This window comes from Streptomyces sp. NPDC058326, assembly GCF_042879855.1.
Lineage (GTDB): Bacteria > Actinomycetota > Actinomycetes > Streptomycetales > Streptomycetaceae > Streptomyces.
In genome coordinates, this window is sequence record NZ_JBHVZO010000011.1 from 57,165 (window position 1) to 112,964 (window position 55,800).

Sequence of the window (55,800 nt, forward strand, 5' to 3'; positions counted from 1 at the left end):
GGGAGTCCGGCCGGAGCTCCCACCACGGTCCGTCGACGCTCGTCATCTCCAGATCGGCGAGGCGGGTCACCAGCTCCCCGAGTGCGGTGAAGTCGGTCAGCTCGGCCGTGATCCGTACCCGGCCGACGAAGGCGTGCACATGTTCCCCGCGTCCGCGCCTGCCGAGCTCGGGAGAGATCGAAAGCCTGCCGGTCTCCAGCCTCTCGACGGTGTCGCCCTGCGCCTTGACCAGGTCGAGCACCCGGGCGTTCCGCCGGGTGAGGTCGGTGAGGGTCTCCGTGCGGTCCCTGCCGCGCGCGGAGACCGTCACCCAGATCCGGGCGAACTCGGGGTCGGCCTCCCGGCGTCCCTCGCCACGGACGGTCACCTGCGGGGCGTCGGGGGTCGCGTGTTCGTGCGTCACGTCCGGTTCCTCCATGTTCGTCGACGGTGGTCCGGCGAACACTTTCCCACTCCGTGACCCGGAAGCCCTGTTGCCGACGTGTCGTCTGAGCCAGAATCTACGCGCGTTGTGCGCCACGGTCGGCGCGGGCGCCACAGAACCACAAGGGGAGAAACACATGCCGTTGAACCGCCGGACGTTCCTGGAGAGCTCCGTCGCCGTCGGGGCCGGGGCCGCGCTCACCGCCGGGGTCGCCGCTCCCGCCGAGGCCCACGAGCGTCGTCCCAAGCCGGCCAGGCGGTACTCCTTCACCGTGATGGGCACCACGGACCTGCACGGCAACGTCTTCAACTGGGACTACTTCACGGACAAGGAGTTCGACGACAAGGCGCACAACGACGTCGGTCTCGCGAAGATATCCACCCTGGTCGACCAGGTCCGCGCGGCGAAGGGCCGACGCAACACCCTGCTCATCGACGCCGGTGACACCATCCAGGGCACCCAGCTGTCGTACTACTACGCCAAGGTCGACCCGATCACGAAGGCCGGCGGGCCGGTCCATCCCATGGCCCAGGCCATGAACGCCATCGGCTACGACGCCGCGGCGCTCGGCAACCACGAGTTCAACTACGGCATCCCGGTGCTGCGGAAGTTCGAGGAGCAGTGCGACTTCCCGCTGCTCGGGGCCAACGCGCTCGACGCGAAGACCCTGCGTCCGGCGTTTCCGCCGTACAGCATGCACCGGCTGCGCACCCCGCACGGCAAGGACGTCAGGGTCGCGGTGCTCGGTCTGACCAACCCGGGCATCGCCATCTGGGACAAGGCGAACGTCAGCGGGAAGATGGTGTTCCCGGGTCTGGAGGAGCAGGCGGCGAAGTGGGTGCCGAAGCTGCGGTCGATGGGCGCGGACGTGGTCGTCGTCTCGGCGCACTCCGGTTCCAGCGGCACGTCGTCGTACGGTGACCAGCTTCCTCACATCGAGAACGCGGCCGGGCTCGTCGCCGAGCAGGTGCCGGGGATCGACGCGATCCTCGTGGGGCACGCGCACACCGAGATCCCGGAGTACCGGGTCAGGAACAAGGAGACGGGCAAGGACGTGGTCCTGTCCGAGCCGCTGAAGTGGGGCCAGCGGCTCACGCTCTTCGACTTCGACCTGGTGTGGGAGAAGGGCCGCTGGGTCGTGGAGAAGGTCGGGGCGCAGGTCCTGAACTCCAACACGGTGGCGGAGGACCCGAAGATCGCCGGGCTACTCGCGGACGAGCACACGAAGGTCGTCGCGTACGTCAACCAGGTCATCGGCACGTCCACCGCCGCCATGACCACGGCCGACGCGCCGTGGAAGGACGAGCCGATCATCGATCTGATCAACGTCGTCCAGGCCGAGACGGTGAAGGCGGCGCTCGCGGGCGGTGCGTACGCGGGTCTGCCGGTTCTCTCGCAGGCCTCCTGCTTCTCGCGGACGGCCCGGATCCCGGCCGGCCGGATCACCATCAAGGACGCCGCCGGGCTCTACCCCTTCGAGAACACGATGGAGGCCCGGCTGCTGACGGGCGCCCAGCTGAGGGAGTACCTGGAGTACTCGGCGAGGTACTACGTGCGGACTCCGGCGGGCGCGCCCGTCGACACCGCGAAGCTGACGAACGCGGACGGCACGCCGGACTACAACTACGACGCCGTGTCGGGTCTGACGTACGAGATCGACATCGCGAAGCCGGCCGGTGCGCGGATCGTGAACCTGTCGTTCGAGGGGAAGCCGCTCGACCCGGCGGCGCAGTTCGTCCTTGCGGTGAACAACTACCGGGCGAGCGGTGGCGGCGCGTTCCCGCACGTGGCGAACGCCCCGCAGCTGTGGGCGAACTCGGACGAGATCCGTAACACCATCATCCAGTGGGTGCAGGCGAAGGGGACGGTCGACCCCGCCCTGTTCGCGTCGGTGGACTGGAAGCTGACCCGGGACGGCGTGCCGGTCTTCTAGCCCGCGGGGTTCTCACTGCTGTACGAGAGGCGTCAGCTTCTGGCCCTGGGCCGGGATGCTCGGCGCCTCTCGTGTCTCCAGGCCGAAGCTGGTGAAGGCCGTGCGGCGGGGCAGCGGGTAGGGCTCCTTGCCGGTGACGGAGTTGAGGATGGTCGCGCTGCGCCAGGCGGCGAGGCCGAGGTCGGGGGCGCCGACGCCGTGGGTGTGCCTCTCGGCGTTCTGGACGTGGACGGCGCCGGTGACGGAGGGGTCGAGGACCAGGCGGTACCGCTCGTCGACGCGGGCGCGCCCGGCGGAGTCGTGGCGGAGGTACGGGTCGAGGCCGGCGAGCATCCGGTCCACGGGGCGTTCCCGGTAGCCGGTGGCGAGGACGACGGCGTCGGTGGTGAGCCGGGAGCGGGTGCCCTGCTGGAGGTGTTCCAGGTGGAGCTCGACCTGGGTGGTGGCGACGCGTCCCGCGGTGCGGACGCGGACGCCGGGGGTGAGGACGGCGTCGGGCCAGCCGCCGTGGAGGGTGCGGCGGTAGAGCTCGTCGTGGATGGCGGCGATGGTGTCGGCGTCGATGCCCTTGTGGAGCTGCCACTGGCGGGGCAGGAGTTCGGCGCGGGTGGGTTCGGGCAGGCCGTGGAAGTAGCGGGTGTAGTCCGGGGTGAAGTGTTCCAGGCCCAGTTTGGAGTACTCCATGGGGGCGAAGGCCTCGGTGCGGGCCAGCCAGTGGATCTTCTCGGCTCCGGCGGGGCGGGCTCTGAGGAGGTCGAGGAAGACCTCGGCGCCGGACTGGCCGGAGCCGATGACGGTGATGTGCCCGGCGGCGAGGAGTGTCTCACGGTGGGTGAGGTAGTCGGCGGAGTGGAAGACGGGGACGCCGGGAGCGTCGGCGAGGGGCTTGAGCGGCTCGGGGACGTAGGGCTCGGTGCCGACGCCGAGGACGACGTTACGGGTGTAGGCGCGGCCGAGGGCTTCGGCTTCGCCGTCCGGGTCGATCTGGGTGAAGTCGACTTCGAAGAGGCGCCGTTCGGGGTTCCAGCGGACGGAGTCGACCTGGTGGCCGAAGTGGAGGCCGGGGAGCTGTTCGCTGACCCAGCGGCAGTAGGCGTCGTACTCGGCGCGCTGGATGTGGAACTTCTCGGCGAAGTAGAAGGGGAAGAGGCGCTGGCGGCTCTTCAGGTAGTTGAGGAAGGTCCAGGGGCTCGCGGGGTCGGCGAGGGTCACCAGGTCGGCGAGGAAGGGGACCTGGAGGGTGGCGCCGTCGATGAGGAGGCCGGGGTGCCAGTGGAAGGCGGGCTTCTGTTCGTAGAAGGTGGCGGCGAGGCCGCCGGGGACGCCCTGGGCGAGGGCGGCGAGGGAGAGGTTGAAGGGGCCGATGCCGATGCCCACGAGGTCGTGGGGCCGGTCGAGGTCGTCCTTCGGGGTGCTGCCGGTCATCGGTGCGTGCTGCCTTCCACGAGGGTGAGGATCTGTGCCAGGTCGCCGGGGGTGGCGTGGGGGTTGAGCAGGGTGGCCTTGAGCCAGAGGCGGCCGTCGACCCGGGCGCGGCCGAGGACGGCGCGGCCTCCGGTGAGGAGGGTGCGGCGGATCGTGGCGATGGCCTCGTCGTCGGCGCCGGACGGCCGGAAGAGGACGGTGGTGAGGGTGGGGCGGGCGCGCAGGTCGAGTCCGGGTGTCTTCTCGACGAGGTCGGCGAGGTCCTGGGCGAGGTCCATGCAGGTGTCGACGAGGGCGCCGAGTCCGGTGCGGCCGAGGGCGCGGAGGGTGACGGCCGTCTTGAGGACGTCGGGGCGGCGGGTGGTGCGCAGGGAGCGGCCGAGGAGGTCGGGGAGGCCGGCGTCGGTGTCGTCGTCGGCGTTGAGGTAGTCGGCGGTGTGGCCGAGGGTGGCCAGGTCAGTGGTGTCGCGTACGGCGAGGAGTCCGGCGGCCGCCGGCTGCCAGCCGAGTTTGTGGAGGTCGACGGTGACCGTGCGGGCGCGGTCGAGGCCGTCGAGGAGGTGGCGGTGGGTGCGGCTGAGGAGGACGGGCCCTGCGTAGGCGGCGTCGATGTGGAGTTCGGCGCCGTGGGCCGCGCAGGCGTCGGCGAGTTCGGGCAGTGGGTCGATCAGGCCTTCGTCGGTGGTGCCGGCGGTGGCCGCGACGAGGGTGGGGCCCTCGGCGCGCGCCAGGGCCTCGGCGAGGGCGGCGGGGTCGAGTGTGCCGTTCGGGGTGGGGACGGTGACCGGCCCGGGGAGCCCGAGGAGCCAGGCCGCGCGGCGGAGGGAGTGGTGGGCGTTCGCGCCGACGACGGTACGGAGGGCGGGGCCGTGGCGTTCTCGCGCGAGGAGCAGGGCGAGCTGGTTGGACTCGGTGCCGCCGGTGGTGACGAGGGCGTCGGGGGCGGCCGCTCCGGGGAAGACCTCGGCGGCCAGGGCCGCGGTGACCTGTGCTTCGAGGGCGGAGGCCGCCGGTGCCTGGTCCCAGGAGTCCATGGACGGGTTGAGCGCGGAGGCGGCGAGGTCGGCTGCGGCGGCGAGGGCGAGCGGTGGGGTGTGGAGGTGGGCGGCGCAGAGGGGGTGGGCGGGGTCGGCGGCGCCTTCGGCGAGGGCGTGGACGAGGGTGCGGAGGGCCTCGTCGGGTCCGGTGCCGTGGTGCGGCAGGGCCTCGCCGAGGGCGTCGCGCAGCCTGTGGGCCACGGTCTGCGGGCCCCCCGCCGGGAGCGGTCCGCCCCGCTTCTCGGTGCCGGCGCGGAGGGCGTCGAGGACGGTGTCCAGAAGGGGACGGAGGGCTTCGGGGCCGGGGGTGCCTCCGGCGAGGGGTGGGGGTGCGGCACGCATGGACGACAGGGTGACGGGGTTTCTGGCGGTGTGTCCGGAGAGTGCCGAGGTGTGACCCGAACGGGGGACGGCGCCCTGGTTTCAGGGCGCCGTCCCCGTGGTCACGGCGTCCTGACCGTCAGCGCGCGGCGGAGGTCGTCGAGCTGGTCGACCAGTTTGCGGTGGAGGGCCGGGATCATGGCGTCGTCCTTCAGGTGGTGTTCGCCCAGGGACAGGGACTCCGGGTCGATCGCGTAGGACGGGAAGGCGTAGCGGCCCGCGGCCTCGGCCATCGCGGGGCCCCTGCGGTCGCCGAGCGCGACGGCCGCCTCGTAGAAACGGGGCACGTACTCCCGTACGAGCTCCGCCTGTTCGGGCTGCCAGAAGCCCTGGGCGGTGGCGGTGAACAGGTAGTTGGAGAGGTCGTCGGAGTCGAAGAGGGCCGACCAGGCGGCGGCCTTGGCCTCCGGGGTCGGGAGGGACGCCCGGCAGCGGGCCGCGCCCTCCTGGCCGGTGGCGCTGGGGTCCCGTTCGAGTTCGGCGGCGATCACGGTCTCGTCGGTGGCGCCGAGGACGGCGAGGCGGGCCAGGATGCGCCAGCGCAGCTCGGGGTCGAGCTCGGGGCCGCCGTGGACGGTGCCCTCGTCGAGCCAGGAGGCGATCTGGTCGGGAGTGGTGGCGCTGTCGATCAGGGCCCGTACGGCGGTGAGGCGAAGCCCGGGCGCCTCGCCGTCCTCGGTGTGGCGGATCAGGTCGCGGGCGATCCGCCGGATGGTGGAGAGGGCGGCGGGGCGTGCGTCCTCGGTGACGTACCGGTCGGCGATTTGGGTGCGGGCGAAGCTCAGGACGCCCTGGACGAGGGCGAGTTCGGTCTCCTCGGTGAGGTGCGCGAGAGCGGTCTCCAGGTAGTCGCCGGGGGCGAGGGCGCCGTCGCGGACCATGTCGCGCATCGCGTTCCAGACGACGGCGCGGGTGAGGGGGTCCGGGATGCGGGAGAGGCCGCGGAGGACGGATTCCTCGGACGCCTCGTCGAAGCGGAGCTTGGCGTAGGTGAGGTCGCCGTCGTTGAGGACGACGAGGGCGGGGCGGGGGCCGGTCAGTTCGGCGGGTGCCTGCTGCGGGATGTCGAGGAAGAGGCGCTCGCGGCGGGCGAACTCGCCGTCGGGCCGCCGGTCGTACACGCCGGCTTCGACGCGGTGCGGGCGGCTGCCCCGGTGGTCGACGGCGAGCTGCCAGCGGGTGCCCTCTCCGGCGAGCCGGGGCCTGAGGGTGTCGACGCCCGTGGTGCGGAGCCACTGCTCGGCCCAGCCGTGGACGTCGCGGTCGGTGGCGGCGGCCAGGTTGTCGATGAAGTCGGCGAGGGTCGCGTTGCCGAACCTGTGCCGCTTGAAGTGGATGTTGATGCCGGCGAGGAAGTCCTCCTCGCCGAGCCAGGTGACGAGCTGGCGGAGGGCGGAGGCGCCCTTGGCGTAGGAGATGCCGTCGAAGTTGAGGAGCGCGGAGGCGGTGTCGGGGACGGCTTCCGGGTCAGGGGCGACGGGGTGGGTGGAGGGCCGCTGGTCGGCCTCGTATCCCCAGGCCTTGCGGGCGACGCCGAAGTCGACCCAGGTGTCGGGGAAGAGGTCGGCGCAGGCCTCGTTGACGGTCTGGAAGCCCATGTACTCGGCGAAGGACTCGTTCAGCCAGATGTCGTCCCACCAGCGGAGGGTGACGAGGTCGCCGAACCACATGTGGGCCATCTCGTGGGCGATGACCATGGCGCGGGTCTGGCGTTCGGTGACGGTGACGGCGGAGCGGAAGACGAACTCGTCGCGGAAGGTGACGAGACCGGGGTTCTCCATGGCGCCGGCGTTGAACTCGGGGACGAAGGCCTGGTCGTACGAGTCGAAGGGGTACGGCTCGTCGAACTTCTCGTGGTATCGGTCGTAGCAGGCCCTGGTGACGGCGAGGATCTCGTCGGCGTCGGCGTCGAGGTGGGGGGCGAGGGAGCGGCGGCAGTGGATGCCGAAGGGGAGCCCGGCGTGTTCGGTGCGGATCGAGTGCCAGGGTCCGGCGGCGACGCAGACGAAGTAGGTGGAGAGCAGCGGGGTGGGGGCGGCCTTCCAGGTGCCGTCGGGCTGCTGCTCGGTGACGCTGTTGGAGAGGACGGTCCAGCCGTCGGGGGCGGTGACGCCGAGCTCGAAGACGGCCTTGAGGTCGGGCTGGTCGAAGGCGGCGAAGACGCGCTGGACGTCTTCCATGAAGAGCTGGGTGTAGACGTACGCCTCGCCGTCGGTGGGGTCCGTGAACCGGTGCATGCCCTCGCCGGTGCGGGAGTAGCGCATGGTGGTGGTGACGCGCAGTTCGTGCTCGCCCTCGGTGAGGCTCAGGGGGAGCCGGTTCCCGGTGAGGGTGGCCGGGTCGAGGGGCTCTCCGTCGAGGGTGGCGGAGTGCAGGGTGACGGGCTTGAGCTCGACGAAGGTATTCCCGGCGGTGCGGGCGGTGAACCGGACGGTGCTGGTCGACTCGAAGGTCTCGGCGCCGGTGGTGAGGTCGATGTCCACCAGGTAGTGGTGGACATCGAGGAGCTGGGCACGGGTCTGCGCTTCGTCGCGCGTCAGTACGGACATGGGCCCTATGCTGCCCGATGCCTCCGGGCCTGGGCAGGGGTGGTGGGAAACCGCCGTCAGGCGACCCCGGTGCCGTTCAGGTGGGCGAAGGCGGCGGTGATGCGGGGGCGGTCGTAGCCGGCGGGTCCCGCGGCGCCGCTGGAGAGCAGGGTGTGGAGGAGGATCCGGGCCTTGGCGGGGTCGAGGGGGCCTGCCGGGATCAGCCCGTGGTGCAGCAGGTCGTACTCGGAGCCGGGGCCGCGGTAGGTGTGCGAGAGGGTCGTGCCGCCGCCCGTGCGGGAGGCGAGGACGACGGGGATGCGGCGGGCGAGCTCGGCGAGCGGGTCGACGAGCCACGCGGGCGCGTGTCCGGCGCCGAAGGCGGCGACGACGAGGCCCTGGAAGCGGTGGTCGACGGCTTCGAGGAGTTCGCCGCGGTCGCCCTGGGAGAGGGTCACGAGCGCCACCCGTACGTCGGGGTCGAGCTTCAGCGGGCAGAGCGCGGCGGGGACGGCGGGGCGGAGGAGGATGCGGGGCTCGCCCTCGACGACGCCGCCGATCGGTCCGGCGCCGGGTGAGGCGAAGGTGGCGATCGAGGTCGTGTGGGTCTTGCGGGCGTGCCGGGCGGCGTGGATCTCGTCGGCGAGGACGACGAGGACGCCGAGGTTCCGGCAGGCGGGGTCGGCGGCGACGGCGAGCGCGGCGGCGAGGTTGGCGGGGCCGTCGGCGCCCGGCAGGTCGGGGCGGCGCATGGCGCCGGTGACGGCGATCGGCTGCTCGGTGGTGCAGAGCAGGTCGAGGGTGAAGGCGGTCTCCTCCAGGGTGTCGGTGCCCTGGACGACGACCACGCCGGAGCCGGCGGCGACGGTGGCACGGACCTCGGTGGCGAGGGCGGCGAGGTCCTCGTGGGTGAGGGAGGAGCTGGGGACGCGGCGGAAGTCCTTCAGGACCAGGTCGTGGTCTCCGCCGAGTTCGGCGAGGACCTCCTGGCCGGTCATGCGGGCCGCGTCACCGCCTCGGGCGGAGATGGTCCCTCCGAGGGTGAAGACCGTGACGCGGGCCATCAGCGTGCTCCGTCCGCGAGCGTCCGGTCCGCGAGCGCCTGGTCGGCGGTGGTCTCGTCCGCGAGTGCCTGGTCGGCGGTCGTCTCGTCCGCGATCGTCTCGTGGTGGCGGATGACCTCGGCGATGATGAAGTTCAGGAGCTTCTCCGCGAAGGCCGGGTCCAGCTTCGCGCTCTCGGCGAGTTCCCGCAGCCGGGTGATCTGGCGTGCCTCGCGGGCGGGGTCGGCGGGCGGCAGCTGGTGCTTGGCCTTGAGGACGCCGACCTGCTGGGTGCACTTGAAGCGTTCGGCGAGCATGTGCACGACCGCCGCGTCGATGTTGTCGATGCTTTCGCGCAGCCGGGTCAGTTCGGCCCGTACGGACTCGGCGGGCTGGGTCGGGGCCGGGGACGGGGTGGAGTCGCTCATGATCTGCGAGCTTAGACGGATCTCGGGAGGATCGTGGGCGGGTGTTCGGGATCCGGAACGCGGTCGCTCCAGCCGCCGTGCACGGCCCGCCCCTGCTGCTCGCGGAAGCGGATGGGGGCGGTGCCGACCCGGCGGGTGAAAAGCCGGGAGAAGTACGCCGGGTCGTCGTAGCCGACGCGGCGGGCGACGGCGGCGACGGGCAGTTCGGTGGCGGCGAGGAGTTCCTTGGCGCGGCCGAGGCGGACGGTGAGCAGGTAGTCCTTGGGGCTGCAGCCGGCGGCGCGGCGGACGGCGGTGCGCAGTTCGGCGGCGGTCATGCCGTGCCGGGCGGCGTGTTCGGCGACGGAGAGGGGCTGGAAGGCGTCGCGGGCGAGGGCGGCGAGGACGGGGTCGCCGTCGGCGTTGGTGTCGGCGCGGGCGCGGCGCAGGGCGACGAGGAGTTCATGGACGGCGGCGCCGGTCTCGACCTCCAGGAGGGGGTTGCCGGGGCGGGCGGCGCGGGCGATCCGGCCGATGGCGGCGCGGGCGGGGGCGGCGTCGGAGAGGGGCACGACGGGGCGGTCGGGTTCGATGTAGCCGAGTTCGGTGTAGGTGGTGGTGGCGGGTCCGGTGAAGTCGACGAAGGACTCGTCCCAGCCGGTGCCGGGGTCGGCGGCGTAGTGGTGGGGTATGCCGGGGGTCAGCCAGAGCAGGGCGGGCGCGGTGACGGTGGTGCGGCGGCCGTCGGCTGCCCGGTACCAGCCGCTGCCGGCGGAGACGACGACGGCCACGTGGTGGTCGAGGGTGCGGGGGCCGACGGTGGGCAGGGTGCCGTGCTGGAGTCCGACGCCGAGGCAGACGAGGCCGAGGCGGTGGTGGACGGGACTGGGGGTGAAGTAGCGCATCCAGGTGTGGTACATAACCGGTGTCGCCTCCCTGACGTGCGCTTCCACGTCCTGCCGTGTGCTGTGACGCCTCCGGCGTCCCGGACGCTTTCGACGTCTCTAACGTCCAAACTCCGACGATCTTTGTCCATGGACCGGCGCGCCGCCAGGGGGTGAGGGTGGGCGCCATGAGCACGTTCGCTGTGGGTGACGAGGACTTTCTGCTCGACGGGCGGCCGGTGCGGCTGCTCTCGGGGGCCCTGCACTACTTCCGGGTGCACGAGGGTCAGTGGGAGCACCGGCTCGGGATGCTGCGCGCGATGGGTCTCAACTGCGTCGAGACGTACGTCCCCTGGAACCTGTACGCGCCGGAGCCGGGCCGGTACGGGGATGTGGAGGCCCTCGGCCGGTTCCTCGACGCGGTGGCGCGGGCCGGGATGCGGGCGATCGTGCGCCCGGGGCCGTACATCTGCGCCGAGTGGGAGAACGGCGGCCTGCCGCACTGGCTGACCGGCCCCCTCGGACGGCGGGTGCGGACCCTCGACCCGGAGTTCCTCGGGCCGGTGGAGGCCTGGTTCCGGCGGCTGCTTCCGCAGGTGGTGGAGCGGCAGGTCGACCGGGGCGGGCCGGTGGTCCTGGTCCAGGTGGAGAACGAGTACGGGAGCTACGGCAGTGACCAGGGCTATCTGGAGTGGCTGGCGGAGCTGTTGCGGCAGTGCGGGGTGAGCGTTCCGCTGTTCACCTCGGACGGTCCTGAGGACCACATGCTGACGGGTGGTTCGGTGCCGGGGGTGCTCGCGACGGCGAACTTCGGTTCGGGGGCGCGGGAGGGCTTCGCGGTCCTGCGGCGCCATCAGCCCTCGGGGCCGCTGATGTGCATGGAGTTCTGGTGCGGCTGGTTCGACCACTGGGGCACGGAGCACGCGGTGCGGGGCGCGGAGGACGCGGCGGACGCGCTGCGGGAGATCCTGGAGTGCGGGGCCTCGGTCAATGTGTACATGGCGCACGGGGGCACGAACTTCGCCGGCTGGGCGGGCGCGAACCGGGCGGGTGAGCTGCACGACGGGCCGCTGCGGGCGACGGTCACCTCGTACGACTACGACGCGCCGGTGGACGAGGCGGGGCGGCCGACGGAGAAGTTCTGGCGTTTCCGCGAGGTGCTCGCGGCGTACGCGGAGGGGCCGCTGCCGGAGCTGCCGGAACCGCCCGCGCGGCTCGCGGCGCCCGCCTCCGGTGTGCTCGACGGCTGGGCGTCGCTGGGCCGGGTGCTGGGGGTGCTCGGTGGCGAGGAGACGGTGACGCCGGTGCCGCCGACCTTCGAGGAGCTGGGGGTGGACCGGGGGCTGGTCCGCTACCGGCTGACGGTGCCGGGTCCGCGGCAGCCGTATCCGCTCTCCGTGACGGGGCTGCGGGACCGGGCGGTGGTGTACGTCGACGGGCTCCCCGCGGGTGTCCTGGACGCGGAGGAGGCGGTGCTCGCCGAGCCGGTGGCGGGGCCGGCGGTCGTCGACCTGTGGGTGGAGTCGCTGGGCCGGGTCAACTACGGGCCGCGGCAGGCGGAGCCGAAGGGGATCACGGGCGGTGTGCGGCACGAGCGGCAGTATCTGCACGGGGTACGGGCCCGGGGGCTGCGTCTTGACGCCTTCGAGCCGATGGCGGTGGAGAAGGTGCCGTTCGAGTCCGCCGCGGACCGGAGCGGACCGGGTCTCTACCGGGGGACGCTCGAGGTCGCCGGTGCGGGCGACGCGGTGCTGCGGCTGCCGGGCGCGACCCGGGGCTTCGTGTGGGTGAACGGTTTCTGCCTGGGCCGGTACTGGGCGGTCGGCCCGCAGGAGTCGTTGTTCGTGCCGGGCCCGGTGCTGCGGGAGGGTGCGAACGAGGTGTGGGTGCTGGAGCTGGAGGGCGGGGCGGGCGGCGGGGTCGCACTCGATGCCCTCTGAGCTCTCCCACCGAAGAGGGGGATCACGCACATGAGGGTGCCCCGGAGCCGAGGCCGCTCCGGGGCACCCCGTTCACGTGTCGCCGTTACAGCGTGGCCGCGGCCGACTTGATCGCGGCGGCGAAGGTCGAGACCTCCGTGTAGACGCCGGGGTAGCCGGCCCGCGCGCAGCCCTCGCCCCAGCTCACGATGCCGACCTGGATCCAGGCACCGGCGTTGTCCTTGCGGAACATCGGGCCGCCGGAGTCGCCCTGGCAGGTGTCGACCCCGCCCTGGCTGTAGCCGGCGCAGATCTCCTCGGACGGGACGAGGTCGCTGCCGTACGACGCCTGGCAGGAGGCGTCGGAGACGAACGGGACGTTCGCCTTGAGGAGGTAGCGCTGCTGCGCCCCGCCCTCACGGGCGGCGCCCCAGCCGGCCACGGTGAAGGTGCCGCTGTTGTACGCGGTGGTCTCGGCGATCTTCAGGTTGGGCAGGGAGGTGATGGGGCTGGCGAGCTTGATCAGCGCCCAGTCCTTGCCCTTGCCGTTGTAGCCGGGGGCCTGGAGGACCTTGGTGGACCTGACCTTGATGGCGCTGCTGCTCTGCAGGTCCACGACTCCGGCGGTGGCGGTGATGCTGGTGTTGTTGCCGGAGCCGCTCACGCAGTGGGCCGCGGTGAGCACGATCTGCGGGGTGATCAGCGAGCCGCCGCAGCCCATGGAGAGCCTGACCATCCAGGGGAACTCGCCCTGTGCCGCGCGGACGCCGCCGACGACGGGGGCGGGGGCCGCGGAGGCGGTGCTGGTGGGCTGGAGGCTGACGGCCGCCAGGACGACGGCGCCGGCCGCGGCGAGCTTCTGGAGCGCGCGGACCATTCTCTTCTGCTTCACGTGTCTGCCTTCTTTCATGGGGGGTTGAGCCCGACGGGCGATGACATGCGCCCGTCAAGTCATGTTCGGATTATGGCCATCGCCCAACTGCCGCCACAAGAAAGCCTTTTCGGCCAGAGGAAGCGGGCGGGACCGTACAGTGAAGGCAAGGGGGGATCCGGCATGCCGAACCGTCAGGAGGGCGACCGCGTCGCCCATGGCTTCCCGCACCGCGCCACGGTCGGGGCCTCGCTCACGGCGCTCTACCGGCGCCTCTCCCCGGACGGTGTGCACCGCTATCCGACGAGCGTGCCCGCCGCCGACATGGCCTTCGACGACCGCGAGGACCTCCACCTCGGCACCCAGCGGGTGGTCCGCGCCCTCGTCCGGCACCTGCGGCTGCCCGAGGCGCGCATGGTGGTGAGCTTCCGGCCCATGGAGCACGCGGCGGCCGTCGAACTCACGGCCGGGCCCGAGTACTTCGTGGAACTCAACGATCGTTTCCGGACCCGGCGCCGGGACATCGGTGCCGCACTCGCCCACGAGATCACCCATGTCCTGCTGCACCGGCTCGGACTCACCTTCCCCGACACCGAGGACAACGAGATCCTCACCGATGTCGTCACCGCCTACCTGGGTGCGGGATGGCTGCTGCTCGACGCGTACCGGCGGGACGGCGTGGAGAGCCAGAAGCTGGGCTATCTGACCCCGGAGGAGTTCGGGTACGTCCTCGCCAAGCGGGCCGAGGTCTTCGGCGAGGACCCGTCACCGTGGTTCACCAGCGCCGTGGCGTACGAGGCGTGGGAGCGGGGCCGGGCGGAGGCGGACCGGGAGCGCACGCCGCCGCCACTGGCCGGGGCGGGCTGGGCCGAGCGCCGGCGGTACGGCTGGGAGCGGCGCCGCGGCCGTGCGGGCGCGGGCGCCCCGTACACCTTCGAGGGCGGGGCACCGGCGACCGGCGTCTCCTTCCGGTGCCCGGTCTGCCGCCGGCGCCTGCGGGTCCCGGCGGGACGGGCACTGCGGGCCCGGTGCGGGGTGTGCCGCACGGTCCTGGAGTGCGCGGGCTAGGGGTGGGCCGCCGGGCCGGGAATCGGATTTGCGCCAGGCCCGGACGGCGGGTCAGGGTCGGCGTATGAGCAAGCTGTTCGACGCCATCCGGGACGGGGACGAGAACGGGGCCGTACGGGCCCTGCGGAACGGGGCCGACCCCGAGTCCCGGGAGGACGGCGAGACCGCCCTGTACCGGGCGGCCGTCGGCGACGAGGCCGGAATCGTGCGGGTGCTGCTGGCCGCCGGCGCGGACCCCGGCCGGGGCAGCGGCGAGGAGGGCGACGAACTGCCGCTCTGCGGCGCGGCCGTCGGCGGGCACACCGGGGTGGTGCGGGCGCTGCTCGCGGCGGGCGCACACCCGGACCAGGAGGAGGCGTACGGCTTCACGGCCCTCGCGTGGGCGCTGCGGCTCGGGCACACCGACACGACCCGGGCGCTCCTGGAGCACGGGGCCGACCCCGACCGGCGCGGGCCCGACGGGATCCTCCCGCTCGTCGCCGCCGCCCGGCGCGGCTCCACCGGCTGCGTGCGAGCGCTGCTCGACCACGGCGCGACGGCGAAGGAGGCCGCGCTGCGGGAGGCGCGGCGGTGGATCGGCGCCGACATCGCGGCCGAGCTGCGGCGCGGGCTCGTCGCCGGGAACGAGGGCGGGCAGACCTACGAGGCCGTGGTCCGCCGGGTCCGGGAGGACGGCGGGGTGACGGTCGTCGTCGAGCTGCTCCGGGAGAACGGTGCGCCCGGTCGCGGCGACGACCGCCAGACCGGCCACGCGGCCATCGCCACGCTCCTCGAGGCGTCGCTCGGACTGCGCACCTCATCCGAGGAGCTGGCGGCGCGGGCGCTGCGGTGCGGCGATCCGGAGCTCGACGACTGGACGACGGCGGTGGCCGAACTGGCCGGGCGGGCCGACGAGGAGACCTTCGTGGCGGCGGCCGCGTGGTGCGCGTACCGCGACCCGCTGCGCCGGGCCCTGGGCGCCCGGGTGCTCGGCGCCCTGCCCGGCTTCGCACCGAGCGCGGTCCCGGTGCTTCGGCGGCTCGCGGCGGAGGGGGCGGCCCAGGCGCGGGAGCCGGCGCTCTCGGTGGTGTCGGCGCTCGGGGAGTGCGCGGACCCGGCGGCCGTGCCCGAGCTCCTCGCCGCGGCGGACCATCCCGACGCGGTGGTACGGCGGGCGGTCGCGGGCGCCCTCGCCGGGATCGTGCCCGCCGGGCACGTGGAGGCGCTCGGGGTGCTGCTGGCGCTGAGCAGGGACGGTGACGCGCGGGTCCGGGACTGGGCGACGCTCGCCCTTGCCGAACTGCCCGACGACACCCCCCTCGTACGGGAGGGGCTCGCGGAGCGGCTCGGCGACTCCGACCCGGAGACGGCGGCGGAGGCGGCACGCGGGCTCGCGATCCGTCAGGACCCGCGGGCGGTGGACGCGCTGGCGTCGGCCCTCGCGGACGGCGACCCGGAGGGCGCGGCGCGGGAGACGGCACTCGCCGCCCTGGAGTACATCCAGGACCCCCGGGTCAGGACCCGCCTGGAGTGGACGTCCCCGCGCCGCGCCTGACCGGGGCGACCGCTTCCGGAACGGGTCAGCAGCCGTGGTCGATGAGGTCGAAGGACGCGTAGTGGTCGGACGTGTAGTAGTCCTCCCACGTCGGGCTCCCGGTCACGATCCGCCGGGCCCCGCGGGTGGAGACGCCCGGGGTCCTGACCGTGTACTCGTGGTAGTAGCCCGTGGAGTGCGCGGGCAGGAGCCCTTCCCTGTTCTGGAAGACGGACCCGTCCTGGCGGTACGGGAAGGGGCCGCCGGCGTCGATCAGACGCAGCGTGTCGTGGGCCTGGCTGGGCAGGTCGGAGAAGCAGATGTCCCCGACGGCCGAGGTCGCCCCGAGGGACATCCCGACGGCGGCGGGCGCGGGGGCGGGAACGGCGGTGGCAGGGACGCCGAGGAGGAGGGAGGAGAGGAGGGCGGTGGCGACACCGCCGGCGAGGGGGAATCGAGGGGGGATGCGCATGACGGGGATGATGACGCGCGTAGATCCCCAGGGGAAGCCCAACTCTATTGATTTCCCCGGACGTTAACCACATGCCCCCGAACGTGCGGATCCTGTGGACGCGGCCGGGCGTTCGGGCGGGCGGGGCGGGTCGTGCGCGAGGCGAAGCCGAGAGCGGTGGGGGGGGGGGGGGGGCCGCGCCGTCCGCCCGGCGGGGCGAGGCCGCACCAGGCCCGCGCACACACACCGGGGGGGAGCGATGGGGCGGGGGGGGGGGGGGGGGGGGGGGGGGGGGGGGGGGGGGGGGGGGGGGGGGGGGGCCCGGCCCCGCGGGGGGGGGGGGGGGGCCCGCCCCCCCCCCACCGCTCTCGGTGAGGTCCGCACCCGGTGCGGCGCCTCTCGGTCCTACGTGTCGGTCGGCCTCGGCCTGGAGCCCCGCGAGCCGCCCGCACTCCGCGTACGGCCGGTGCCCGAGGCCTGACGCCCCACCCGACCGGCGCCCGCGGTGGCACCGCGCCCGCCGCCCGCGGCGGAGCCGGAGCCCCGGCCCGAGCCGGAGCCGCGACCCGAACCAGCCGTGGAACCGGCGGCGCGGCCCGTGGAACCGGCGGCGCGGCCCGAGCCCGTGCCCGTCGCCGTGGAACGACCCGAGCCGGAGCCCGTACCGGTCGCCCCGCCGGCCGGAGCCGGACGGCGGCGCCGGCGGTTGCCGCCGCCGCTTCCGCTGCCGGAGGCCGTCGCCTTGCGCGGCGGGGTCGGCTGCGGGGTCTCGATGACGACCGGGACGCCCGAGGGCTCCCGCGCGCCGGTCAGCTCGGTCAGCTGCTCGTCGCTGGACTTGATCTGGGCCGTGCGGGGGCTGATGCCCGCGTTCGACATCAGACGGCCCATGTCGCGCTTCTGCTCCGGCAGGACCAGGGTGAAGACGCTGCCGGACTCACCGGCGCGGGCGGTCCGGCCGCCGCGGTGCAGGTAGTCCTTGTGGTCGATGGGCGGGTCGACGTTGACGACCATGTCGAGGTCGTCGACGTGGATGCCGCGCGCCGCCACGTTCGTCGCGACGAGCGCGGTCACCTGGCCGGTCTTGAACTGGTCGAGGGTCCGGTTGCGCTGCGGCTGCGAGCGGCCGCCGTGCAGGCCGGAGGCCCGTACGCCGTTCGCGAGGAGCCGCTTGACCAGCCGGTCCACGGACCGCTTGGTGTCCATGAAGAGGATCGTCCGGCCGTCGCGCGCCGCGATCCGCAGCGTGACGGCCTTCTTGTCGGTCTCGTCGGCCACGTACAGGACGTGGTGCTCCATGGTGGTGACCGCGCCGGCCGAGGGGTCGACCGAGTGCACGACCGGGTCGTCGAGGAACATCTTGACCAGCCGGTCGATGTTCCGGTCGAGGGTGGCCGAGAACAGCAGCCGCTGCCCGCCCGGCTCGACCTGCTTCAGCACCTTCGTGACCTGCGGCAGGAAGCCCATGTCGGCCATCTGGTCGGCCTCGTCGAGGACGGTGACGGCGACCTGGTCGAGCCGGCAGTCACCCCGCTCGATGAGGTCGTGGAGCCGGCCCGGGGTGGCGATGAGGACCTCGGCGCCGCGCCGCAGCGCGGAGGACTGCCGGCTGATCGACATACCGCCGACGACCGTGGTGATCCGCAGCCGCAGCGCGGAGGCGTACGGGGTGAGGGCGTCGGTGACCTGCTGGGCGAGCTCGCGCGTGGGCACGAGGACGAGCGCGAGGGGCGCGGTGGGCTCGGCGCGGCGGCCCGCCGTGCGGGCGAGGATCGCGAGTCCGAAGGCGAGGGTCTTACCGGATCCGGTACGCCCCCGGCCGAGCACGTCGCGACCGGCCAGCGAGTTCGGCAGGGTCGCGGCCTGGATCGGGAACGGCTCCGTGACGCCCTGCTCGCCCAGGGTCCGCAGCAGGCCCTCGGGCATGTCGAGGTCGGCGAAGGCGGCCACCGCGGGCAGCGCGGGCGTCACCGTCTCCGGCGGCGTGAACTCGCTCGGCGGCGGGGGCGCGGTGGGACGGCGTCCGCCGCGCCCGCCCTTCGGCTGTGACGCGGACTTCGTCTGGGCGGTGCGGGGGCCGCGCTTGGGGGCGCGTTCGGAGCGGGTCATGCGTGCCTTTCTGGCCGGTGCTCGCGGCACAGCGGGGGCCCGCACCTGCACGGTGCGGGCCCCGGCTGCTCTACCCGGAACACGCGATACGGGCCCCGGATGTGTCTCCCGGAACGCGCGATACGAGCCCCGGCTGTTCTCCCGGGGCTCGTGACACGAACCCCGGATGTCTCTACCGGAACAATAGTGCGCCCCGGAACCTTCCCGCCCCGCGTGACCGATGCCCGGACGGATCAGACCAGCCCAGGGCGGTGTGACGTGGGCGACCTCACAGACCTAGCCGCGTACCGCGACCCCGTCCAGGACCATGGACAGGTACTGGCGGGCGATCTCCTCGGGGCTGTGCCGGCCGCCCGGCCGGTACCAGGACGCGGCGACCCAGACGGTGTCGCGGACGAAGCGGTAGGTGAGCCGGACGTCGAGGTCGGCGCGGAACACCCCGGCCGCGACACCCCGCTCCAGCGTCCCCAGCCAGGCCTTCTCGAAGTTGCGCTGCGAGTCGGCGAGGTAGCCGAAGCGGGGCTGATCGGTGAGGTGCCGGGACTCCTTCTGGTAGATGGCGACGGCGGCGCGGTGCCGGTCGATCTCGCGGAAGGACTCGGTGACGAGGGCCTCGATGGTCTCGCGGGGCCCGAGGCCGGCGGCGAGGACGGCGTCGTACCCCTGCCAGAGCTCGTCGAGGAAGGTGGAGAGGATCTCGTCCAGCATCGACTCCTTGGAGTCGAAGTGGTAGTAGAGGCTGCCGGCGAGCATCCCGGCGGCGTCCGCGATCTTGCGGACGGTGGTGGCGTCGTACCCCTGCGCGGCGAACACCTCGGCGGCCGTGTCGAGGAGTTCGCGGCGCCGCTCGGGCGCGGCACTCACCTGGGTCTTCTTCTTGGTCGCTGACACACGCCCATTCTCGTCCTACGGGCGGGGTCCCCGGCGCGGCGACCCGGCCCCTGCGGTCACTGCTCCCGGCGCGGCGGCCCAGTTCTGCGGTCACTGCTCCAGGCGCGGCGGGCTGTCGTCGGTGCCGCGCCGGTACGTCCGCGTCGGACGCCCCGGCGCCCAGCTGTGGAGGACCATCTCGTCACCCTCCACCCAGGTCCGTACGACCTCGGCCGGCTCCACCCGGAAGAGGTGGAACGGCAGGGGCGCGCCCACGTCGGCCGCGTACCGGTCGAGGGTCCCGGGGTCGGTGACCTCGACCGCCCGCCCGGAGATCCGGACGTCCCCGCCTCCCATGTCCGTGCCGGAGCCCGGGTTGGCGAGCAGCGCGAAGCGGGGGTCACGGCGCAGGTCGAGGGCCTTGCGGGAGTTCGGCATCATGCCGAGCCAGAGCTCGCCGAAGCGGAAGTCCGCCTCGATGCCGCTGAGCCTGGGCGAGCCGTCCTTCCGCAGGGTGGCGAGGGCGTGGTGGGTGTACTGCCCGAAGCGCTCGCGTACGGTCGCGGCGAGCTCGGGTTCGGCGGCCTCGAAGGCCGGCCAGGTGGTTCCGGTGTCTGCCATACGTTCAGGAAACACCGGATACCCGACACCCACTGTCCGGATTGCTCCGGACGTTCCCGGGTCCTCAGGAGGTGGCGCGGCGCTCCCCCGCGCTGCGCTCGACGCAGAACTCGTTCCCCTCCGGGTCCGCGAGGGTCGCCCAGCCGGTGCCGTCCGGGTTCCTGCGGTCGTCGAGCAGCGTGGCGCCGAGGCCGAGCAGCCGCTCGACCTCCTCGTCACGGGTGCGGTCCTGCGGCTGGAGGTCGAGGTGAACGCGGTTCTTGACGGCCTTCGCCTCGGGCACCTGGATGAAGAGGAGGTTCGCGCCGGGGGACTCGACGAGCGCCTCGTCGTCACCGGGCTCGTCCTCGTCGGAGACCTTGGCGTCCAGCGCCTGGGCCCAGAAGGTGGCCAGGGCGTAGGCGTCGGCGCAGTCGATGGTCACGTGTCGTACGAGAGAGCTCATGGCCTCATGATCACCCGTGTGCCGCGACCGGGGCCATCGATTTCCCTCAGGCTCGGTCGGCGGGGGCGAGTCGCCTGCCCTCGGTCACGGCCACGAGCGCCGCGAGGGAGGAGCGGGCGTCCTGGAGGTCGTTGATCCTCTCGTCGATGGCGTCGAGCCGGGCGACGAGCATCGGGCTGAGGCAGGGCTCGATCTCCGCCTCGCTGCCGCAGACGCAGCCCAGGACCTCGGCGATGACCCGGGTCGGCAGTCCGGCGCCGAGCAGGGCCCGGATCCGGCGGACGACGGCCGGAGCGTCGGGGCCGTACACCCGCTGCCCGCCGGGGGTGCGCTCCGAGCCGAGGAGCCCCTGCTCCTCGTAGCTGAGCCGCGCGACCGGCGTGAGCGTACGAGCACATCGTGCCCATCCCCGGCACGTCCTCGGCGGCCCACCTGGTGGAGAACCTGGGCGCGCTCGACGTCACGCTCACCGAGGAGCAGTTCGCGCGCCTCGACAAGGAGGCGGGAGCGGGAGACGCCTCATGACGAGAGGCGCCTCATGACCGGAGGCGGGCGCGCCTCATGACCGGACGCGGGCGCGCCTCATGACCGGACGATGCCCTGTCCCCGCGCCGCGGCGAGCCACGCCGGGAAGTCGGCGACGATCCGGTCGTACAACTCCGCGTCGGGGACCCTGCTCGGGTTCTGGCCGGCGTGGAAGAAGCCGGAGTTGTCGACGGGCCGCTTCGCGGGGACGTCGAGCTCGTCGAGCCGCCGGAGGAACTCGAACTGCCGGCTTCCGGGGTCGCCGAAGCCGACGAACTGCCAGAAGATCGGCAGCCGGGCCGCCTTGCACACGTACCGCTCGGCGGCGAGCTTGTTGATCGGCCCGCCGTCGGTCTGGAAGACGACCAGGGCGGGCGCGGTGGAGCCGCTGTCCAGGTAGTGGTCGATGACGGCGTCCATGGCGAGGTGGTAGCTGGTCTTGCCCATGTGGCCGAGGCCGGCAACGATCCGGTCGATCCGGCCGGCGTGGTCGTCGAGCCGGATGTCGGTCTCGGCGTCGACGTCGGTGGAGAAGAAGACGACGGGCACGCGTCCGTCGTCGTCGAGCTGCGCGGAGAGTCCGAGGACCCGGTCGGCCAGTGCCTGGACGGCGCCGCTGTTGTAGTACGGCTTCATCGAGCCCGAGTAGTCGACGACGAGGTAGACGGCGACCCGCTGTCCGTCGATCCCGTGCCGCCGCAGCGAGGCCCCGGCCTCCTTGTAGAGGCTCACCAGCGCGGGCGCGGTCTCCTCGACCTTCCGCAGACTCAGTGCCATGGACGTGTCCCCCCTGGATCTCGACGCGCTGTCGAGCGTACGGCAGAGGACGAACGGCGTTCCGTCCGTACGGCCACTCCGGCGGACGTTCACGGGGCCGGTCATCTGACGGCCAGGCCGAACCACGCGAGCCACGGACACTGCGCATCCCCCACCGCCCCGCACCGCTGGAGCTCACAGCAACCGGACGCGCGGGCACGGGCACCGCCCCGACCCACCACCGACCCTCGCGGACCCGCACCACCAGAACCACGCGCATCGGCGCCCACCCAGTCGTCCGGTCGGGGACATTCGGGGGGCGCCGCGCTCAGTTCCGCACGTCGTTGTACGGGACGTATGAGGGGTCGATCAGACCGTCAGCGAACGGTCCGTCGGGCGGATCGGGGCCGGCAGGGAGCTGGCTCCGGTCAGGTAGCGGTCCACGCCGCGGGCGGCGGAGCGGCCCTCGGCGATGGCCCAGACGATCAGCGACTGACCGCGGCCGGCGTCGCCGGCGACGTACACGCCATCGACGTTGGTGGCGAAGTCCGCGTCACGGGCGATGTTACCCCGCTCGTCGAGGTCCAGACCAAACTGCGCGACCAGGCCGTTCTGCACGTCCGTGCCGGTGAAGCCCATCGCGAGCGTGACCAGCTGGGCGGGGATCTTCCGCTCCGTGCCCGGCTTCTGGGTCAGCTTGCCCGCGACGAACTCGACCTCGACGAGGTGGAGGAACTGCACGTTGCCGTCCTCGTCGCCCTCGAAGTGGGTGGTGGAGACGGAGTAGACCCGCTCGCCGCCCTCCTCGTGCGCGGAGGTGACCTTGTACAGCATGGGGAAGGTCGGCCAGGGCTGGCCGGCGTTCCGCTCCTCGCCCGGGCGGGGCATGATCTCCAGCTGCGTGACCGAGGCCGCGCCCTGGCGGTGGGCCGTACCGACGCAGTCGGCGCCGGTGTCGCCGCCGCCGATGACGACGACGTGCTTGCCCTCGGCGGTGATCGGCGGGGCGACGAAGTCACCCTCGACGACCTTGTTCGCCAGCGGCAGGTACTCCATCGCCTGGTGGATGCCCTTGAGCTCACGGCCCGGGACGGGCAGGTCGCGGGCGGTGGTGGCACCGGCGGCGATGACCACGGCGTCGAACCGCTTGCGCAGGTCCGTCGACGTCAGGTCGCGGCCGATCTCGATGCCCGTGCGGAACTTGGTGCCCTCCGCGCGCATCTGCTCGATGCGGCGGTTGATGTGCCGCTTCTCCATCTTGAACTCGGGGATGCCGTAGCGCAGCAGGCCGCCGATGCGGTCGGCGCGCTCGTACACGACCACGGTGTGGCCGGCCCGGGTCAGCTGCTGGGCGGCGGCGAGACCGGCCGGGCCCGAGCCGATGACGGCGGCGGTCTTGCCGGAGAGGCGCTCGGGGATCTGCGGCTTGACGTCGCCCCCGTCCCAGGCCTTGTCGATGATGGAGACTTCGACGTTCTTGATGGTGACGGCCGGCTGGTTGATGCCGAGCACACACGCGGACTCGCACGGAGCCGGGCACAGGCGGCCGGTGAACTCCGGGAAGTTGTTGGTGGCGTGCAGGCGCTCCTGTGCCGCCGACCAGTCCTCGCGGTAGGCGTAGTCGTTCCACTCGGGGATCAGGTTCCCGAGGGGACAGCCGTTGTGGCAGAACGGGATGCCGCAGTCCATGCAGCGGCCGGCCTGCTTGCTGATGATCGGCAGCAGGGAGCCGGGAACGTAGACCTCGTTCCAGTCCCGGACGCGCTCGGCCACGGGGCGGGTCTCGGCGACCTCGCGTCCGGTGGTCAGGAAGCCCTTGGGGTCAGCCATGGGTCGCCGCCTCCATCATCTTCTCGGTGGTCTCGGCCTCGGAGAGACCGGCGAGCTCAGCGGCGTCCTTGGCGGCGAGCACTGCCTTGTACGTGGTGGGGATGATCTTGCTGAACCGGTCCGCGTTCGCGTCCCAGTCGGCAAGGAGCTTCTCGGCGACCGTAGAGCCGGTCTCCTCGTGGTGACGGCGCACGACGTCGTGCAGCCACGCCTTGTCGGTGTCCGAAGGGGCCTCGATCGCCCCCAGGTTGCCAGAGTTGACGTTGTCCCGGTCGAGGTCGATCACGTAGGCGACACCGCCCGACATGCCGGCCGCGAAGTTGCGTCCGGTCTCGCCGAGGACGACCGCCGTACCGCCGGTCATGTACTCGCAGCCGTGGTCGCCCACGCCCTCCGAGACGACGAGGGCGCCGGAGTTGCGGACGCAGAAGCGCTCGCCGGTGCGGCCGCGGAGGAACAGCTCGCCGCCGGTGGCGCCGTAACCGATCGTGTTGCCCGCGATGGTCGAGTACTCGGCGAGGTGGTCGGCGCCCCGGTCGGGGCGGACGATCACCCGGCCGCCGGAGAGGCCCTTGCCGACGTAGTCGTTGGCGTCGCCCTCCAGGCGGAGCGTGACACCGCTCGGCAGGAAGGCGCCGAAGGACTGGCCGGCGGAGCCGGTGAAGGTGATGTCGATGGTGTCGGCAGGGAGGCCGGCGCCGCCGAACTTCTTCGTCACCTGGTGGCCGAGCATGGTGCCGACCGTCCGGTTGATGTTGCGGATGGCGACCTGGGCGCGGACCGGCTGGGCCTCCTCGGCGGAGGCGGCGTTCAGGGCCTCGGCGGCGAGCTGGATCAGCTCGTTGTCGAGGGCCTTCTCCAGGCCGTGGTCCTGCTCGATCAGGGCGTGGCGGACCGCGCCCTCGGGCAGCTCCGGCACGTAGAAGAGCGGCTCCAGGTCGAGACCCTGCGCCTTCCAGTGGGTGACGGCGCGGCTGGTGTCGAGCAGCTCGGCGTGGCCGACGGCCTCTTCGAGGGTGCGGAAGCCCAGCTCGGCGAGGAGCTCGCGGACCTCCTCGGCAATGAACTCGAAGAAGTTGACGACGAACTCGGCCTTGCCGGAGAAGCGGTCGCGCAGGACCGGGTTCTGGGTGGCGATGCCGACCGGGCAGGTGTCCAGGTGGCAGACGCGCATCATGACGCAGCCGGAGACGACGAGCGGCGCGGTCGCGAAACCGAACTCCTCGGCGCCGAGGAGCGCGGCGATGACGACGTCACGGCCGGTCTTCAGCTGGCCGTCGGTCTGGACGACGATCCGGTCGCGCAGGCCGTTGAGCAGCAGCGTCTGCTGGGTCTCGGCGAGGCCGAGCTCCCAGGGTCCGCCCGCGTGCTTGAGCGAGGTCAGCGGGGAGGCGCCCGTTCCGCCGTCGTGGCCGGAGATGAGGACGACGTCCGCGTGGGCCTTGGAGACACCGGCGGCGACCGTGCCGACGCCGACCTCGGAGACCAGCTTCACGTGGATGCGGGCGACCGGGTTGGCGTTCTTGAGGTCGTGGATCAACTGAGCCAGGTCCTCGATGGAGTAGATGTCGTGGTGCGGCGGCGGCGAGATGAGGCCGACGCCGGGCGTCGAGTGACGCGTCTTGGCGACCCACGGGTAGACCTTGTGGCCGGGCAGCTGGCCGCCCTCGCCGGGCTTGGCGCCCTGGGCCATCTTGATCTGGATGTCGTCGGCGTTGACCAGGTACTCGCTGGTGACGCCGAAGCGGCCGGAGGCGACCTGCTTGATCGCGGAGCGGCGGGCCGGGTCGTAGAGGCGGTCCGGGTCCTCGCCGCCCTCACCGGTGTTGGACTTGGCGCCCAGCTGGTTCATGGCGACGGCGAGGGTCTCGTGCGCCTCCTTGGAGATGGAGCCGTACGACATGGCGCCGGTGGAGAAGCGCTTGACGATCTCGGAGACCGGCTCGACCTCGTCGAGCGGGATCGACTCCCGGTCGGAGGTGAAGCCGAAGAGGCCGCGGAGCGTCATGAGGCGCTCGGACTGCTCGTTCACCCGCTCCGTGTACTGCTTGAAGATGTCGTACCGCTTGTTGCGCGTGGCGTGCTGGAGGCGGAAGACGGTCTCCGGGTCGAACAGGTGCGGCTCGCCCTCGCGGCGCCACTGGTACTCGCCGCCGATGTCCAGGGCGCGGTGCGCCGAGGGGACGCCGGAGACGGGGTACGCCTTGGCGTGGCGGGCGGCGACCTCCTTGGCGACGGTGTCGAGGCCGGCGCCGCCGATCTTGGTGGCCGTGCCGTTGAAGTACGTGGCGACGAAGGTCTCGTCGAGGCCGACGGCCTCGAAGACCTGGGCGCCGCGGTAGGAGGCGACGGTGGAGATGCCCATCTTGGACATGACCTTGAGGACGCCCTTGCCGAGGGCGTAGATCAGGTTCCGGATGGCCTGCTCGGGCTCCAGGCCCTCGATGAAGGTGCCGGCGCGGACCAGGTCCTCGACGGACTCCATGGCGAGGTACGGGTTGACCGCCGCGGCGCCGTAGCCGATGAGCAGGGCGACGTGGTGGACCTCGCGGACGTCACCGGCCTCGACGAGCAGGCCCACCTTGGTGCGCTGCTTGGTGCGGATGAGGTGGTGGTGGACGGCCGCGGTGAGCAGCAGCGAGGGGATCGGGGCGTGCTCGGCGTCGGAGTGCCGGTCGGAGAGCACGATGAGGCGGGCGCCGCCCTCGATGGCGGTGTCGGCCTCGGCGCAGATCGCGTCGATGCGGGCGGCGAGGGCCTCGCCGCCGCCGGAGACCCGGTAGAGGCCGGAGAGGGTCGCGGCCTTCATGCCGGGCATGTCGCCGTCGGCGTTGATGTGGATGAGCTTGGCCAGCTCGTCGTTGTCGATCACCGGGAAGGGCAGCGTGACGCTGCGGCACGACACCGACGTCGGCTCCAGGAGGTTGCCCTGGGGGCCGAGCGAGGAGCGCAGCGAGGTCACGAGCTCTTCGCGGATGGCGTCGAGCGGCGGGTTGGTGACCTGGGCGAAGAGCTGGGTGAAGTAGTCGAAGAGCAGCCGGGGGCGGGCGGAAAGGGCCGCGATCGGCGAGTCCGTGCCCATGGAGCCGAGCGGCTCGCCGGCGGTGCGGGCCATCGGGGCGAGGATGACGCGGAGCTCTTCCTCGGTGTAGCCGAAGGTCTGCTGGCGGCGGGTGACCGAGGCGTGGGTGTGCACGATGTGCTCGCGCTCGGGGAGGTCGGAGAGCTCGATCTCGCCGGTCTCCAGCCACTCCTCGTACGGGTTCTCGGCGGCGAGGGCGGCCTTGATCTCGTCGTCCTCGACGATGCGGTGCTCGGCGGTGTCGACGAGGAACATCTTGCCGGGCTGGAGGCGGCCCTTGCGGACGACCTTGGCGGGGTCTATGTCGAGGACGCCGACCTCGGAGGAGAGGACGACGAGGCCCTCATCGGTGACCCAGTAGCGGCCGGGGCGCAGACCGTTGCGGTCGAGGACCGCGCCGACCTGGACGCCGTCGGTGAAGGTGACGCAGGCCGGGCCGTCCCAGGGCTCCATCATCGTGGAGTGGTACTGGTAGAAGGCGCGGCGGGCCGGGTCCATGGTCTCGTGGTTCTCCCACGCCTCCGGGACCATCATGAGGACCGCGTGCGGCAGCGAGCGGCCGCCGAGGTGGAGGAGCTCCAGGACCTCGTCGAAGGAGGCCGAGTCGGAGGCGTCGGGGGTGCAGATCGGGAAGATCCGGTCCAGCGAGCCCTCGCCGAAGACGTCGGAGTCGAGCTGGGCCTCGCGGGCCGTCATCCAGTTCCGGTTGCCCTTGACGGTGTTGATCTCACCGTTGTGGGCGACGAAGCGGTACGGGTGGGCCAGCGGCCAGCTCGGGAAGGTGTTGGTGGAGAACCGGGAGTGGACCAGGGCCACGGCGGTGGCGCAGCGGCGGTCCGACAGGTCCGGGAAGAAGGGCTCCAGCTGGCCGGTGGTCAGCATGCCCTTGTAGACGATGGTGCGGGCGGAGAGCGACGGGAAGTAGGTCGCGGCCTCGCGCTCGGCGCGCTTGCGCAGCACGAAGGCCTTGCGGTCGAGCGCGATGCCGGTGGCCGCGCCGTCCGCGTCCGTCACGAAGAGCTGACGGAAGACCGGCATGGTGGAGCGGGCGGAGGCGCCGAGCAGCTCGGGGGCGACGGGGACCTCGCGCCAGCCGAGGACGGTCAGGCCCTCTTCGGCGGCGATCGTCTCGATCTGCGAGACGGCCTGTGCGGAGCCGTCGGCAGGGAGGAAGGCGATGCCGACGGCGTAGCCGCCCGCGGCGGGGAGGTCGAAGCCGGTGACCTCGCGGAGGAAGGCGTCCGGGACCTGGAGCAGGATGCCGGCGCCGTCACCGGAGTCGGGCTCGGAGCCGGTGGCGCCGCGGTGCTCGAGGTTGCGCAGTACGGTCAGCGCCTGCTCGACCAGCGCGTGGCTGGCTACACCGGTGAGGGTGGCCACGAACCCGACACCACAGGCGTCGTGTTCGTTACGGGGGTCGTACATCCCCTGCGGAGCGGGGCGACCGTCCATGGGCGACCAGGCGTCGGAACGCATCGGCTCTCCCGTCGTCGTCGTGGCATATGCAAAAGCCGAGGGACGACGTTGGCCCTGGCGAAATTTCGTGCAGGTTACATGATGACCGGCTTCTCGCGAAGTGGATAGCTCGTTCCATCATGCGGACACCGCCGACACGCAGCGGTGGTGTGGGTTCACCTATGGGATCCACGTGTGAGGGTCACCTGGGTGCGGCGACAGAGCGTGTCCCGCGGGGGACGGATCGGGGCGGCCCGGACGATCTCCGGGTCTACGGCGACCCGTCACTGTGTGGGCTTCGTTGCCCAGCGACGCTCATGCCTCATTCCCGTTGGTCACGAGTTCGAAACCGCCGGGTAACCGGCTACATATGTGGCGTCCCGCATAGTGTCTCACCGTCCCGGCGGATCGGACCAGGGATATACGTCACAGCCAGGATGCGGCTTTCGCCCCCCGATGACCCCCCGGAATGCCGGAAAGGCCCCCTGAGGGGCCTCTCGGTCCGCCGCGGCGGGTACGGATTCCGTTCCGCGCCCGGGGCTCCAGCACCACCGCGGGGCCGTTCCGCGTGCGGGCTCGGAGCGCTGACCCGCGGCCGTTCCGCGTACGGGCTTGCAGCACCGCCCGGCTGCCCTTTCCGCGTACGGGCTTACAGCGCCGCCCGGCAGCCCTTTCCGCGTACGGGCCTACAGCGCCGCCCGGCGGCCCTTTCCGCGTACGGGCTTAGAGCGCCGCCCCGAGGAGCATGCCGAGCCCGTACGTGACGGCCGCCGCGGCCCCGCCCAGGACGAGCTGGCGCAGCCCGCTGAAGAGCCAGCCGCGGGCCGTCACCCGGGCCACGAGCGCGCCGCAGGCGAAGAGCCCGAGGAGCGCGAGCAGCACGGCCGGCCAGAGCGTGGTCGCGCCGAGCAGGTACGGCAGTACGGGGAGCAGTGCGCCGAGCGCGAAGGAGCCGAAGGACGAGACCGCGGCGACCACCGGCGACGGAAGGTCGTCCGGGTCGATGCCCAGCTCTTCACGCGCGTGGATCTCCAGGGCCTGCTCGGGGTCCCTGGACAGCTGCATCGCGACCTCGCGGGCGAGTGCGGGCTCCACGCCCCGGGAGACGTAGAGCGCGGCCAGCTCCTCCATCTCGTCGATGGGGTGCTTGCGCAACTGGCGCCGCTCGACGTCCAGTTCCGCCTGGACGAGCTCACGCTGCGAGGCGACGGAGGTGTACTCGCCCGCGGCCATCGAGAAGGCGCCCGCCGCGAGGCCGGCGAGGCCGGTGATGACGACGGTCCCCGGGGAGACCGCGCCGCCCGCGACACCGGTCATCAGGGCGAGGTTGGACACCAGGCCGTCCATCGCGCCGAACACGGCGGGGCGCAGCCAGCCGCCGTTCACGTCGCGGTGGGTGTGGTTGTCGCGGTGGGCCTCGTGCAGTGGCGCCTGAGCTTCGATGATGGACATGACTCTCCCCTTGTTTCCGGCGGGCCGGGTCGCGCCCGCCGCCCCCCGACACCCTCGAAAGTACGCGCGATGTAAGGGGCGCGCCAGCAAGGCAGGCCGTACTTACTAAGGCCTGCCTTGCTGCGGGAACCGGGTTCTGGCGTGGTGTCAGGCGGGTGACAGAGACGTTTCTTCGGCGAGTTCGCGGCCCCTGGTGGCACAGATCCAGGCATCGGGGCGCCATCGGTGCGCCTCTCCCGAGGAAGGGGCCGCGAGATGGTGACCACCACGGCGCACGACACGCGTGAACGGGCGAGGGGGGCGCTCCTCGGCCTCGCCGTCGGCGACGCGCTCGGCGCGCCCGCCGAGAACATGCGGCCCTCCGAGATCCGCCGCCGCTGGGGCCGGATCGAGGGCTTCGTGACGGACAGCCCGGCCGGAACCGACGACACCGAGTACGCCATCTTCTCGGCGCTCCTGCTCGCCCGGCACGGCTCGGCCCTCACCGTCCAGCACGTCGAGCGGGCCTGGCACCACTGGATCGCCGACCTCGACGAGGGGCCGTTCCGCGGTGCGGGCTTCTCGGAGCGCGGCACCCTGGAGAACCTCCGCCGGGGTCTCGCCGCCCCCATCTCCGCCCAGCACCGGCACGCCTGGAGCGACGGTCTCGCCATGCGCGCGGCGCCCTTCGGGGTGTTCGCGGCGGGACGCCCGGCGGAGGCGGCCCGCCTCGTCGCGATCGACGGCAGCGTCAGCCACGACGGCGAGGGCATCTACGGCGGCCAGGCCGTCGCGGCGGGCGTCGCGGCGGCGATGGCGGGCGCGACGGTCACGTCCGTGATCGCCGCGGCCCTCTCGGTGGTCCCGATGGACTCCTGGACAGCCCGCTCGTTGCGCCGCGCGGTGGTCGCCGCCCAGCGCGTCCAGCCCGACCCGCTCACCCGTGAACGCCAGGTCCGCTCGGCCGTGGTCATCGGCGGCTACCCCTGGACGGACCTGGCCCCTGAGGCGGTGGGCCTGGCGTTCGGCGCCTTCGCCGCGGCGCGCGGGGACTTCCGTACGGCCGTCCTCACGGCCGTCAACATGGGCCGCGACGCCGACACCACGGCGGCGGTGGCGGGCGCCCTGGCCGGCGCGATGTCGGGCGCCTCGGCGATCCCGGAGGAATGGTCGACGGCCATCGCCCCCGTCACCGGCAGCTGCCTCCCGTCGATGCGCGGCTACCACGTCCTGGACGTAGCGGACCTGCTGACCCCGGAGGGCGAATCCTGATGACCCCCGAACCGAACACACCCACCACCGCCACGGGCAATGCCCCGGGAACGGACGCCAGCGCCGCGGGCACAGCCCCGGGGCCGGACGCCACCACCGCGACCACCGCTGTGGGCCGGCGTCCCGCCGGGCGACGGGGGTCCCCCCTGCCCGAGGGAAGCCGAGAGCTCGGGGGAGGGCGGGCGCGGCCCCCGGTGCCGGTTTCCGGCCCCCTGCTCGGTGCCCACCAGGACCTGACGGCGCCCCAGGTGCCGGGTCCCGGCCCCCTGGACCTCACTCCACAGACCCACACCCCGGTGCCGAACGCCGACTTCCCGGACCTCACCCCGCAGGGGCCCACCCCGGTGCCGAGCGCCAACTCCCCGACCCTCACCCCACAGACCCACACCCCACTGCCGAGCGGCAACTCCCCGGACCTCGCCCCGGTGCGGGCCGCCGGCTCCTGGGGTGGCGTCCACGAGGACCGGCCGGTCGAGGCCCCCCGCAGACCCGCACGCGACGCGGTCGAAGGCCTCCTCCTCGGCCTCGCCGCCGGCGACGCCGCCGGATGGCCCGCCGCCAGGCACCGCGCCGCCCGCATGCCCGAGTGGACCCGCCGCCTCACCCGCGAACTCGACACCTTCGCCGAACAGAACGCGACGACCACCCTCCCCGTCCCCATCGCCCTCAACCAGCCGCCCGAGCCCCTCCGTCTCGGCCCCTCCGACGACGCCGAGTGGGCGGTCTTCACCGCCGAGGCCGTCCTCGCCGCTTCCGGCCCCGTCTTCGCCGGCCTCGCCCCGGAGCGCCGTCTGCGCGCCGCCGTCGACCTCGCCTGGAACGCCCTCGCCGACCAGGTCGCCGCCGCGGCGGACCGCGCGCCCGAGGTCGAGTCCGCCGTCCTCCCGCTCCGCGCCCGCATCTCCGTCCGCGCGGGCCTCGGCAATCTCGCCACCGGTCTGCGTCCGCCCGCCACCGGCCACGACAACCCGCACTTCTTCGACGACGCCGCCTGCGTCCGGGCCGTCGTCCTCGCCCTCGTCCACCCCGGCGACCCGCGCGCCGCCGCCGAACTCGCCGAGTTCGACGCGCGGTACACCCAGGACGGCGACGGCGTCCACGGTGCCCGCGCGATGGCGGCGGCCGTCGCCGCGGCCCTCAGCGGAACTTCGGTCGACGGTTGCGTCGACGCGGCGCTCGAAGAACTCCCGCCCGTCACGGAGATCGGCCGCAACGCCCGCTACGCCGTGAAGCTGGCGCAGACCGCCGGTTCGGCCTTCGAGCTCGTCCCGCTCCTGGAGCACCAGATCGTGGACCACGTCTACAGCTACGGGATCGCGGCCGCCGAGACGGTCCCGGTGGCGCTCGCGCTCGCCACCGCCGCGCGGGGCGAGATGGCGGCCGCCGTCCCGGCCGCCGTCTGTCTCTCGCGGGTCGCCGACTCCGCCCCCGCCCTCGCGGGGGCGCTCACCGGGGCGCTGGGCGGCGGGCGTTCGGTGCCGGCGACCTGGCGCGAGGTGTGCCGGACGCTCGCGGGCTGCGCGCTGCCCCGGCTCGCGGGCACGGATCTGGTCGAACTCGCCGGGCTGCTCGCAGCCACGGAACGGGCCACCCCGGGTGGACAATTCCGACATGACACCCACACTGGATGACCGGATCACCGGCAGTCTCCTCGGGGCCGCCGTCGGCGACGCGCTCGGCGGCCCCGTCGAGGGCTACACCCCCGAGCAGATCCTGGAACGCCACGGCGGCCGCGTCACGGGGATCGTCGGCCCCTGGAACGGCGGCGAGTGGCGCACCGCCCGCCCCATCGCCCCGTACCACAAGGGCGACGGGCACGTCACCGACGACACCTTGATGACGCACGCCCTGATCCGGGTGTACGAGAAGGTCCGCGGCCACCTCGACGCGTACGCGGTCGCGGACCACCTCGTCCCCGAACTCATGGGCAACCCCGTCTGGATCCCGGAGCTGGAGGCGGAGGCGCTGCCGCTCCAGCGGATCTTCCTCGCCGAGAAGTGGATCGTGACCCGGCTCCACTACGGCCATGCGGACCCGCGCGAGGCGGGCAGCGGCAACATCGTCAACTGCGGCGCCGCGATGTACATGGCGCCGGTCGGGCTCGTCAACGCGGCCCATCCGGAGGCCGCGTACGCCGAGGCCCTCGACATCGCGGGCGCGCACCAGTCCTCGTACGGCCGTGAGGCGGCCGGGGTGTTCGCGGCGGCGGTGGCGGCGGCGTGCGCACCGGACGCCACGCCGTCCACGGTGGTGGGGACGGCCCTGGCCCTCGCGAAGGACGGCACGCGGTCGGCGATCGAGGCGGTCGCCGAAGCGGCCTGCGGATACACGGACTTCGAGCCGGCGCTGACCCCGCTCCGCAAGGCGGTGGCCCCCTTCGACTCGGTCGGCCCCGACTACCGCTCCCCCTCCCTCGGCGCCCGCCGCCCCTCCCGTCTGCACGCGATCGAGGAGCTCCCGATCGCCCTCGGCATGCTCCTGGTCGGCGAGGGCGACTACCGCCGTACGGTCCTGGGCGCGGTCAACTACGGCCGCGACTGCGACTCGATCGCCACGATGGCGGGCGCGATCGTGGGCGCGCTGCACGGCGAGCCGGCCGTGCCCTCCGACTGGTCGAAGCGGGTGGCGGAGGCGAGCCGTCTGGACCTCCACGCGCCGGCCAGGGCGCTGAGCGAGGTGACCCGCGAGGTGTTCGCCCGGGACGCGGAGCGCCGCCGGTCCCACGAGTCGGCGTTCGCGGCGCTGACGAGCGGCGCCCGGTGAACCTCCGCCTGACCTGGGTCCAGCCGGAGGACCTGGTGGGCCACGAGCTCCGCCAGGCGAGCGAGGACGGCCGCGACACGACCGCGCTCGCGGCCCGCTGGGCGGCGGCGGGCGGCCCCCCGGCCCCGGAATCGGCCGGCGCGTCCGGAACTCCCCGCCCGGACCTCCGCCCGCTGGCGGAAGAACTCCTGACCGCCCTGGCGTCCCTCCCCGCCCCCCTGGCAGTACACGAACCGACCCCACTCCCCGATATCCAGGCCCTGGCGGCCCCCACCCCTGTGGGCAAGCGTCCCGCAGGGCGCTCGGGGCGCTCCCCGCTCGGGCGAAGCCGAGAGCTCGGGGAAGGGTGGGCACAGCCCCCGTCGCCGGGCTCCGGCCTCCCGGACCGCGCCCGCCAGGACCCGCCCGCACCCGTGCCGTCCGGCACCGACCGGCGCCCCCCGCACGAGGCGCCGCGGCCCCAAGGGCCCGGGGGCGAAGTCCGCGAAGGTCTCCTCCACCGTCTGCACGCCGCCTGGCTCGGCCGCGCCGCCGGATGTCTGCTCGGCAAGCCCGTCGAGAAGCTGCCCCTCCCCGCCATCCGCGCCCTCGCCCGCGCCACCGGCAACTGGCCCCTCTCCACCTGGTTCACCGCCCGGGGCGTCCCGCCGGAGCTCCTCGCCGCCCATCCCTGGAACCGTCGCTCCGCCGCCACCTCCCTCGCCGAGAACATCGACGGGATGCCCGAGGACGACGACCTCAACTACCCCTTGCTCAATCTGCTGCTGCTCCAGCGGCACGGCCGCGACTTCACCACCGCCGACGTCGCCCGTCTCTGGCTCGACGAGCTGCCCGCCGGCCGCACCTTCACGGCCGAGCGCGTCGCCTACCGCAATCTCCTCGACGGTGTGGAACCCCCGCTGACCGCCGTCCACCGCAACCCCTTCCGTGAGTGGATCGGCGCCCAGATCCGGGCCGACGTCCATGGCTGGACCCGTCCGGGCGACCCGGCGGGCGCCGCCGCACAGGCGTACCGGGACGCCGTGCTCACCCACACCGCGAACGGCGTCTACGGCGCCATGTTCGTCGCCGCCACCCTCGCCACCGCCGCGAGCGGCGCCGCCGACGTCCACCGGTCGCTCGCCGCCGGCCTCGGCGTGATCCCGCCGCGCTCCCGCCTCGCGCAAGCCGTCCGCCTCGGCATCGCGTCCGCCCGGGCCACCCCTGACTTCGACACGGTCGTCGACCGGCTGCACGCCGAACTCGGCGGGTACCACTGGGTGCATGCCGTGCCGAACGCCGCCCTGCTCGCCGCCGCCCTCACCCACGCCGACGGCGACTTCTCCCGCTCGGTCTGCGCGGCCGTCTCCGGCGGCTGGGACACCGACTCCAACGGCGCCACCGCCGGTTCCGTCGCGGGCCTGCTCGCCGGTCACCCCGACCGGCTGCCCGAGCGCTGGACCTCCCCCCTCAAGAACCGTCTCTCGACCTCGGTCGCGTCCTTCGACGGCATCGGTTTCGACACCCTGGCCGAACTGACCCACCTGGAGGCAGTACGCCCATGACCAGCATCGTCGTACTCGGCAGCACGAACATGGATCTCGTCACCTATGTGCCGAGGGCCCCGGCCCTCGGCGAGACGGTCACCGGCCGTTCCTTCCGCACGATCCCGGGCGGCAAGGGCGCCAACCAGGCCGTCGCCGCCGCCCGCGCGGGCGGTGAGGTGTCGATGATCGGAGCGGTCGGCGCGGACGACTTCGGGGCACGGCTCCGCGCCACCCTGGAGCACTGCGCGGTGGACACCGATCTGCTGCGCACCGCCGAAGGCGCCTCCGGCACCGCGCACATCGTCGTCGACGACGAGGGCGGCAACGCGATCGTCGTCGTCCCCGGCGCCAACGGCACCGTCACCTCCCTGACCCATGGCGACGAGGCACTCATCGCCACCGCGGACGCCCTGCTCCTCCAGCTCGAACTCCCCCTCTCCGTCGTCGTGGAGGGTGCCACGACCGCCCGCCGGCTCGGCGTCCGCACCGTCCTCACCCCCGCCCCGGCCCAGCCGCTTCCCCCCGAACTCCTCGCCGCGATCGACCTGTTGGTGCCCAATGAGCACGAGGCCGCCACGCTCACCGGTCTGTCCGACCCGGGCGAGGCGGCCCTGGCCCTGCTCCGGGACGTCCCCGAGGTGGTCGTCACCCTGGGGGCGGCCGGCAGCCTGTACGCGGCGCGGGGCGCCGACCCGGTCACGGTCCCCGCCCCCCGGGTCCGGGCCGTGGACACCACCGCGGCCGGCGACACCTTCGTCGGCGCGCTCGCGGTGGCCCTCGGCGAGGGCCGCCCCGCCCCCGAGGCCCTGGCCTGGGCGCAGGCCGCCGCGGCGCTCTCCGTCCGCCGCGAGGGCGCGTCGACCTCGATGCCGTACCGCGTCGAGATCGAGGCGGCCTTCCTCTCCCCCGACACCCTGGAGGCCGATCCCGTATGACCGTCCACGCACCGCCCACCACACCGGCCCCCTCCCCGCCCCCCGCACCGACCGCCTCACCCGCCACCGCGCCCCCGGCCCCCCTTCCGCCCCTGCACGGACTGCGCGTCCTGGATCTCGCGACCCTCTTCGCCGGTCCGCTCGCGGCGATGATGCTCGGTGACTTCGGCGCCGACGTCGTCAAGGTCGAGCACCCCCGCAAGCCCGACCCGTCCCGTGGCCACGGCCCCGCCAAGGACGGCATCGGCCTCTGGTGGAAGGTCCTCGGCCGCAACAAGCGGGCGATCACCCTCGACCTGTCCTCGCCGGGGGGACGTGACACCCTCCTGGCGCTCGCCGCCGACGCCGACGTGATCGTGGAGAACTTCCGCCCCGGCACCCTGGAACGCTGGGGTCTCGGCTGGGAGGAGCTCTCCACGGTCAACCCGCGTCTCGTCCTCGCCCGTGTCACCGGCTTCGGCCAGTTCGGCCCGTACGCCCACCGCCCCGGCTTCGGCACCCTCGCCGAGGCGATGAGCGGCTTCGCCGCCATCACCGGCGAACCCGAGGGCCCGCCCACCCTGCCGCCCTTCGGCCTGGCCGACTCGATCGCCGCCCTCGCCACGGCGTACGCGGTGATGACCGCGCTCACCGCGAGGACGACCACCGGACGCGGCCAGGTCGTCGACATGGCGATCATCGAACCGATGCTCGCCGTCATCGGACCCCACCCCCTCTGGTACGACCAGCTCGGCTACGTCCAGCCCCGGACCGGCAACCGCTCCCGCAACAACGCCCCGCGCAACACCTACCGGACCGCCGACGGCTCCTGGGTCGCCGTCTCCACCTCCGCCCAGTCGATCGCCGAGCGGGTGCTCCGGCTCGTCGGCCGCCCGGAGCTGATCGACGAGCCGTGGTTCGCCGACGGCGCGGGCCGGGCCGAGCACGCGGACGTCCTGGACGAGGCGGTCGGCGCGTGGATCGCCCGTCGCACCCGCGAGGAGGCGATGGCGGCCTTCGAGAAGGCGGAGGCGGCCATCGCCCCCGTCTACGACATCCGGGACGTCGTCGACGACCCCCAGTACCGGGCGCTCGGCACCGTCACCGAGGTGCAGGACCCCGAACTCGGCCCGATCAAGATGCAGAACGTCCTCTTCCGCCTCTCCGAGACGCCCGGGGCCATCCGCTGGCCCGGCCGCCCGCACGGCGCCGACACCACCGCCGTCCTCTCCGAACTCGGCCTCACACCCGCCGAGATCGACCGCCTCCGCGACCAGGGGGCGGTATGAGCGCGCCGGCCGGGGTCGACGGTCTCCAGAGGATCCGCACCCCCCTCACCTGGCTGTACGCCCCCGGCGACCGCCCCGAGGTCGTCCGCAAGGCGCTGGCCTCGGGGGCCGACGTCGTGATCGTCGACCTGGAGGACGCGGTCGCCCCGCACCGCAAGGCGTACGCCCTCGACGCCACGGCCGATCTCCTCGCGGACATCCACCCCGTCCCGGTGCACGTCCGTGTCCACTCCCCGCACGACATCCCCACCCTGGCCCCCCTCCCCGGCCTCCGCGGTCTCCGTGTACCCAAGGTGACACACGCCACTGACATCCACCGGATCGCCGGCCTCGCCCCGGGCCTCCCGCTCTACCCGCTCCTGGAGAACGCCCTCGCCGTGGAGCACGCGTACGCCATCGCCACCGCCCACCCGGCCGTGCGCGGGATCGCGCTCGGCGAGGCGGATCTCCGCGCCGACCTGGGGGTACGGGAGGACAGCGGCCTCGACTGGTCGCGCGGCCGGGTGGTGGTCGCGGCCCGCGCGGCCGCCTTGCCGCCGCCCGCCCAGTCGGTCCACCCCGACATCGGCGACCTGGACGCGCTGGCCGCCGGCTGCGCCCGCGGCCGGGCCATGGGCTTCTTCGGCCGGGCGGCCATCCACCCCCGCCAGCTCCCGGTCATCGAGCGGGCCTACCTCCCCACCCCCGAGGAGATCGACGCGGCACAGGAGGTGGTCACGGCGGCCGGGACCGAGCAGGGCGCGCTCGCCCTCCCGGACGGCCGCTTCGTCGACGCGGCGGTGGTGGAGGGCGCCCACCGGGTCCTCGCCCTCGCGGCCCGGTCGGGCTGAGGCCCGTACCCCCGCAGACGGAAGGGCCGCCGGGACCTCTCGGTCCCGACGGCCCTCCGGCACGCTGTGAAACGGTCAGTTCTTGGCGGCGGACCCGGCGCCGTTGCCGGCACCGTGCTCCACGTCCTTCCCGGAGCCCGCGTCCACGTCCACGTCCGCGTCCGCGCCGGAGCCCGGTGCGGCGTCCTGCGGCTCGGCGTCCTCGGCGCCCGAACCCTTCACGGCCTCGTCCGCGCCGTCCGTACCCTCGGCCGCGTCGGCATCCGCCTCCGCGGTCCTGTCGGCCTGGTCGGCCTTCCGCTCCACGATCTCCTCGCGGCCGGGGCTGACCCGCGCCGAGATCACGATGTAGGCCACCGCGAGCACGAAGACGATGATCGCCGTCCACACGTTGAGGCGGAGGCCGAGGATGTGGTGCGCCTCGTCGACGCGCATGTACTCGATCCAGGCCCGGCCGGCGCAGTAGGCGGCGACGTACAGCGCGAAGGCGCGTCCGTGGCCGAGCTTGAAGCGGCGGTCGGCCCAGATGACCAGGAGGGCGACGCCGACGCACCAGAGCGACTCGTACAGGAAGGTCGGGTGGTACGTCCCGGCCTCGCGGTTCGCGCTCTCGGTGATCTCCAGGGCCCAGGGAAGGTCGGTCGGCCGGCCGTACAGCTCCTGGTTGAACCAGTTGCCCCAGCGGCCGATGGCCTGGGCGAAGGCGATACCGGGAGCGATGGCGTCGGCGTACGCGGGGAGGGGGATGCCCCGGCGGCGGCAGCCGATCCAGGCACCGACCGCGCCGAGCGCGATGGCGCCCCAGATGCCGAGGCCGCCCTCCCAGATCTTGAAGGCGTCGACCCAGTTCTCACCCTCGCTGAAGTACAGCTGGTAGTCGGTGATCACGTGGTACAGGCGTCCGCCGACGAGGCCGAAGGGCACCGCCCAGACGGCGATGTCGGCCACGGTGCCGGCAGTGCCGCCCCGGGCGATCCAGCGCTTGTTGCCGTACCAGACGGCGACGAAGACACCGATGATGATGCAGAAGGCATAGCCGCGCAGCGGGATCGGTCCGAGGTTGATCACGCCGGTCGACGGGCTGGGAATATAGGCAAGGTCCATGGCAGGACCGACGCTACCCTGCCGGGCGGGCGGGACGGCAGCCCACCCGGCAACGTATGGGTAACTAAGGCGCCGGACTATCCCGCCGCGGGCGAGGCCGTACCGGGCTTCTTGCCCTTGTTGGCCTCGGCGACCCACTTCTTCAGGTTCTCCGGGGAGATCTGCTCGCCCCCCTTCGTCGGGAAGATCGATTCTCCGTTGAGGAGGACGGAGGGCGTGCCACGGAAGCTGCCCTTCCGGAAGGCCTCGTTCGACTTGACGACCCAGCTGTCGTGCGTGCCGTCGTTGACACAGCTGCGGAAGGCGGGCGTGTCGAGCCCCGGCACCTTCGCCGCCAGCTCGATCAGCTTCTCGTTCTTCCCGAAGGCGTCATCCGTCTCCTGCGGCTGGTTGATGTAGAGCGTGTCGTGGTACGCGGTGAACTTCCCCGCGTCCTGGGCGCACGCGGCCGCGTTCGCCGCGCGCAGCGAGCCGCTGCCGCCCATGTTCCCGTCGATGAGGGTGGCGAGGTGGTACTCGGTCCTGAGGGCGCCCGAGGCCTCGAGCTCGTGGATCGCGTCCCGCATGACGTTCTCGAACTGGGCGCACGCCGGGCAGCGGAAGTCCTCCCAGATCGCGAGCGTCGACGGCGCGTCCGCCCTGCCCGTCGGGATGGCGGGCTTTTCGTCCTCCTCGGTCGCCCCGGTCGGCGCGACCACGGGGCCCGCCTTGTCCGACCCGCCGTCCTTGTCGCCGCCCGCGGCGATCACGCCGACGACGGCGGCCAGGCCGAGAACGCCGACCACCGCCGCCGACACGATCAGGACGCGCCGCTGCTTCTCGCGGGCCTTCTCGCGCTCACGCTGCTGTTGGAGGCGCTCGCGCGCGCTCCCTGACCCGTCACCACGGTTCTTCTCGCTCACACTCCAGGAACGAACCGGGGAGGCACGTACGCGCCTCCCCGGTCTCAGATCCACCCAAATGGGTTACGAAACGCGGCGCACGCCCTCGGCGAGTTCGGCCGCCAGTTCCCTTACGGCGGCGAGTCCGGCCGCCTCGTCTCCGTCGGCGTCGAGGATCCGCTTCACGAACGCGGAGCCGACGATGACGCCGTCGGCGAAGGCCGCGACCTCCTTGGCCTGGACGGCGTTGGAGACGCCGAGCCCGACGCAGACGGGGAGGTCCGCCGTGGCCCGGGTCCGGCGGACGAGGTCGGCGGCCTGCTCGCCGACCGACTCACGGGTACCCGTGACGCCCATCAGGGAGGCGGCGTAGACGAAGCCGGAGCCGGCCGCCGTGATGGTGGCGAGGCGCTCGTCCCTGCTGCTGGGGGCGACGACGAAGACGGTGGCGAGACCGCGCTTGTCGGCGTGCTCACGCCAGACGGCGGACTCCTGGACCGGCAGGTCGGGCAGGATGCAGCCGGCGCCACCGGCCGCGGCGAGCTCCTCGGTGAAGCGCTCGACGCCGTACCGGTCGATCGGGTTCCAGTACGTCATGACGAGGACCGGCTTGCCGGTGGCCTCGTGGGCCTCGCGGACCGTGCGCATCACGTCGGCGATCTTGACGCCGCCGCGCAGGGCGATGTCGTCGGCGGTCTGGATGACCGGCCCGTCGAGGACCGGGTCGCTGTGCGGGAGGCCGACCTCGACCACGTCCGCGCCGCCGTCGAAGACGGCCTTGATCGCCGCGATGCCGCCGTCGACGGTCGGGAAGCCTGCCGGGAGGTACGCGATGAGCGCGGCCCGGTCCTCCGACTTCGCCTTGGCGAGGGTGTCGCTGAGCAGCTGGATGTTGCCGGTCACTTGGCGTCTCCCTCGATCTCTGCGGTGCCGGCGCCGGCGTCCGCGGCGACCTCTGCGTCGGTGTCGTAGAGCCCGAAGTAGCGGGCGGCCGTGTCCATGTCCTTGTCGCCGCGCCCGGAGAGGTTGACGAGCAGCAGGGCGTCCTTGCCGAGCTCCTTGCCGACCTCGATGGCCCCGGCGAGGGCGTGGGCCGACTCGATGGCCGGGATGATGCCCTCGGTACGGGAGAGCAGCCGCAGCGCCTGCATCGCGGCGTCGTCGGTGACGGCCCGGTACTCGCCGCGCCCGCTGTCCTTGAGGTACGCGTGCTCGGGGCCGATGCCCGGGTAGTCGAGGCCGGCCGAGATCGAGTACGGCTCGGTGATCTGGCCCTCCTCGTCCTGGAGGACGTACGAGCGCGAACCGTGCAGGATGCCGGGCTCGCCCGCGGTGAGGGTGGCCGCGTGCTCGCCCGTCTCGACGCCGTGGCCGGCCGGCTCGCAGCCGATCAGGCGGACGTCCGCGTCCGGGACGAAGGCGTGGAAGAGGCCGATGGCGTTGGAGCCGCCGCCGACGCAGGCGATCGCGGCGTCGGGGAGGCGTCCGGCGCGCTCCAGGAGCTGGCGGCGGGCCTCGACGCCGATGACCCGGTGGAAGTCCCGGACCATGGCGGGGAAGGGGTGCGGGCCGGCCACGGTGCCGAACAGGTAGTGCGTCCTGTCCACGTTGGCGACCCAGTCGCGGAAGGCCTCGTTGATGGCGTCCTTGAGGGTGCGGCTGCCGGACTTCACGGCGACGACCTCGGCGCCGAGCATCCGCATCCGGGCCACGTTGAGGGCCTGGCGCTGGGTGTCGATCTCGCCCATGTAGATGGTGCAGTCCAGGCCGAAGAGGGCGCAGGCGGTGGCGGTGGCCACGCCGTGCTGTCCGGCGCCGGTCTCGGCGATGACCCGGGTCTTGCCCATGCGCTTGGTCAGCAGGGCCTGGCCGAGCACGTTGTTGATCTTGTGCGAGCCGGTGTGGTTGAGGTCCTCGCGCTTGAGGAAGATCCGGGCGCCGCCGGCGTGCTCGGCGAACCGCGGGACCTCGGTGAGGGCGCTCGGCCGGCCCGTGTAGTCGACCATCAGCGCGTTGAGCTCGCGGGCGAACTCGGGGTCGGTCTTGGCCTTGTCGTACTCGACGGCGACCTCGTCGACGGCGGCGACGAGCGCCTCGGGGATGAACTTGCCGCCGTAGGCGCCGAAGTAACCCTCGGCGCTGGGGACCTGACCGTCGGGGTCGGGAAGGAAGAACTCGCTGGACATGCGGCTGCTCCTCGCGGGGCGGTGCCCCGGGATACGTGGGGTTGATGATCACGTCATGCGCGCGAACCACACACGTACGGCAATGTCGGCCTCCCCACCGCCCCGCAGGGCGGGACGGGTGGGCACGACGGCGCCCGGGGGGACGCCTCCGCCCCTTGTGCCTGGACCCGCACGAGCGGGTGCGGCGCACACGGGGTGCGGGCCAGGCGCAGGAGCCTGGGCCCGGCAAGGGGCGCCGTTCCGTTGTGCCCACCCGTTCCGCCCCAGCGGAACGAATGCCCACAACGGGGGGGCATGGCCGTGTCAGACGGCGTCGAGGCCGTGCGTGAGTACGCGCGCGAGGCGCGGGCGCCATCGCATCCCGTTGACCTGGCCGGGCTCGGAGCCGATGACGTACCGCACCCGGCGGCCGTGGACACGGCGGGCGGGCGCACGGCAGCCGCGCGGCCGGCAGCCCCGGGCCAGCGGGGCGTGGGCGGGGACGGACGCGGCGGTACGCAGCAGACGGCGCCGTCCCACGAGGTTCGCCGACGGCATGCCGACCGGGCCCGGGGCGGTGCCCCGGGAGGTCGGCGTGGCGCGGCGGAGGGTCATGGCTTCGGTCAGCTCCGGCCGTGCCGCAGGGCGGGGTGGGCGCCGGCGGCGACGAGGTCGGCGACGGCGGCCTTCGGGTCGCGGCCGGTGACGAGCGACTCGCCGACCAGGACCGCGTCGGCGCCCGCGTTGGCGTAGGCGATGAGGTCGTGCGGGCCGCGGACACCGGACTCGGCGATCTTGACGATGTTCGACGGGATCTCGGGTGCGACGCGCTCGAAGGTGGAGCGGTCGACCTTGAGGGTCTTGAGGTTCCGCGCGTTGACGCCGATGATCCGGGCGCCCGCGTCGACGGCGCGCTCGACCTCGTCCTCGTCGTGCACCTCGACCAGCGGGGTGAGCCCGATGGACTCGGCGCGCTCGATGAGGGAGACCAGCGCCTCCTGCTCCAGTGCGGCGACGATGAGGAGCGCGAGATCCGCTCCGTACGCCCGGGCCTCCCAGAGCTGGTAGGCGGTGACGATGAAGTCCTTGCGCAGGACCGGGATGTCGACCCGGGCCCGGACGGCCTCCAAGTCGGCGAGCGAACCGCCGAAGCGGCGCTGCTCGGTGAGGACGGAGATGACGGCCGCGCCGCCCGCCTCGTAGTCCGCGGCGAGACCTGCCGGGTCGGCGATCGCGGCGAGTGCGCCCTTGGACGGGCTGGAGCGCTTGACCTCGCAGATCACCTTGACGCCGTCCCCGCGCAGTGCGGCGACGCCGTCCTTGGCCTGCGGCGCCTTGGCGGCGCGCTCCTTGAGCTCGTCGAGGGTGACCCGCGCCTGCCGCTCTGCGAGGTCGGCGCGTACGCCTTCGATGATCTCGTCGAGCACACTCACGCGAGGGGCCCCCTTCCGGGACGGTGATGGTGATGATGAACCAGGTTCAGCCACTTCGATCCTATCCGCAGGACGGCCCCGTAACCGCATCGGCCGGAGGCGCGTCCCACCTGCTGGGACTCCCACACGGGCGCCCGTCGTGCCGCGCCGGGCCCTCAGGGGGCCAGCGCTGAGCCGAAGGGAAGGTTTCGGATCAGCGTGAAGAGGGCGAGGACTGCCCCGATCCCCCACCACAGGACCGGGGAGACCGCGAGGCGCATGGGCACCCCGCGGACGGCACGAATCAGCCAGACGACCATGAGGACGCCGAACAGTCCATAGCCGACGACGGCGAGGGCGTTGGCCCCGAGGGCGGCCGGGAGGTCCCCGTGGACGAAGGCGTGGGCGCTGCGGAGCCCGCCGCATCCGGGGCAGTAGAGGCCGGTGAAGCGGAGCAGCGGGCAGACGGGGTAGTGCCCGGGTTCGTTGGGGTCGACGGCTCCGACGTACGCGAAGGCGGCGGCGACCCCGGCGAGGGTGACGACCGGTGCGAGCAGCCGCCGCGCGAGCGGTCGTGGCGTCGCCGCCGGCACGGGTCCCGGCACCCCGGACGGAGGCCACGCGTGCGGTGGCTGGGGCCGGGGAGGGCGGCTCTGCGACGTGACGGAGAGACCGTGCCACGCGGGCGCGTCCGCCGGGGGCGGTGCGCCCTGGGGCGGCGCTGCGGGCCCGTCCGCCGGGGCCGGTGCGCCCGGGGGCGGCGACGCGGCTCCGGTCGCCGGGGCCCGTCCGCCCGGGAGCGGCGCTGCGGGCCCGTCCGCCCGGACCGGTCCGCCCGGGGGCGGCGCTGCCGCCCCGGTCGCCGGGGCCCGTCCACCCGGGAGCGGCGACGCGGCTTCGGCCGTCGGGGCTTGTACGTCCGCCGAGGTCGGTGCGTCCGGTGCGGTGGGTTCACCCGGGCGGGTGAGGGAAGCGTCTGTCACGGCTCCGGCCGTCGGCTGCGGGTCCACCCGGTGATTCTCGCCCCGGACGCGCGGGAGCGCAGCCCGGCACGGCCGGGCTGCGCTCTCGGATGCGTCGTGTCGCGTCAGGAACGGGCCCGCGCGGTCGCGGTCGCGGCCTCGCGCGCGGCGGTGACGGCCGCCGACTCCTTGGGCATGCCAAGGCCGGCCACCTTCATCGCACCGCCGACGATGCCGCCGAGCACGATGACACCCATGCCGACCCAGAAACCGGGCAGGTTGACGGCCACCATGCAGACTCCGGCGATGCAGAAGCCGATGAAGGAGATGATGACACCGGTCCAGGCGGCCGGGGTGTGTCCGTGGGCGCTGCCCGCCATGAGTTGCTCCTCGTTGCAGTTGCTCGATGGTGAGGTCTCGCGTGCGCGGACACTCGGCGCTCATTGTCCCGCACGCGGGCCCGGGAGGATGAATCGGGGGTACCGGGACGATCACGCGTCGCGGTCGGCGCCACCCTCAGGGGCCGTGGGTGGGGTCTTCGCCGCGGTCCAGGGCCTTCCACAGGTCTTCCGGCCGGTCGGGGTCGGCCGTGGGGGCCTTGCGTGCGGCGCGCGGGGCTCCGGAGCGCTCGTAGCGGCCGCCCATCGCGGGCCAGCCCTTGCCGAAGCGGAGCGCGAGGAGGCCGGCGAGCAGGATGAGGACGCCGCCCGCGGCGGTCACGTACGGCCAGGCGGTGTGGGTCAGGCCGGCGACGGCGGCCCCGGTGTCGCCGCTGATCCGGGCGGCCTCGGCGTTCAGGGCGGCGCTGTCGGACGCGCCGAGGACCGCGGCGAGCGCGGCGCCCGCGCCGCTGAGCGCGAGGAGCGCGGCGACGAGGGCGCGGCCGGTGCGGCGGACGGCGAAGACGGCGAAGAGCGCGGCGAGGCCGACGATCGCGAGGGCGGTCGGCACGCCGGTGACGGTGCCGCCTTCGGCTTCGACGGGGACGGTGCCGCCGCCGACGGACGCGGTGCCCTCGGCCCAGATCTGGCCGGCGGAGAGCAGGACGACGGTGGCGCCGAGGGCGCCGAGGAGGAGGGCCGCGGCCAGGCTGCGACGGCCGCCGGTGGGGACGGCCGCGCGGGCGGCCCGGGGCTGGGGTACGGGTACGGCACTCACGTACCCCACTATCCCCTACCGGCTCAGGCGCCGTTCATCCGGTTGGCGGTGTGGACGGCGCGGAGGACGGCCGCGGCCTTGTTGCGGCACTCGTTGTCCTCGGCGACGGGGTCGGAGTCGGCGACGACACCCGCTCCGGCCTGCACGTACGCGGTGCCGTCGCGGAGCAGGGCGGTGCGGATGGCGATGGCCGTGTCCGCGTCGCCCGCGAAATCGAGATAACCGACACATCCGCCGTAGAGGCCGCGCCGGGAGGGTTCGAGTTCCTCGATGATCTGCATGGCTCGGGGCTTGGGCGCGCCGGAGAGCGTGCCGGCCGGGAAGCAGGCGGTGAGGACGTCGAAGGCGGTCTTCCCCTCGGCGACCTCACCGGTCACGGTGGAGACGATGTGCATGACGTGCGAGTAGCGCTCGACGGACATGAAGTCGACGACCTCGACGGAGCCGGGTGCGCAGACCCGGCCGAGGTCGTTGCGGCCGAGGTCGACGAGCATGAGGTGCTCGGCGCGTTCCTTGGGGTCGGCGAGCAGTTCCTCGGCGAGGTCGTGGTCCTCCTGCGGGGTGGCGCCGCGGTGCCGGGTGCCCGCGATGGGGTGGAGCATCGCGTGCCCGTCCTCGACCTTGACGAGGGCCTCGGGGCTGGATCCGACGACGTCGAAGCCGTTCTCGAAGCGGAAGAGGTACATGTACGGGGACGGGTTGGTGGCCCGCAGGACCCGGTAGACGTCGAGCGCGGAGGCGGTGCAGGGGGTCTCGAACCGCTGGGAGGGCACGACCTGGAAGGCCTCGCCGGCCCGGATGCGCTCCTTGATGTCCTCGACGGCCTCCTGGTAGGCGGGGCCGCCCCAGAGGGCGGAGAACTCGGGGAGCTCGGAGGCGGGCAGGGCGGTGGGGGCGGTGGCGACCGGGCGGGCCAGGTCGGCCTCCATCGCGTCGAGGCGGGCGACGGCGTGCGCGTACGCCTCCTCGACGCCGGTCTCCAGGTCGTTGTGGTTGATCGCGTTGGCGATCAGGAGGACGGAGCCGTCCCAGTGGTCGAGGACCGCGAGGTCGCTGGTGAGGAGCATGGTCAGCTCGGGCAGCTTCAGGTCGTCGCGGCCGTGCTCGCCGATCTTCTCCAGTCGGCGGACGATGTCGTAGCCGAGGTACCCGACCATGCCGCCGGTGAAGGGTGGCATGCCCGAGGCCAGATCGCGCGGGGTGTGGAGGGTCTCGACGGTGGCGCGCAGGGCCTGGAGCGGGTCACCGGCCGTGGGGACGCCGACGGGCGGGGTGCCCAGCCAGTGGGCCTCGCCGTCCCTCACCGTCAGGGTGGCGTCGCTGCGGACGCCGATGAAGGAGTAGCGCGACCAGCTGCGGCCGTTCTCCGCGGATTCGAGGAGGAAGGTGCCGGGCCGTTCGGCGGCGAGCTTGCGGTAGAGCCCGACCGGGGTGTCGCCGTCCGCGAGCAGCCTGCGGCTGACGGGGATGACGCGGCGGTCGGCCGCCAGCTTGCGGAAGGTGTCGAGATCCATGGCGCCAGACCCTACTCGGATGCGAGGAGCACGTCGGCGTCGAAGCAGGTCCGGGCGCCGGTGTGGCAGGCGGCTCCGACCTGGTCGACCTTGACGAGGACGGTGTCGGCGTCGCAGTCGAGGGCGACGGACTTGACGTGCTGGACGTGGCCCGAGGTGTCACCCTTGACCCAGTACTCCTGGCGGCTGCGGGACCAGTAGGTGCAGCGGCCGGTGGTGAGGGTGCGGTGCAGGGCCTCGTCGTCCATCCAGCCGAGCATCAGCACCTCGCCGGTGTCGTACTGCTGGGCGATGGCGGGGAGGAGCCCGTCGGGGCTGCGCTTGAGCCGGGCGGCGAGGGCCGGGTCGAGATTGCTGCTCATGGCGCCATTGTGCCGCGCCCGTGGGTGGTGTCCGGCGGAGCGTCCACTGGGCGGACCGGCGGCGACCGCCGTACGCTGGCGGTCATGTCGACCCATGCCAAACGTGAACGGCTTCTGCTCGCCGACCTGTTGGAGGCGGCCGGTCCGGACGCCCCGACGCTCTGCGAGGGCTGGCGGACCCGGGACCTCGCGGCCCATGTGGTGGTGCGGGAACGGCGCCCTGACGCGGCGGCCGGTTCCCTCCTGCCGGTGCTGAAGGACCGGCAGGACCGGGTGATGGCGGAGTTCGCCGACAAGCCGTACGAGGAGCTGATCCAGCTCATCCGTACGGGTCCTCCGCGGTTCTCGCCGTTCGCCGTCAAGCAGGTGGACGAGGGGGCGAACGTCGTCGAGTTCTACGTCCACGCCGAGGACGTGCGCCGTGCGCAGCCCGACTGGTCGTCGCGCGAGCTCGACCCTGTCTTCGCGGACGCCCTCTGGTCCCGCCTGGAGCGCACCGCCCGCCTCCTCGGCCGCAAGGTCCCGGTGGGCCTCGTGCTGCGCCGGCCGAACGGCCAGACGGTGGTGGCGCACCGGGGCACCCCGGTGGTGACGGCCTCCGGGGAGCCGGGCGAGCTGACGATGTACCTGTACGGGCGCCAGGCCTCGGCCAAGGTGGAGCTGGACGGGGAGCCGGAGGCGATCGAGCGGCTGCGGGAGACGAAGCAGCTGGGGCTCTGACCGCGGCCCCGGCCTGATCGGCGGGACGCCTGTCAGGGCAGTTCGGCGCGGCGGAGGGCCGGGACCGCGAGGGCGTACACGCCGGACAGGGCGCAGACCGCGGCGCTGACGACGAAGACCGGTCCGGGTCCCCACAGCCCGATCGCCGCGCCGGTGAGCGGGAAGCTCAGCGGAGCGATGCCGAGGCTGCCGAGGCCGGAGACCGCGCTCACCCGGCCCAGGTACGCGGGGTCGCACGTGGTCTGGATGACGGCTCCGCACAGGGCGCCGGAGAGGCCGGCGAGCAGGCCGACGCCGAGGGCGAGGCCCACCGCGACCGGCAGCAGCGTGGTGTGGGCGAGCGCGCCGATCGATACGGATCCGAGGACGACGGTCCAGCCGAGGACCGTGCCGGCCCGGGGTATCCGGCCCTTGACGGTAAGGAGCAGGGACGCGGAGCCCGCGCCCGTACCGAATCCGGCGAGGATCCAGCCGATGCCGGAGGCGCCCCAGCCGCGCTGGTCGGCGAGGATCGTGAGGCCGACGTTGAGCGGGCCGGCGAAGCCGAGGTCGCCGAGGAGCACGACGATCATCATCGGGCCGAGGGCCCGGTGGCGGCGGAGGTAGCGCAGGCCGTCGGCGAGGTCGCGCAGAGCCGTGCCGTCGCCGGCCATCCCGTCCGTACCGTCGCCGGTCATCCCCTCCGTGCCGTCGCCGGTCTTCCCGTCCGTGCCGGGCAGCGGGCGGAGCCTGAGCGCTGCGAGCAGCGGCAGGGAGAGGGCGAAGAGGATCCCGGCGACGCCGAAGGCGGTGGCGGAGCCGCCGACGGCGATGGCGAGGCCGCCCAGCGGGGCGCCGATGACGGGACCGAGGCGCTGGGCGACGCCGCGCATGCCCTGGACGCGGGCGAGCTGGTCGCGCGCGGTGATCCGGGGCGGAAGTGCGCCGACGGCAGGCATGAAGAGGGCGTCGACGACGCCGAAGACGAGGGCGACGACGGCGAGGATCCAGAGGCCGGGTGAGGCGAGGAGCAGGATCGCGGCGAGGCCGAGGGCGACGAGGCAGCGGACGGCGTCGGAGGCGATGACGACCCGGCGCGGGCCGAGGCGGTCGGCGATCACTCCCCCGGCGAGCATGAGCAGCGCGCGGGGCACGGCCGAGACGGCCATGACGAGCCCGGCCTGGGCGGGGGTGCCGCTGCTGACGGCGGCCCAGGAGAGGGCCAGGTAGTAGATGCTGTCGCCGAGGGTGGAGGCGGTGTAGGCGCCGAGCCAGCGCAGGACCTGGGGATCACGGTGGGCGGGGCGGGCCGCCGCCGCGACGGCGGTGACCGTCATGAGCGGTACGGGAACGCGTGGAGGTGGACGGCGACGTTCTCACGGCCCTCCGTGTCGCCGGCCGCTTCGGCGGCACGGGCGGCCTTGTCGTACTTCTGGAGGACGGCTTCGAGTTCCTCGCCGAGGGCGGAGAGTTCGGCGGCGTTGAGGCGGGGCAGCCACTCGGAGCTGAGCGAGGCGGAGCGCCACTCGGCGGACCAGGTGAGCCGTTCGTCGAGGAAGCGGCGGTGGAGTTCGACGCGCTGTTCGTTGACCGTACGGCCGAAGGCGTCGCTCGCGGCGGCCAGTTCGGGGGCGTCCCTGACGTCCTCCTCCTGGATGCTGAAGCCGTACGAGCTGGGCTTCCACCAGCGTTCACGGCCGTCCGCCGACTGTGTCCCGGCCTCCTCGATCAGGCCGTGGTCGGCGAGCTTGCGCAGGTGGTAGCTGACGAGGGAGACGGCCTCGTCGACCTGGTCGGCGAGCTGGGAGGCGGTGGCGGTGCGGGCCACGAAGAGGGCGCGGTAGAGGCGCATCCGCAGCGGGTGCGAGATGGCTTTGAGGGTGCCGAGATCGGTGATCCGGCGGTTCTCCGGCGAGGTCATGTCCACGACCCTAGACAGGAAGGAAAACTTGCGCAATGAAAATTGCACAAAGAATCCTGCACATCTGGGGAAGAAGAAGGGCCCCCGTGGGGGCCCTTCCTGACGAGCGCTCAGCGGACCGGCCGGCCCGCCTCCCGCAGCGCGTCCTTGACCTGCGAGATCCGCAGATCGCCGAAGTGGAAGACGGAGGCCGCGAGCACCGCGTCCGCGCCCGCCGCCACGGCCGGCGGGAAGTCGGAGAGCTTCCCGGCTCCGCCGGAGGCGATCACCGGCACCGTGACGTGCTTGCGCACGGCCGCGATCATCTCGGTGTCGTAGCCGTCCTTCGTACCGTCCGCGTCCATCGAGTTGAGCAGGATCTCCCCCGCGCCGAGCTCGGCGGCCCGGTGCGCCCACTCGACGGCGTCGATGCCGGTGCCCTTGCGGCCGCCGTGCGTCGTCACCTCGAAGGAGCCCGAGGCGGTACGCCGGGCGTCGACCGACAGGACGAGCACCTGGCGGCCGAAGCGCTCCGCGATCTCCTGGATCAGCTCGGGGCGCGCGATGGCGGCGGTGTTGACGCCCACCTTGTCGGCACCGGCCCGCAGCAGCTTGTCGACGTCCTCCGCCGACCGGACGCCGCCGCCGACCGTGAGCGGGATGAAAACCTGCTCGGCAGTGCGGCGCACCACGTCGTAGGTGGTCTCGCGGTTGCCGGAGGACGCGGTGATGTCGAGGAAGGTCAGCTCGTCGGCGCCCTCGGCGTCGTACAGCTTGGCCATCTCGACGGGGTCACCGGCGTCGCGCAGGTTCTGGAAGTTGACGCCCTTCACGACCCGGCCGTTGTCCACGTCCAGGCAGGGGATCACGCGTACGGCGAGGCTCATGCCGCATCACCCCGGAAGGCTTCCACCTCGACCTCGACGACCAGACTCGGGTCGACGAAACCGGAGACGATGATCATCGAGGCGGCGGGGCGGACGGCGTCGAAGAGCTCCTTGTGCGCGCGGCCGACCTCGTCCACGTCCCGGGCGTGGGTGAGGTACATCCGGGTACGCACGACGTGCTCCGGGCCCAGGTCCAGCTGCTTCAGCGCCGAGAAGGCCACGTTGAAGGAGTTCATCGCCTGCTCGTAGGGGCCTCCGCCGGCGATCTGGCCGCCGATCACCGACGTACAGCCGGAGACCAGGACCAGGCCGTTCGGCAGCTCCACCGCGCGGGAGTAGCCGAACTGGTCCTCCCAGGGAGCGCCGGTCACCACCTTGCGGACTTCCCCGGTCACGGCTTCACCGCCGCGAGCGCCTCTTCCAGGGTGAACGCCTTGGCGTACAGCGCCTTGCCGACGATCGCGCCCTCGACACCCAGCGGGACCAGACCGGACAGGGCCCGGAGGTCGTCGAGGGAGGAGACGCCGCCGGAGGCGACGACGGGCTTGTCCGTGGCCGCGCAGACGTTCCTCAGGAGCTCCAGGTTGGGGCCCTGGAGGGTGCCGTCCTTGGCGATGTCGGTGACGACGTAGCGGGAGCAGCCCTCGGAGTCGAGGCGGGCGAGCGTCTCGTAGAGGTCGCCACCGTCGCGGGTCCAGCCGCGGCCGCGGAGGGTCGTGCCGCGTACGTCGAGACCGACGGCGATCTTGTCGCCGTACTCGGCGATGACCTTGGCGACCCACTCGGGGGTCTCCAGGGCGGCGGTGCCGAGGTTGACGCGGGTGCAGCCGGTGGCGAGGGCGGCGGCGAGCGAGGCGTCGTCGCGGATGCCGCCGGAGAGCTCGACCTTGATGTCCATGGCCCGGGCGACCTCGGCGATCAGCTGCCGGTTGTCACCGGTGCCGAAGGCGGCGTCGAGGTCGACCAGGTGCAGCCACTCGGCGCCGGAGTTCTGCCAGGCGAGGGCCGCTTCGAGCGGGGAGCCGTAGGAGGTCTCGGTGCCCGACTCGCCGTGCACGAGACGGACGGCCTGGCCGTCTCGGACGTCGACGGCGGGGAGGAGTTCGAGCACGCTTCCGGTCGACACAGTCACAGGGTTCCGATCCAGTTGGTGAGGAGCTGGGCGCCGGCGTCGCCGGACTTCTCGGGGTGGAACTGGGTGGCCCACAGGGCGCCGTTCTCGACGGCCGCGACGAAGGGCTCGCCGTGGGTGGTCCAGGCGACCTTGGGGGCGCGCATGTTGGGGTTGCCGACCTCCAGGGTCCACTCGCGCACCGCGTAGGAGTGCACGAAGTAGTACCGGGCGTCGGCGTCGAGGCCCGCGAACAGTTCGCTGCCCTCGGGAGCTTCGACCGTGTTCCAGCCCATGTGGGGGACGACGGGGGCGTTCAACGGCTCGACCGTACCGGGCCACTCGTCGAGGCCCTCAGTCTCCACGCCGTGCTCGATGCCCTGCGCGAAGAGGATCTGCATGCCGACGCAGATGCCCATGACCGGGCGGCCGCCGGAGAGCCGGCGGCCGACGATCCAGTCGCCGCGGGCCTCCTTGAGCCCCTGCATGCAGGCGGAGAAGGCGCCGACGCCGGGGACGAGGAGCCCGTCCGCGTTCATGGCCTTCTCGTAGTCGCGGGTGATCTCGACGTCGGCGCCGACGCGGGCGAGCGCGCGCTCGGCGGAGCGGACGTTTCCGAAGCCGTAGTCGAAGACGACGACCTTCTTGGGCGTGCTCACGGTGCTCATTCCCAGATTCCCTGGATCCGCAGGACGCCGGCGACCAGGCACATCACGGAGGCGATGGCGAGGACGGCGATCACGCCCTTGGGCAGCTGTTGCTTGGAGAAGGAGTACACACCACCGGCGAGGAAGAGCCCGACGACGATGAGGACGGTGGAGAGGCCGGTCATGGGGTTAGAGCGCGCCCTTCGTGGAGGGGAGGATGCCGGCGGCGCGCACGTCGCGCTCGGAGGCGTAGCGGAGGGCGCGGGCGAGGGCCTTGAACTGGCACTCCACGATGTGGTGGGCGTTGCGCCCGTACGGGACGTGGATGTGCAGCGCGATCTGGGCCTGGGCGACGAAGGACTCGAAGATGTGCCGGGTCATCGTCGTGTCGTACGAGCCGATCATCGGCGCCATGTTCTCGGGCTCGGTGTGCACGAGGTACGGGCGGCCGGAGAGGTCCACGGTCACCTGGGCGAGCGACTCGTCGAGCGGGACGGTGCAGTTGCCGAAGCGGTAGATGCCGACCTTGTCGCCGAGGGCCTGCTTGAAGGCGGCGCCGAGGGCGAGGGCGGTGTCCTCGATGGTGTGGTGCGAGTCGATGTGCAGGTCGCCGTCGGTCTTGACCGTCAGGTCGAAGAGGCCGTGCCGGCCGAGCTGGTCGAGCATGTGGTCGTAGAAGCCGACCCCGGTCGACACGTCGACCTTCCCGGTGCCGTCGAGGTCGATCTCGACGACGACGGAGGTCTCCTTGGTGGTGCGCTCAACGCGGCCTACGCGGCTCATCGCTCCTGCTCCTTCATCAATTCACGAACCGCGTCGAGGAACGCGTCGTTCTCTTCGGGGGTGCCGGCGGTGACCCTCAGCCAGCCCGGTACGCCGTTGTCCCGGACCAGGACGCCCTGGTCGAGGAGCCGCTGCCAGGCCGCGTGCGTGTCGGGGAACTTCCCGAACTGCACGAAGTTGGCGTCCGAGTCGGTGACCTCGCAGCCGATGGCCCGCAGCTCGGCGACGAGCCGGTCGCGCTCGGCCTTGAGCTGCTCGACGTACCCGAGGAGGGTGTCGGTGTGCTCGAGGGCGGCGAGAGCGGTCGCCTGGGTGACGGCGGAGAGGTGGTACGGCAGGCGGACCAGCTGGACGGCGTCGACCACGGCCGGGTGGGCGGCGAGGTAGCCGAGGCGGAGCCCGGCGGCACCGAAGGCCTTGGACATGGTCCGGGAGACCACCAGGTTCGGGCGGCCCTCGAGGAGCGGCAGCAGCGAGTCCCGGTGGCTGAACTCCACGTAGGCCTCGTCGACGACCACCATCGAGGGCTTGGCCGCCTGGGCCGCCTCGTACAGGGCGAGGACGGTCTCGGCCGCGACCGCGGTACCGGTGGGGTTGTTGGGGGAGGTGATGAAGACGACGTCGGGCCGGTGCTCGGCGATCGCCTTCCCGGCCGCCGCCACGTCGATGGTGAAGTCCTCGTTCCGCGGGCCGGAGATCCAGCCGGTGCCGGTGCCGCGGGCGATCAGGGCGTGCATCGAGTACGAGGGTTCGAAGCCGATGGCGGTACGGCCGGGGCCGCCGAAGGTCTGGAGCAGCTGCTGGAGGACCTCGTTGGAGCCGTTGGCCGCCCACACGTTCTCGACGGCGACCGGGTGTCCGCCGGTACGGGTGAGGTAGCGGGCGAGCTCGGTGCGGAGCTCGACCGCGTCCCGGTCGGGGTAGCGGTTGAGGCCGCGGGCGGCCTCGGCGACCCGCTCCGCGATCCGGGCGACGAGCGGCTCGGGCAGCGGGTAGGGGTTCTCGTTGGTGTTCAGCTGGACGGGGACGTCGAGCTGGGGCGCGCCGTAGGGGGACTTGCCGCGCAGCTCGTCGCGGACGGGCAGGTCGTCGATCCGGATCTCGGTCACTTGCTTTCCGGCACCTTCCATCCGAACCGCGCCTTGATCGCCGCGCCGTGGGCCGGGAGGTCCTCGGCCTCGGCGAGGGTGACGACGTGGTGGGCGACGTCGGCGAGCGCGTCGCGCGTGTAGTCCACGATGTGCACCCCGCGCAGGAAGGACTGCACGGAGAGGCCCGAGGAGTGGCAGGCGCAGCCGCCGGTGGGCAGGACGTGGTTGGAGCCGGCGCAGTAGTCGCCGAGGGAGACGGGCGCCCAGGGGCCGACGAAGATCGCGCCCGCGTTGCGGACCCGGTCGGCGACGGCGGAGGCGTCGCGGGTCTGGATCTCCAGGTGCTCGGCTCCGTAGGCGTCGACGACCCTGAGGCCCTCGTCGACGCCGTCCACGAGGACGATCGCGGACTGCTTTCCGGAGAGGGCGGGGACGATCCGGTCGTCGATGTGCTTGGAGGCGGCGACCTGGGTCTTCAGCTCGGCCTCGGTGGCGGCGGCCAGCTCCTCCGAGTCGGTGACGAGGACGGAGGCGGCCATCGGGTCGTGCTCGGCCTGGCTGATGAGGTCGGCGGCGACGTGGACGGGATCGGCGGTGGAGTCCGCGAGGATCGCGATCTCCGTCGGTCCTGCCTCGGCGTCGATGCCGATGCGGCCCTTGAGGAGACGCTTGGCGGCGGCCACGTAGATGTTGCCGGGGCCGGTGACCAGGTCGACGGGGGCGCAGCCCCCGGGGCCCTCCGTGCCGTAGGCGAACATGGCGATGGCCTGGGCGCCGCCGGCGGCGTAGACCTCGTCGACCCCGAGCAGGGCGCAGGCGGCCAGGATCGTGGGGTGCGGAAGGCCGCCGAACTCCTTCTGCGGGGGCGAGGCGATGGCCACGCCCTCGACTCCGGCCTCCTGGGCGGGGACGACGTTCATCACGACGGAGGACGGGTATACGGAGCGGCCGCCCGGCACGTACAGGCCGACGCGGTCGACCGGGATCCACTTCTCGGTGACCGTGCCGCCGGGGACGACCTGGGTGATGTGGGTGGTGCGGCGCTGCTCGCGGTGGACGAGGCGGGCGCGGCGGATGGACTCCTCGAGGGCGGCGCGGACGGCCGGGTCGAGCTCGTCCAGGGCGCGGGAGAGCTCCTCGGCGGGGACGCGCAGCCGCTCCAGGCGCACGCCGTCGAACTTCTCCCCGTAGTCGATCACCGCGGCCGCGCCATGATGCCGGACGTCCTCGCAGATCGGCCGCACCTTCTCCAGGGCGGCTTCCACGTCGAACTCGGCACGGGGCAGCAGGTCGCGCAGGGCGGAACCCTCGGGGAGGGCCTCGCCGCGCAGATCGATTCGAGAGATCACGGGTCAATTCTCGCAGACGGCCTACAACGCCGGTCGTCCGTATCAACAGCTGATACATGCCATTCACTGACCGATACACGCCACACTGGCGTCTTGTCGCCACTCCTGACCGTTAGCGTTCAGCCCGTCACTCAGCGGGAAGAACGGCTGTACGAATCCACGGGACCCCGGAA

51 protein-coding genes and 1 pseudogene (1 of these 52 cut by a window edge) are annotated in these 55,800 nt (G+C 73.0%); 13 read left to right on the forward strand and 39 right to left on the reverse strand.

Annotation, left to right across the window (positions count from 1 at the left end; all coding sequences use genetic code 11):
* Nucleotides 1–418, reverse strand: partial view of an SIMPL domain-containing protein gene (locus ACFVYX_RS20965; RefSeq protein WP_389682910.1) — the 5' portion only. Its footprint begins 284 nt before the window's first position; only the first 418 of its 702 coding nucleotides appear in the window; the start codon lies at nt 416–418; its stop codon lies beyond the left edge, outside the window.
* A gap of 142 nt (nt 419–560) precedes the next feature.
* Between ACFVYX_RS20965 and ACFVYX_RS20970 the strand changes: the two genes are divergently transcribed.
* Nucleotides 561–2,357, forward strand: coding sequence for a bifunctional metallophosphatase/5'-nucleotidase (locus tag ACFVYX_RS20970; RefSeq protein ID WP_389682911.1), 1,797 nt, complete (start codon nt 561–563; stop codon nt 2,355–2,357).
* Nucleotides 2,358–2,369: 12 nt separating this feature from the next.
* Here the strand turns inward: ACFVYX_RS20970 and ACFVYX_RS20975 are convergent, their stop codons facing one another.
* The 6 genes from ACFVYX_RS20975 to ACFVYX_RS21000 all read right to left on the reverse strand — a co-directional run bounded on the left by ACFVYX_RS20975 (nt 2,370) and on the right by ACFVYX_RS21000 (nt 10,098).
* Nucleotides 2,370–3,782: a lysine N(6)-hydroxylase/L-ornithine N(5)-oxygenase family protein gene (locus tag ACFVYX_RS20975; protein ID WP_389682912.1), complete on the reverse strand. Its 1,413-nt coding sequence runs from the start codon at nt 3,780–3,782 to the stop codon at nt 2,370–2,372.
* Complete coding sequence (locus tag ACFVYX_RS20980; protein WP_389682913.1) at nt 3,779–5,161, reverse strand: pyridoxal phosphate-dependent decarboxylase family protein; 1,383 nt, start codon at nt 5,159–5,161, stop codon at nt 3,779–3,781. Before ACFVYX_RS20980 ends, ACFVYX_RS20975 begins: the two co-directional genes overlap by 4 nt.
* A 101-nt stretch (nt 5,162–5,262) precedes the next feature.
* The gene (pepN, locus tag ACFVYX_RS20985; protein WP_389682914.1) at nt 5,263–7,749 is read right to left on the reverse strand and encodes an aminopeptidase N; all 2,487 of its coding nucleotides are present in this window, start codon (nt 7,747–7,749) and stop codon (nt 5,263–5,265) included.
* 56 nt (nt 7,750–7,805) lie between these two features.
* Nucleotides 7,806–8,792, reverse strand: coding sequence for an asparaginase (locus ACFVYX_RS20990; protein WP_389682915.1), 987 nt, complete (start codon nt 8,790–8,792; stop codon nt 7,806–7,808).
* Entirely contained in the window at nt 8,792–9,199 is a 408-nt protein-coding gene (locus ACFVYX_RS20995) for a chorismate mutase (protein ID WP_389682916.1), read from the reverse strand. The genes ACFVYX_RS20990 and ACFVYX_RS20995 overlap by 1 nt, the downstream gene beginning before the upstream one ends.
* Before the next feature lie 11 nt (nt 9,200–9,210).
* Nucleotides 9,211–10,098, reverse strand: coding sequence for an AraC family transcriptional regulator (locus tag ACFVYX_RS21000; RefSeq protein ID WP_389682917.1), 888 nt, complete (start codon nt 10,096–10,098; stop codon nt 9,211–9,213).
* Nucleotides 10,099–10,250: 152 nt separating this feature from the next.
* Here ACFVYX_RS21000 and ACFVYX_RS21005 point away from each other — a divergent pair, with 152 nt between their 5' ends.
* Nucleotides 10,251–12,002 carry a beta-galactosidase family protein gene (locus ACFVYX_RS21005; RefSeq protein WP_389682918.1) on the forward strand — a complete coding sequence of 584 codons (1,752 nt, stop codon included), beginning with the start codon at nt 10,251–10,253 and terminating at the stop codon, nt 12,000–12,002.
* Nucleotides 12,003–12,087: 85 nt separating this feature from the next.
* On the opposite strand, the gene ACFVYX_RS21010 is transcribed toward ACFVYX_RS21005, so the two are convergent.
* Entirely contained in the window at nt 12,088–12,858 is a 771-nt protein-coding gene (locus ACFVYX_RS21010) for a trypsin-like serine protease (RefSeq protein ID WP_241845115.1), read from the reverse strand.
* 177 nt (nt 12,859–13,035) lie between these two features.
* On the opposite strand from ACFVYX_RS21010, the gene ACFVYX_RS21015 reads away from it, so the two are divergent.
* Together ACFVYX_RS21015 and ACFVYX_RS21020 are read left to right on the forward strand one after the other, a co-directional pair.
* Nucleotides 13,036–13,920, forward strand: coding sequence for a hypothetical protein (locus ACFVYX_RS21015; protein WP_389682919.1), 885 nt, complete (start codon nt 13,036–13,038; stop codon nt 13,918–13,920).
* Between the two features lie 64 nt (nt 13,921–13,984).
* Nucleotides 13,985–15,454, forward strand: coding sequence for an ankyrin repeat domain-containing protein (locus ACFVYX_RS21020; protein WP_389682920.1), 1,470 nt, complete (start codon nt 13,985–13,987; stop codon nt 15,452–15,454).
* A 25-nt stretch (nt 15,455–15,479) separates the two neighbouring features.
* Here the strand turns inward: ACFVYX_RS21020 and ACFVYX_RS21025 are convergent, their stop codons facing one another.
* The 6 genes and pseudogenes from ACFVYX_RS21025 to ACFVYX_RS21050 all read right to left on the reverse strand — a co-directional run.
* Nucleotides 15,480–15,905 (reverse strand): ribonuclease domain-containing protein, encoded by a 426-nt coding sequence (locus tag ACFVYX_RS21025; RefSeq protein ID WP_389682921.1) that lies wholly within the window; start codon nt 15,903–15,905, stop codon nt 15,480–15,482.
* A gap of 384 nt (nt 15,906–16,289) precedes the next feature.
* Nucleotides 16,290–17,993: a DEAD/DEAH box helicase gene (locus tag ACFVYX_RS21030; protein ID WP_389682922.1), complete on the reverse strand. Its 1,704-nt coding sequence runs from the start codon at nt 17,991–17,993 to the stop codon at nt 16,290–16,292.
* A gap of 276 nt (nt 17,994–18,269) precedes the next feature.
* The gene (locus tag ACFVYX_RS21035) at nt 18,270–18,884 is read right to left on the reverse strand and encodes a TetR/AcrR family transcriptional regulator (protein ID WP_389682923.1); all 615 of its coding nucleotides are present in this window, start codon (nt 18,882–18,884) and stop codon (nt 18,270–18,272) included.
* A gap of 90 nt (nt 18,885–18,974) precedes the next feature.
* Nucleotides 18,975–19,484, reverse strand: coding sequence for a pyridoxamine 5'-phosphate oxidase family protein (locus ACFVYX_RS21040; protein WP_389682924.1), 510 nt, complete (start codon nt 19,482–19,484; stop codon nt 18,975–18,977).
* A gap of 64 nt (nt 19,485–19,548) precedes the next feature.
* Nucleotides 19,549–19,929 carry a VOC family protein gene (locus ACFVYX_RS21045; RefSeq protein ID WP_389682925.1) on the reverse strand — a complete coding sequence of 127 codons (381 nt, stop codon included), beginning with the start codon at nt 19,927–19,929 and terminating at the stop codon, nt 19,549–19,551.
* 46 nt (nt 19,930–19,975) lie between these two features.
* Nucleotides 19,976–20,278 (reverse strand): annotated as a pseudogene (locus ACFVYX_RS21050) (MerR family transcriptional regulator); the annotation flags it as partial.
* Between the two features lie 50 nt (nt 20,279–20,328).
* On the opposite strand from ACFVYX_RS21050, the gene ACFVYX_RS21055 reads away from it, so the two are divergent.
* Nucleotides 20,329–20,454: an aldo/keto reductase gene (locus ACFVYX_RS21055; protein ID WP_389682926.1), complete on the forward strand. Its 126-nt coding sequence runs from the start codon at nt 20,329–20,331 to the stop codon at nt 20,452–20,454.
* Between the two features lie 57 nt (nt 20,455–20,511).
* Here ACFVYX_RS21055 and ACFVYX_RS21060 read toward each other — a convergent pair whose 3' ends face one another.
* The 4 genes from ACFVYX_RS21060 to ACFVYX_RS21075 form a co-directional block, all read right to left on the reverse strand.
* Nucleotides 20,512–21,231, reverse strand: coding sequence for a VWA domain-containing protein (locus ACFVYX_RS21060; RefSeq protein WP_389682927.1), 720 nt, complete (start codon nt 21,229–21,231; stop codon nt 20,512–20,514).
* 348 nt (nt 21,232–21,579) lie between these two features.
* A complete protein-coding gene (locus tag ACFVYX_RS21065) occupies nt 21,580–23,040 on the reverse strand; it encodes a glutamate synthase subunit beta (RefSeq protein ID WP_389682928.1) in 1,461 nt (486 codons plus the stop codon).
* Entirely contained in the window at nt 23,033–27,598 is a 4,566-nt protein-coding gene (gltB, locus tag ACFVYX_RS21070) for a glutamate synthase large subunit (RefSeq protein WP_389682929.1), read from the reverse strand. Before gltB ends, ACFVYX_RS21065 begins: the two co-directional genes overlap by 8 nt.
* Nucleotides 27,599–28,300: 702 nt before the next feature.
* Entirely contained in the window at nt 28,301–29,029 is a 729-nt protein-coding gene (locus ACFVYX_RS21075) for a VIT1/CCC1 transporter family protein (RefSeq protein ID WP_389682930.1), read from the reverse strand.
* A gap of 255 nt (nt 29,030–29,284) precedes the next feature.
* On the opposite strand from ACFVYX_RS21075, the gene ACFVYX_RS21080 reads away from it, so the two are divergent.
* The 7 genes from ACFVYX_RS21080 (at nt 29,285) to ACFVYX_RS21110 (ending at nt 37,602) form a co-directional block, all read left to right on the forward strand.
* Nucleotides 29,285–30,280 (forward strand): ADP-ribosylglycohydrolase family protein, encoded by a 996-nt coding sequence (locus ACFVYX_RS21080; RefSeq protein ID WP_389682931.1) that lies wholly within the window; start codon nt 29,285–29,287, stop codon nt 30,278–30,280.
* Between the two features lie 425 nt (nt 30,281–30,705).
* The gene (locus ACFVYX_RS21085; protein WP_389683082.1) at nt 30,706–31,911 is read left to right on the forward strand and encodes an ADP-ribosylglycohydrolase family protein; all 1,206 of its coding nucleotides are present in this window, start codon (nt 30,706–30,708) and stop codon (nt 31,909–31,911) included.
* Complete coding sequence (locus ACFVYX_RS21090) at nt 31,892–33,043, forward strand: ADP-ribosylglycohydrolase family protein (RefSeq protein WP_389682932.1); 1,152 nt, start codon at nt 31,892–31,894, stop codon at nt 33,041–33,043. Before ACFVYX_RS21085 ends, ACFVYX_RS21090 begins: the two co-directional genes overlap by 20 nt.
* Nucleotides 33,040–34,587: an ADP-ribosylglycohydrolase family protein gene (locus tag ACFVYX_RS21095; RefSeq protein WP_389682933.1), complete on the forward strand. Its 1,548-nt coding sequence runs from the start codon at nt 33,040–33,042 to the stop codon at nt 34,585–34,587. Before ACFVYX_RS21090 ends, ACFVYX_RS21095 begins: the two co-directional genes overlap by 4 nt.
* The gene (rbsK, locus tag ACFVYX_RS21100; protein WP_389682934.1) at nt 34,584–35,504 is read left to right on the forward strand and encodes a ribokinase; all 921 of its coding nucleotides are present in this window, start codon (nt 34,584–34,586) and stop codon (nt 35,502–35,504) included. Before ACFVYX_RS21095 ends, rbsK begins: the two co-directional genes overlap by 4 nt.
* The gene (locus ACFVYX_RS21105) at nt 35,501–36,772 is read left to right on the forward strand and encodes a CaiB/BaiF CoA transferase family protein (protein WP_389682935.1); all 1,272 of its coding nucleotides are present in this window, start codon (nt 35,501–35,503) and stop codon (nt 36,770–36,772) included. Before rbsK ends, ACFVYX_RS21105 begins: the two co-directional genes overlap by 4 nt.
* On the forward strand, nt 36,769–37,602 hold the full coding sequence (locus tag ACFVYX_RS21110; protein ID WP_389682936.1) for an HpcH/HpaI aldolase/citrate lyase family protein: 834 nt from the start codon (nt 36,769–36,771) through the stop codon (nt 37,600–37,602). The genes ACFVYX_RS21105 and ACFVYX_RS21110 overlap by 4 nt, the downstream gene beginning before the upstream one ends.
* A 75-nt stretch (nt 37,603–37,677) precedes the next feature.
* Here the strand turns inward: ACFVYX_RS21110 and lgt are convergent, their stop codons facing one another.
* From lgt to hisI, 11 genes are all read right to left on the reverse strand, one after another.
* On the reverse strand, nt 37,678–38,706 hold the full coding sequence (gene lgt, locus ACFVYX_RS21115) for a prolipoprotein diacylglyceryl transferase (protein ID WP_389682937.1): 1,029 nt from the start codon (nt 38,704–38,706) through the stop codon (nt 37,678–37,680).
* Nucleotides 38,707–38,783: 77 nt separating this feature from the next.
* Complete coding sequence (locus tag ACFVYX_RS21120; protein WP_389682938.1) at nt 38,784–39,608, reverse strand: thioredoxin domain-containing protein; 825 nt, start codon at nt 39,606–39,608, stop codon at nt 38,784–38,786.
* 63 nt (nt 39,609–39,671) lie between these two features.
* Complete coding sequence (gene trpA, locus ACFVYX_RS21125; protein WP_389682939.1) at nt 39,672–40,490, reverse strand: tryptophan synthase subunit alpha; 819 nt, start codon at nt 40,488–40,490, stop codon at nt 39,672–39,674.
* Nucleotides 40,487–41,773 (reverse strand): tryptophan synthase subunit beta, encoded by a 1,287-nt coding sequence (gene trpB / locus ACFVYX_RS21130; protein ID WP_389682940.1) that lies wholly within the window; start codon nt 41,771–41,773, stop codon nt 40,487–40,489. Before trpB ends, trpA begins: the two co-directional genes overlap by 4 nt.
* 303 nt (nt 41,774–42,076) lie before the next feature.
* Nucleotides 42,077–42,367, reverse strand: coding sequence for a tryptophan biosynthesis modulator TrpM (gene trpM, locus ACFVYX_RS21135; protein ID WP_389682941.1), 291 nt, complete (start codon nt 42,365–42,367; stop codon nt 42,077–42,079).
* An 8-nt stretch (nt 42,368–42,375) separates the two neighbouring features.
* The gene (gene trpC, locus ACFVYX_RS21140; RefSeq protein ID WP_389682942.1) at nt 42,376–43,185 is read right to left on the reverse strand and encodes an indole-3-glycerol phosphate synthase TrpC; all 810 of its coding nucleotides are present in this window, start codon (nt 43,183–43,185) and stop codon (nt 42,376–42,378) included.
* A 155-nt stretch (nt 43,186–43,340) separates the two neighbouring features.
* Nucleotides 43,341–43,757, reverse strand: coding sequence for a DUF2752 domain-containing protein (locus ACFVYX_RS21145; RefSeq protein WP_389682943.1), 417 nt, complete (start codon nt 43,755–43,757; stop codon nt 43,341–43,343).
* A gap of 494 nt (nt 43,758–44,251) precedes the next feature.
* Nucleotides 44,252–44,506, reverse strand: a complete 255-nt coding sequence (locus tag ACFVYX_RS21150) for an HGxxPAAW family protein (protein WP_389682944.1) — start codon at nt 44,504–44,506, stop codon at nt 44,252–44,254.
* Between the two features lie 136 nt (nt 44,507–44,642).
* Nucleotides 44,643–45,293 (reverse strand): TIGR02234 family membrane protein, encoded by a 651-nt coding sequence (locus ACFVYX_RS21155; RefSeq protein ID WP_389682945.1) that lies wholly within the window; start codon nt 45,291–45,293, stop codon nt 44,643–44,645.
* A gap of 14 nt (nt 45,294–45,307) precedes the next feature.
* Nucleotides 45,308–46,798, reverse strand: coding sequence for an anthranilate synthase component I (locus ACFVYX_RS21160; protein ID WP_389682946.1), 1,491 nt, complete (start codon nt 46,796–46,798; stop codon nt 45,308–45,310).
* Nucleotides 46,799–46,809: 11 nt separating this feature from the next.
* Nucleotides 46,810–47,160, reverse strand: a complete 351-nt coding sequence (hisI, locus tag ACFVYX_RS21165) for a phosphoribosyl-AMP cyclohydrolase (protein ID WP_389682947.1) — start codon at nt 47,158–47,160, stop codon at nt 46,810–46,812.
* 84 nt (nt 47,161–47,244) lie between these two features.
* On the opposite strand from hisI, the gene ACFVYX_RS21170 reads away from it, so the two are divergent.
* Entirely contained in the window at nt 47,245–47,880 is a 636-nt protein-coding gene (locus ACFVYX_RS21170) for a TIGR03085 family metal-binding protein (RefSeq protein WP_389682948.1), read from the forward strand.
* A gap of 32 nt (nt 47,881–47,912) precedes the next feature.
* Here ACFVYX_RS21170 and ACFVYX_RS21175 read toward each other — a convergent pair whose 3' ends face one another.
* The 10 genes from ACFVYX_RS21175 to hisD form a co-directional block, all read right to left on the reverse strand.
* On the reverse strand, nt 47,913–49,196 hold the full coding sequence (locus ACFVYX_RS21175) for an MFS transporter (RefSeq protein WP_389682949.1): 1,284 nt from the start codon (nt 49,194–49,196) through the stop codon (nt 47,913–47,915).
* Nucleotides 49,193–49,780, reverse strand: a complete 588-nt coding sequence (locus ACFVYX_RS21180) for a winged helix-turn-helix domain-containing protein (RefSeq protein WP_389682950.1) — start codon at nt 49,778–49,780, stop codon at nt 49,193–49,195. Before ACFVYX_RS21180 ends, ACFVYX_RS21175 begins: the two co-directional genes overlap by 4 nt.
* A gap of 110 nt (nt 49,781–49,890) precedes the next feature.
* A complete protein-coding gene (gene hisF, locus ACFVYX_RS21185; protein WP_345281032.1) occupies nt 49,891–50,646 on the reverse strand; it encodes an imidazole glycerol phosphate synthase subunit HisF in 756 nt (251 codons plus the stop codon).
* A complete protein-coding gene (locus tag ACFVYX_RS21190) occupies nt 50,643–51,041 on the reverse strand; it encodes a RidA family protein (RefSeq protein ID WP_389682951.1) in 399 nt (132 codons plus the stop codon). Before ACFVYX_RS21190 ends, hisF begins: the two co-directional genes overlap by 4 nt.
* On the reverse strand, nt 51,038–51,772 hold the full coding sequence (priA, locus tag ACFVYX_RS21195; protein ID WP_389682953.1) for a bifunctional 1-(5-phosphoribosyl)-5-((5-phosphoribosylamino)methylideneamino)imidazole-4-carboxamide isomerase/phosphoribosylanthranilate isomerase PriA: 735 nt from the start codon (nt 51,770–51,772) through the stop codon (nt 51,038–51,040). Before priA ends, ACFVYX_RS21190 begins: the two co-directional genes overlap by 4 nt.
* Before the next feature lie 2 nt (nt 51,773–51,774).
* A complete protein-coding gene (hisH, locus tag ACFVYX_RS21200) occupies nt 51,775–52,425 on the reverse strand; it encodes an imidazole glycerol phosphate synthase subunit HisH (RefSeq protein WP_389682954.1) in 651 nt (216 codons plus the stop codon).
* Nucleotides 52,422–52,589, reverse strand: coding sequence for a hypothetical protein (locus tag ACFVYX_RS21205; protein WP_389682955.1), 168 nt, complete (start codon nt 52,587–52,589; stop codon nt 52,422–52,424). Before ACFVYX_RS21205 ends, hisH begins: the two co-directional genes overlap by 4 nt.
* A gap of 4 nt (nt 52,590–52,593) precedes the next feature.
* Entirely contained in the window at nt 52,594–53,187 is a 594-nt protein-coding gene (gene hisB / locus ACFVYX_RS21210; RefSeq protein WP_351213136.1) for an imidazoleglycerol-phosphate dehydratase HisB, read from the reverse strand.
* The gene (locus tag ACFVYX_RS21215; RefSeq protein ID WP_389682956.1) at nt 53,184–54,296 is read right to left on the reverse strand and encodes a histidinol-phosphate transaminase; all 1,113 of its coding nucleotides are present in this window, start codon (nt 54,294–54,296) and stop codon (nt 53,184–53,186) included. The genes hisB and ACFVYX_RS21215 overlap by 4 nt, the downstream gene beginning before the upstream one ends.
* The gene (gene hisD, locus ACFVYX_RS21220; protein ID WP_389682957.1) at nt 54,293–55,627 is read right to left on the reverse strand and encodes a histidinol dehydrogenase; all 1,335 of its coding nucleotides are present in this window, start codon (nt 55,625–55,627) and stop codon (nt 54,293–54,295) included. The genes ACFVYX_RS21215 and hisD overlap by 4 nt, the downstream gene beginning before the upstream one ends.
* Nucleotides 55,628–55,800: the final 173 nt, after the last annotated feature.

Bases quoted from the DNA above. Each gene is read 5' to 3' on its own strand.
- ACFVYX_RS20970 (WP_389682911.1), top strand. From the start codon at position 561: ATGCCGTTGAACCGCCGGACGTTCCTGGAGAGCTCCGTCGCCGTCGGG.
- ACFVYX_RS21110 (WP_389682936.1), top strand. From the start codon at position 36,769: ATGAGCGCGCCGGCCGGGGTCGACGGTCTCCAGAGGATCCGCACCCCC.
- ACFVYX_RS21045 (WP_389682925.1), bottom strand. From the start codon at position 19,929: ATGAGCTCTCTCGTACGACACGTGACCATCGACTGCGCCGACGCCTAC.
- ACFVYX_RS21080 (WP_389682931.1), top strand. From the start codon at position 29,285: ATGGTGACCACCACGGCGCACGACACGCGTGAACGGGCGAGGGGGGCG.
- ACFVYX_RS21170 (WP_389682948.1), top strand. From the start codon at position 47,245: ATGTCGACCCATGCCAAACGTGAACGGCTTCTGCTCGCCGACCTGTTG.
- ACFVYX_RS21175 (WP_389682949.1), bottom strand. From the start codon at position 49,196: ATGACGGTCACCGCCGTCGCGGCGGCGGCCCGCCCCGCCCACCGTGAT.
- ACFVYX_RS21180 (WP_389682950.1), bottom strand. From the start codon at position 49,780: ATGACCTCGCCGGAGAACCGCCGGATCACCGATCTCGGCACCCTCAAA.
- ACFVYX_RS21160 (WP_389682946.1), bottom strand. From the start codon at position 46,798: ATGGATCTCGACACCTTCCGCAAGCTGGCGGCCGACCGCCGCGTCATC.
- ACFVYX_RS21105 (WP_389682935.1), top strand. From the start codon at position 35,501: ATGACCGTCCACGCACCGCCCACCACACCGGCCCCCTCCCCGCCCCCC.
- hisB (WP_351213136.1), bottom strand. From the start codon at position 53,187: ATGAGCCGCGTAGGCCGCGTTGAGCGCACCACCAAGGAGACCTCCGTC.
- hisI (WP_389682947.1), bottom strand. From the start codon at position 47,160: ATGAGCAGCAATCTCGACCCGGCCCTCGCCGCCCGGCTCAAGCGCAGC.
- ACFVYX_RS21150 (WP_389682944.1), bottom strand. From the start codon at position 44,506: ATGGCGGGCAGCGCCCACGGACACACCCCGGCCGCCTGGACCGGTGTC.
- hisH (WP_389682954.1), bottom strand. From the start codon at position 52,425: ATGAGCACCGTGAGCACGCCCAAGAAGGTCGTCGTCTTCGACTACGGC.
- hisF (WP_345281032.1), bottom strand. From the start codon at position 50,646: ATGAGCCTCGCCGTACGCGTGATCCCCTGCCTGGACGTGGACAACGGC.
- ACFVYX_RS21205 (WP_389682955.1), bottom strand. From the start codon at position 52,589: ATGACCGGCCTCTCCACCGTCCTCATCGTCGTCGGGCTCTTCCTCGCC.
- ACFVYX_RS21075 (WP_389682930.1), bottom strand. From the start codon at position 29,029: ATGTCCATCATCGAAGCTCAGGCGCCACTGCACGAGGCCCACCGCGAC.
- ACFVYX_RS21010 (WP_241845115.1), bottom strand. From the start codon at position 12,858: ATGGTCCGCGCGCTCCAGAAGCTCGCCGCGGCCGGCGCCGTCGTCCTG.
- ACFVYX_RS21025 (WP_389682921.1), bottom strand. From the start codon at position 15,905: ATGCGCATCCCCCCTCGATTCCCCCTCGCCGGCGGTGTCGCCACCGCC.
- ACFVYX_RS21020 (WP_389682920.1), top strand. From the start codon at position 13,985: ATGAGCAAGCTGTTCGACGCCATCCGGGACGGGGACGAGAACGGGGCC.
- gltB (WP_389682929.1), bottom strand. From the start codon at position 27,598: ATGCGTTCCGACGCCTGGTCGCCCATGGACGGTCGCCCCGCTCCGCAG.
- ACFVYX_RS21030 (WP_389682922.1), bottom strand. From the start codon at position 17,993: ATGACCCGCTCCGAACGCGCCCCCAAGCGCGGCCCCCGCACCGCCCAG.
- ACFVYX_RS20990 (WP_389682915.1), bottom strand. From the start codon at position 8,792: ATGGCCCGCGTCACGGTCTTCACCCTCGGAGGGACCATCTCCGCCCGA.
- pepN (WP_389682914.1), bottom strand. From the start codon at position 7,749: ATGTCCGTACTGACGCGCGACGAAGCGCAGACCCGTGCCCAGCTCCTC.
- ACFVYX_RS21065 (WP_389682928.1), bottom strand. From the start codon at position 23,040: ATGGCTGACCCCAAGGGCTTCCTGACCACCGGACGCGAGGTCGCCGAG.
- ACFVYX_RS20980 (WP_389682913.1), bottom strand. From the start codon at position 5,161: ATGCGTGCCGCACCCCCACCCCTCGCCGGAGGCACCCCCGGCCCCGAA.
- trpB (WP_389682940.1), bottom strand. From the start codon at position 41,773: ATGTCCAGCGAGTTCTTCCTTCCCGACCCCGACGGTCAGGTCCCCAGC.
- ACFVYX_RS21015 (WP_389682919.1), top strand. From the start codon at position 13,036: ATGCCGAACCGTCAGGAGGGCGACCGCGTCGCCCATGGCTTCCCGCAC.
- ACFVYX_RS21040 (WP_389682924.1), bottom strand. From the start codon at position 19,484: ATGGCAGACACCGGAACCACCTGGCCGGCCTTCGAGGCCGCCGAACCC.
- ACFVYX_RS20995 (WP_389682916.1), bottom strand. From the start codon at position 9,199: ATGAGCGACTCCACCCCGTCCCCGGCCCCGACCCAGCCCGCCGAGTCC.
- ACFVYX_RS21060 (WP_389682927.1), bottom strand. From the start codon at position 21,231: ATGGCACTGAGTCTGCGGAAGGTCGAGGAGACCGCGCCCGCGCTGGTG.
- ACFVYX_RS20975 (WP_389682912.1), bottom strand. From the start codon at position 3,782: ATGACCGGCAGCACCCCGAAGGACGACCTCGACCGGCCCCACGACCTC.
- rbsK (WP_389682934.1), top strand. From the start codon at position 34,584: ATGACCAGCATCGTCGTACTCGGCAGCACGAACATGGATCTCGTCACC.
- trpM (WP_389682941.1), bottom strand. From the start codon at position 42,367: ATGACCCTCCGCCGCGCCACGCCGACCTCCCGGGGCACCGCCCCGGGC.
- ACFVYX_RS21090 (WP_389682932.1), top strand. From the start codon at position 31,892: ATGACACCCACACTGGATGACCGGATCACCGGCAGTCTCCTCGGGGCC.
- lgt (WP_389682937.1), bottom strand. From the start codon at position 38,706: ATGGACCTTGCCTATATTCCCAGCCCGTCGACCGGCGTGATCAACCTC.
- ACFVYX_RS21005 (WP_389682918.1), top strand. From the start codon at position 10,251: ATGAGCACGTTCGCTGTGGGTGACGAGGACTTTCTGCTCGACGGGCGG.
- ACFVYX_RS21000 (WP_389682917.1), bottom strand. From the start codon at position 10,098: ATGTACCACACCTGGATGCGCTACTTCACCCCCAGTCCCGTCCACCAC.